Genomic DNA, 57671 nt, shown 5'->3' on the forward strand with positions numbered 1-57671 from the left:
CCCACGCGTAGCCGTGGGGGAGTACCCCCATCCTCCGCCTTGCGATCCACGGCACCAGACCCCTCCCCCTACGCCCAGAGGGCGTGGGGGGACCCCCATTCACCCAGCCTGATCCATAAGACACGCCCCAGGCGTGGGGGCCCAGGCCGGCGGTCGTCGGTAGGTCTACGTGGCCCGTGTGCGCGGCGGGTGCGAACACCGCGCCGGCCAGTGGGTCCTCCGTCACCAGCAGCGGTCCCACCAGGTCCGCCGGCACCGTCGCATGCGGCAGTGCCGCCGCGAGGTGGGCCGCCGCCAGTGTCGCCACTCCCAGCTCCGGCATCGTGCCGAGCTTCACCACCAGCCCCGCGGCCTCCGCCAGCGCGGCGATCTGGCGGGCTCGGTGCAGACCCCCCCACCTTGAGGATCTTGATGTTGAGGACGTCCGCCGCCTCCCGGCGCACGATCTCCATCGCGTCGTGCAGTGACTGCATGCTCTCGTCGGCCATCACCCGCGCCGTGCCCGCGCGCCGCAGGGCGGCCATGCCCGCCAGGTCCCAGCGCGGGAGCGGTTGTTCGACGAGGTCGAGACCGGCGTCGGCGAGCCGGGCGACCGTGCGCGCGGGGCAGTTCCCGGGGCGTGGCCCTCATTGGCGTCGAGGCAGAGTTCGACCGCTGCCGGTACCGACTCGCGGACCAGCCGCACCAACCGGACGTCGAGTTCGGGGTCCTCTCCGCCCTTGACCTTGATGTGGGTGAAACCGCGGGCCGCGTACTCGGCGGCCTCCGCGGCCATCTCCTCCAGCGTGCCGAGGCCGACGACCCAGGCGGTCGGCACGCTGGTGCGGACTCCTCCGCCGAGCAGCAGATGCAGCGGCCATCCCGCGGCCCGCGCGACCAGGTCGTGCAGGGCGATGTCGAGCGCGGCCTTCGCGAGGTGCTGGCCGCGTATCGCGGTGTCCATCGCGGTGTGTGCTCCGGCCAGATCGCGTGGATCGCGGCCGACGAGGGCGGGCGCGGCGTGCTGGGCGAGGGCGGTCTCCAGGCCGGCGAGGGTCTCACCGGTGTACGCGGTCATCGGGGACGCCTCCCCGAAGCCGGTGACGCCCTCCGCGCTCCGTACCGCTTCTTCCTGCCCGGGTCAGCAGACCCGATAGGTGTAGAAACTCTCGTTGCGCGACATGTACATGTTGCCGTCGGGGCCCTTCGCCAGGTTCGAGACCGGCCGGGCGATCAGCGTCAACTGCATCGTCACCGGGTCGATCCGGTACGCCTTGCTCTGCGTCTTGCCCCACAGATATTCCGACGTGGAACACGAGGTTGGTGTCGTGCCACACCTGCGTCTGGGTCTCCCAGAGGTACGGCTGGTGCTTGACCGTGCGCAGGGTCTGGCCGGTCGCCGGGTCCATCTCGAACAGCGTATCCGGGGTCAGCCCCCAGAGCTTGCCGCTGCCGTCGAACTCGTAGACCCGGCCGCCGGGGTGGACGCCGAGGTACAGCTTCCCCTGGTGGGAGGCCATGCCCTCGCTCTGGCCGACGTTCGGCCAGAACTGCGTGGCGCCGCTGCCCGGTTGGTACGCCGCCAGGCCGCCGGTGAGGAACCCGCCCGCGTACAGGCGCCCGTCTGGGCCCTCGGCCATGGAACGGATGGTCACGGGCCGGCCCGTGAGGGTGTGGCCGAGGAGCCGGCCCACACCGGTCCTGGTGTCGTAGTGCCACATGCCGCCGGTGGACGAGGTGCCGACGAGGGTGGTGCCACGCCAGCCGAGGGTACGGATGCCGCCCTCGCCGAACTCGGTCATCGCGAGCTTCGTGGTCCGGCCGGTCCTCAGGTCGAGCCGGCTCAGCGCGCCCTTCTGGACGAGGTGGACGGACCGGCCGCGGGCTGCGCCGCCGCGCGGGGCGGGGGGAAGCGACGTCAGGGCCTCGTGGTAGCCGGGGCGGTGCAGGTGGCGCTCGCCGAGCACCACCCAGTCGAAGCCCGCCCGCTCGGCGAGCCGGCCTGCTCGACGGCGTCCGCGAGTGCGGGGCGGTCGTCCTTGCCGGAGAACAGGTTGACGTAGAGGCCGAGGCGCATGGCCGGACTCCTCTCCTTTGTCCCTTTACGGTCTGGGCCGTAAAGATTAACGTATGGTCCGTGGTTACCAAAGGGTTCACGGAACAAGTGGTGGGCACATCGGGCGAGTTGCTCCGGCGGCTGCGGGGGACGGGTGCTCCCGGCGGTACTGACACCGATGGACGAGCGAGGGACCGTCGACCTGGGCGTCCTGCGTGCCTACGCGGTGCAGCTCGACGCCGCCCCGGTCGGCGGCTTCGTGGTGTGGGCGCACACCGGCCGCGGCCTGTACCTCTCGGCGGCCGACCGCGCGCGGGTGCTGCGCACCTGGCGCGCGGCGACCGACAAGCCGCTGGTCGCCGTCGCGGGCGTCCCCCGCGACCTCTCACCGGCAACGGTGGCCGAGGCGGAGGCCGCGGTCGAGGCGATGGCGGTGACGGCTGCCGAACTGGGTGCGGACGCGGTAATGGTGTACCCGCTGCACGCCCTGACCGCCCTCCCCGACGGCCACGACCGTGCTGTCCGGCTGCACGAGCGGGTGGCGGCGGCGAGCGGGCTGCCGGTGCTGGGGTTCTTCCTGCACGGTGAGGCGGGCGGATACGCGTACCGCCGGCACTGGTCCGCGACCTGCTGGCCCTGCCGGGGGCGCTGGGTCTCAAACTGGCCACCCTGGACCGCGCGATGGCCTGCCAGGACGCGATCCGTGCGGCCCGGGCCACGGACCGACTGGTCGTCACCGGCGAGGACCGTATGTTCGGCCCCAGCCTGATGTGGGGCGCGGACACGGCCCTCGTCGGCATCGCGGCGGCCCGCGCGGAACTGACGACGGCGGTCCTCGACGCCTGGTGCGCCGCGGACCACACGGCTTTCGTCGATGCGTCGACTCGCCTGGACCGCTTCGCGGAAGCCACCTTCCTCTCCCCGATCGAGGGCTATGCGCAGCGGATGCACTGGGCGGCGGTGTGGGAGGGCCTGTTGCCGGAAGCAGCAGCCCACGACCCGTTCGGCCCGCCACTGCCGCCGGTGGAGCGGGAACGCGTGGTGCAGTGCCTGGAAGGGCTGGCGGAGGACGGGGCGGAGTAGCGGGCGCTCCGGAGCCGTGGCCGTGCAGGGGCACCCGGAGGACGGGGTCGCAGCGCACCGCCACGGCCCGGCGCACGCGCTCGGCAGGGCAGGGGACACCCGGTCGTACGTCAAGCGGATACCGCCGGGACCACCCGCGCGACGTCGTCGTATCCTTTTATGGGCTGGGCCGAAAGATGAAGGACGCTTTTGCCTGGACTTGCCGGCGAGACGTTCGGGACCCGGCCACAACAGGCCGGATGGATGAAGGAGACGGGGCGCATGGCGTTCACCATCGGTGTGATCGGCCCCGAGGACCTGGTGCAGAAGGTGCGGGCGGTCGGTGCTCCCGACGCAGCGCGGCTGCTCGGCCTGCCCTACCGGCACGAGGACGAGACCCTCGACGTCGTCCGCGAGGCGGGGGCGTCCGGCGTCGACGCCCTGCTGTTCACCGGGGTCGTGCCGTACGCCCTCGCGGCGGAAGCCGGACTGCTGGACCGGTCGGCGATGTACGTGCCGTACAACGGGGCGACGCTGCTGCGCGCGCTCGTCGAGCTGCTGCGCCTCGGCCACGACGTGTCCCGGATCTCCATCGACACGCTCCAGCGCGCCGAGGTCGTGGAGACCATGACCGAGGCCAAGCTGCCGACCGAGCACGTGCACGTGCTGCCGTACCGCCCCGGGCTGACCGGCGACGACCTCGTCTCCTTCCATCTCGGCGCCCGCGACAAGAAGCAGACCCGGGTGGCACTCACCTGCCTCGGCTCCACCTTCCACACCCTCGACAACGAGATGCACGCCGTACGCCTCGCGCCCTCCCGGCACTCCATCCGCGCCACCGTGCAGTCGTTGGTGCTCGCCGCCTCCGCCGCACAGAGCGGCGACACACAGGTGGCGATGGGCATCGTCGACATCCCGCCCGGCTCCGACGACTCCGAACTGGCCGCAGACCTCGCCGTGCTCGGCGGCAGTCTGGCCCATCTGCCGGACGGGCGACGGCTGGTGGTGACCACGCGCGGTGCCCTGGAGAAGGCCAGCGACCACTTCACCCGGCTCCCGCTGCTCGACGCGCTCGCCTCGCGGCACACCTCGGTGCACGTGGGTTTCGGTCTGGGGCGTACGGCGGCGGAGGCCGAGTCGCTGGCGCGGCGGGCCGTCAACCGGGCCGGCGCGGTGGGGTCCGTGGCCGGGGTCGTGTCCATGCGGGACGACGTGGACATGGTGATCGACGCCGACTCCGCGCGGGCGACCGCGCCGGCCGGGCCGGAGAACAGCGTGCTGCTCGCCAGGCGCGTGGGGCTCAACCCGCAGACGCTCGACAAGCTGCGCGAGCTGGTCACCGCGGCCGACGGCGAGGGCCTGACCGCGTACGCCGTGGCGGAACACCTCGACGTCCAGCAGCGCACCGCGAGGCGCGTGTTGAAGCGGCTGGAGCGGGCGGGAGTGGCGGTGCCGATCGGCAGCCAGCAGCACGGACAGACGGGCCGGCCGCCGATCGTGTACCGGGTACGACTCTGAGGCGGCAGGCAGGTGCCGTGGGTTCCGGTCGCGGCATCCGTGCGATCGGCGCACGCTGGGAGGGGACGGCAATGCTCAGGCTGCTGGTCACGGGCCGAGTCGACGCTCAATGAGTCCGATGAACGGCCCTCATCGCTGGCAAGCGCTGTCCATCCTGTTCCCACGCGCGACGCCGGTGCTCTGCGCCCGAAATCAGCCCGTCGTGCACCGTGAAAGCGCAGCGCGATGTGACGGGAGTCTGAGGAGGGTCATCATGAGTGCGTTTAGCCTCGATATGTCAAACCCGTTCTCAACTGGGGCGAGCGGGACGTTTTTCGGTGGGCCGGGCGACGGTGGGCACGTCGGAAGTTCATGGTACGAGGCGTTCGGCATGGACTTCGGCGCGCCGGCAGGCACGCAGGTCCTCGCGGTCTTCGACGGGAAGGTCACCGACTTCAAGCAACCGACGCCCAGTCCGACCGTGTTCGGAGACCAAATCTGGGTGCGCGCCGCGAACGGCTCCCTGAATCCGGATGATCCGGGCGGCGTGGGCATCTTCTACACGCACCTGCAGGCGGATCCCAGCATCTTCATCGGCGCAACGATCGCCCGAGGAAGCGTCATCGGCACCATCTCCGCGGGGAATCCCTCGCACCTCCACTTCGCCCTGGCGGAGCGTCGCGGCGGCACGAACTTCGGTGTCAATCTCTACAGTGCCTTCCAAGGGCGCATCAACACCACCGCCATCATGACCGTGGAATTCCCTCAGAACGGGAGTCCGCCCACGATCGTGTGAAGGACCGGTGCGTGCACCACGGGAACGGACCTGGTCCGCCTCGTGGTCGGGAGCCCGAGCAGGTCCTCGTCCTCGACAACGTCATCACCCTGGGCGGGCAGGCCCCTGGTGCCTGACCCGACGAAGACGGACGCCGAAGGCCCGCAGCGAATGCGGCCGGTGCTCCGCCACCTCGGCGCTACCGCGCACCGGTGGCGGACCGGCGGGTGTAGACGCCGGTGCGGACCTGACCCACCGTCCGCTCCTCCGCCAGGGTGAACGTCTCCCGTAGGACGGCCCGCTTGGTCTGCTCCAGCGGTTCCGTGTCGAGCGGCTGGCCTCGGTGGTCCTGGACGGCGACGATCCGGGGCGCGGCGCGCATGCGGGCGCGCACCTGTGCCGGGGACGCCTCCGTGCCGCAGGGGGCGGCGGAGGTGCAGGGGGAGTCGGCGAGGGAGACGTCGTGGAGGTGGGCGTAGGGGGAGGGGCGGGCCAGGGTGTGGCTGTGGCGGCGGGTCGGGGCGAACAGCAGGCCGTCGCCCGGGCGGGAGACCTCGGCGACCGCCGACGCGACCGCGCCCACGTCGTTCTTGCGGCTGTCCGGCGTACGGAGGAAGGGGCCGTGCGCCACCAGCACCGCCAGCGCCCCGGCGACCGCGGACCACGCGAGCGCGCGCGACCAGGAGTGGTCCAGCGCCGCGCCGAGCAGCAGCGCGAGGCCGACGACGTACGGCAGGACGTAGCGGTCGACACCGTCGACGCCAGCAGCAACAGCCCCATGGGCAGCACCAGCACCAGCAGCGGCAGGGCCAGGGACCGTACGCGGGTACCGACCGGGTTGCGGTTGCAGGCCCACCCGAGGGCTGTCAGCAGAGCCAGCACCGCGAAGGCAACGGTGTCGGGCGGGCCGATCCACTGGAGGCGCGGGCCGATGCGGAATCGATCACCGGTCGAGTCCATCGCCCCCGTCATCGATGTGCAGGCCCCACGCCGCACGCGTCCATGGACGACCCTCCCAGGTCACCACCCGGCTGCTGGAGGTGGCGCAACCGGTCGGCCGCCGTGCGGCGGCCGACCGGCATGGCCTGGAGCGGAGGCTGCGGTGTGCTTCAGTCGAGCGCGTGGCTCGGCTCGTGCTCCGCTGCGCCGGCGGACCGGGCCGTCGGCCGGGCGAGCTTCTCGCCTTCGATGTCGACCTCCGGCAGCGCGCGGTCCAGCCAACGGGGCAGGGACCAGGCGCGGTCGCCGAGCAGGGCGAGCGCGGCGGGCACGATCGTCATCCGGACGACGAAGGCGTCGAAGACGACGGCGACCGCCAGGCCGAAGCCCAAGGACTTGATCATGGAGTCGTCGGAGCCGACGAAGCCGGCGAAGACGGAGATCATGATCAGGGCGGCGACGGTGACCACGGTGGCGCTGTGCCGGAATCCGCTGTCGATCGCGGTCCTGGCGTCGGCGCCGTGGACGTAGGACTCCCGCATCCGCGTGACCAGGAACACCTGGTAGTCCATGGCCAGCCCGAAGACGATGCCGACCATCAGGATGGGCATCAGGCTCATCACGGGACCTGTCTGCTCCAAGCCGAACAGGTCCTTGAGCCAGCCCCATTGGAAGACCGCGACGAGCGCGCCGAGGGAGGCCAGCACCGACAGCAGGAAGCCGAGGGCCGCCTTGAGGGGGACGAGGACGGAGCGGAACACCAGGATCAGCAGCAGGACCGCCAGCCCGACGACGAGTGACAGATAGGGCAGGATCGCGGCGCTGAACTTCGCGGAGATGTCGATGTTGAGCGCGGTCGTGCCCGTCACCAGGGCGCGGGCGCCGCTGTCGGATTCCCTGGCGTCGGCCAGGCCGCGGATCTCGTCGACGAGTTCTTCCGTGGCCTCGCTGTCCGGTGCGCTCCGGGGGACGACGGTGAGGATGGCGGTGTCACCCGCCGGGTTGAACACGGCCGGGGTCACCGCGGCCACGCCGGGTCGAGCCGTGAGGGTCTCGCCCAGCTCCGCGGCGGTGGCGCGGGTGACGGCGGGGTCGCGGTCGTCGACGGTCACGGTCAGCGGGCCGTTGACGCCCGGGCCGAACGACTGCGCCAGCATGTCGTACGCCTTGCGCTGGGTGGAGGAGGCGGCCTTGGAACCGTCGTCCGGTAGCCCGAGTTCGAGCTTGGTGGCGGGCAGGGCGACGACTCCCAGTGCCAGCACGGCCAGCACCAGCGTCCGCACGGGCTTGCGCAGGACGAGGGCGATCCACCGCTGGCTCAGCGGCGTCCGGCGCGGATCTGCGGCCCTGATGGCGGGCCGCTTGCGGGCCTTGCCGTGGACGCGATCCCCGGCGAAGCCCAGCAGGGCGGGGACCAGGGTGGTGGCGACGAGAACCGCGACGACGACGGCTCCGGCGGCGGCCAGGCCCATCTCGGTGAGGATGGGCAGGTTCACCACGGCGAGCCCCGCGAGGGCGATGACCACGGTCAGCCCGGCGAAGACGACCGCCGATCCGGCCGTGCCGTTGGCTCGGGCAGCGGCCTCCTGCGCGTCGTGGCCGTCTGCGCGCTCCGAGCGGTAGCGGGAGACGATGAACAGGGCGTAGTCGATGCCGACCGCGATGCCCAGCATGGAGGCGAGGGCGGGTGCGTTGCTGTTGAGGCCGAGGGGCTCGTTGAGGGCGGTGATGGCGGCCAGGGTGATGCCGACGCCCACCACCGCGGTGAGCAGGGGCAGGCCGGCGGCGACCAGGGAACCGAAGGTGATCACCAGGATGACGGCGGCCAGGGCGAAGCCGACGGCCTCGGCCGTGTGACTCATCGCGGGGGGCGCCAGGGCGTTGCCGGACGCCTCGACCGTCAGCCCGCGGTCCCGGCCCGAGTCCAGGGCCTTCTCCAGGCCGTTGTGGTCGCGGTCGGTCAGGTCCGTGTCCTTGGCGGTGTAGGTGACCTGGGCGTAGGCGGTGGTGCCGTCGGCGCTCACCGCGCCGGCCGCGAAGGGGTCGGTGACCTGGCCGACGTGGTCGGAGGACTTCTCCGCGTCCGTCAGGGTCGCTTCGAGCGCGGCCCGGTGTTCGGCGGCGCCGATCTTCTCCCCGTCGGGGGCCCGAACGACGACGCGGGCGGTGGCCCCGTCGGCGTTGGCGGCCGGGAACTTCTCCGCCAGCAGGTCCATGGCCCGCTGGGCCTCGGTGCCCGGCAGCGTGATGGCGGTACTGGCGGACCCCGAACTGCTCGCGGCGCCGACCCCCACGGCACCCAGGACGAGCGTCCACGGAAGAACGACCAGCCAGCGCCGCCGGAAGGCGGAGCTGCCGATCCTGTGCAGGAACGTGGCCATGCGGGTGATACTCCGAATCGAGGGGTGCGGACGGGCGTGTGGTGCCACAGGCGCGCGGAAGCACAGCGGATTCCGGGCAGAGAGGGATCTGCGGGCCGGTGGGCGGACGTGCCGGGGGAGAGGCACGGCCTTGAGGCCGCGTCTCGGCACGGTGAAGTCGCCGGCCGCGCGCCGTGGCGCGCAATCGACTGCGAGCGGTGCTGTCGGGGGAGCCGGTCACGGCTCCGGGGCGTTCAGTTCACCCGGTCGTCACTCGACGGCGGGCACAGCCGCGAGCGCCGGCAGCAGAACCGTGTCGATGACGTCCATGAGCTGCTTCTCGGTGGCCGGGGAGCCGTAGAGGACGTCGATCGCGAACCAGGGGCCGAACACGAGCCGGTCGGCGAGGGCGATCACGGGATGGCCCGCGACGATCTCCCCCCGGGCCGCGGCCCGCTCCAGCAGTCCGGTCAAGCCGTCGACGACGGGGTGCAGCAACACCTTCCGGACCAGCTCCATCAGGTCCTGGTCCTGCATGATGGCCGGCGGCAGCGACGCGAAGGTCTCCCGGTCCGGGTCACCGGTCACCAGCAGATGCACATAGGCCGCCAGGTCGCCGCGGAGGTCGCCGGTGTCGATCTCCGCGAAGGCCGCCAACTGCTCCTGGCCGTGTGCCTTCCAGGCGGCGACGACCAGTCGCGGCTTGCTCTCCCACTGCCGGTAGAGCGTGGCCGTACTGCACTTCGCCCGTCGGGCCACCTCCGCCATGGTGACGTGGTCGTACCCGACCTCGCCGACCAGTTCCGCCGTCACCCGCAGCAGCTCCTGCTCCCGCTCCGGGGTGAGCTTGCGCCGGCGCGACGCCTCGGGTGCCTCGGCCATGACGCTCCTGATCCGGTCGTTCGTTGCTGACCCCCGAACCGTACCCGTTCCGCTTATCGAAAATCAAATTTTCGAAAACGGCGTTTTCGGTGCTTCTCCGGCCTCGTCGGACGGCTCGGGAAAGCCCCGGGAGGCCACGAACAGCAGCACCAGCAGCGCCGCGGCGGCAGCTGCCGCCGCGCCGAGGAAGACGTACTCGACCGCGGCGTCCACCGCGCGGCGCAGCCGGTCCGCGGCGTCGGGCGGGAGGGCGGACGGGTCGTTCACGGCCCGGCCGACGGAGTCGGCGTCGCCGGCCCCGAGGCGGGACGCGAGCACGGCGTTGGCCAGCGCGCCGAAGAGGGCCGCGCCCACGGTCTGGCCGATCTGCCGGCAGAAGAAGACCGAGGCGGTCGCCGTGCCGCGTTCGGAGTGGAGCACCGAGGACTGCACGCCGATGAGCAGCGGGAGTTGGAACAGCCCGAGCGCCCCGCCCAGCAGCAGCATGATCAGGGCGGGGTGCCACGGCTCGCCCGGATGGGGGAGGAAGAAGAAGGAGCCCAGGACCAGGCTCGTCAGCGCGGCCCCGATCGCCGCGGTCAGCCGGAAGCCGATGCGCTGGTAGACCTTGCCCGAGAGGGCCGCGCTGACGGGCCAGCTCAGGAGCATCACGGTGAGGACGAATCCGGCCCGGGTGGGGTCGAGGCCGAGCACGGACTGACCGTACGTCGGGATGAAGACGTTCGGCGCGATCATCAGCACGCCCAGCGCACCGAACGACAGGTTCACCGCCGCGATGGTGCGCCGCCGCCACACCCAACCGGGAATGATCGGGTCGGTGGCGCGTCGCTCGACGACCACGGTCACGGCGACCATGGCGGCGCCACCGGCGAACAGCGCCAGCGACGGCGTCGACAGCCACGGCCAGGCGACCCCGCCCTGAACGAGCGCGGTGATCAGCAGCGCGCCGGAGCCGAAGAGGGCGAGGGCGCCCGGCCAGTCCACCGTGGCGGGGACCTTCTCCCGCCGGGGCTCGTGCAGATGACGGACGATCAACCAGAGGGCCACGGCGCCGACGGGGAGGTTGAGCAGGAAGATCCAGCGCCAGTCGGCGTACTCGGCGACGGCGCCGCCGATCGCGGGACCGGTCACCGCCGAGCCGGCCCACACCGACGACAGCCTCGCCTGGATCTTGGGGCGCTGCTCCGCCGGGTAGAGGTCGGCGGCGATGGTCTGCACGGTCCCCTGGAGCGCGCCGCCGCCCAGGCCCTGGATGATCCTGAAGGCGATCAGGGACGTCATGTTCCAGGCGGTCGCGCACAGCAGGGAGCCGACCAGGAAGACGCCGATCCCGATGACCAGGACCGGTTTGCGGCCGATGGTGTCGGCGAGCTTCCCGTACACCGGCAGGGTGACGGTGACGGCGAGCAGATAGCCGGAGAAGACCCAGGAGAAGGCGGAGAACCCGCCGAGGTCGCCGACGATCTGCGGTACCGCGGTGGAGACGACGGTCACGTCGAGCGCGGCGAGCGCCATCCCCAGCATCAGGGCGGCGACGACCGTGCGGCGTCCTCGTGGGGCACCGCCCGGCGCTGCCTTCCCGACCTTCTCGACAGGGTCGGCCGCCCCGCGCTCTCCCGCCACCTCGAACTCCTCTCGCCGGACGCAGGCCCCGCCCTTCGGACGGACCGCGCTCCTTTCCGGACAGCCCTAGAGACCGAGGTCCTTGGCGATGATCGACTTCATGACCTCGCTGGTCCCGGCGTAGATCCTGCTGACCCGGGTGTCGGCGTAGAGCCGGGCGATCGGGTACTCCAACACGTAGCCGTAGCCGCCGTGGAGTTGGAGGCACCTGTCGATGACGCGCCCCGCCGTCTCCGTGCAGAACAGCTTGGCCTTCGCCGCGTCGGCGGCGGTCAACTGCCCCTGACCGTGCAGTTCCACCGCCCGGTCGGCCATGCATTGCGCGGCTGTCACCTCCGTGGCGCACTCGGCGAGGACGAACTTGGTGTTCTGGAAGGAGGCCACCGGCTTGCCGAAGACCTCCCGCTCCCGCACGTAGTCCGTGGCGAAGGCGACCGCGGCCGCGGCCGACGCGCAACTGCCGACCGCCGCGCCCAGCCGCTCCACCACCAGGTTGTGCGCGAGGTAGGAGAAGCCGCGGCCCTCCTCGCCGAGGAGGTCGCCCACCGGGACCCGTACGTCGTCGAAGGAGAGTTCGGCGGTGTCCTGCGCCCGTAGGCCGATCTTCTCCAGCTTGCGGCCGACCCGGAAGCCCTCGCTGGCCGTGTCGACGCACAGGATCGACAGGCCCGCCCGGCGGTTCGCGGGGTCGTACGGCGCGGTGCGGCAGACCACGAGGATCCGATGGGCCTGTGCCCCGCCGGTGATGAAGGTCTTGGCGCCGTTGAGGACGTAGTGCGAGCCGTCCGCCGAGAGCTCCGCCCTCGTGCGGATCCCCGCGAGGTCGGACCCGGTCCCGGGTTCGGTCATCGCGATCGCGGTCATCATCTCGCCGGAGAGGAAGCCCGGCAGCCAGCGCTGCTTCTGCTCCTCGCTGCCGAACTCCAGCAGGTACGGAAGCACGAGCGCGGTGTGGACGACGTCGGCGCCGAAGCTGACCCCGGCCCGAGCGCACTCCTCCCGGATCACCATGGAGTGGCGGAGGTCGACGACGCCCGCACCGCCGTACTCGACGGGCACCTGGATGCCGAAGACGCCCAGGGCACCCAACTTGCGGTAGAGCTCCAGCGGTACGTGGCCCTGGCGCTCCCAGTCGGCGTAGTGGGGGACCACCTCCTCGGCGATGAACTTCCGGATGACCGTCCGGAAGTCGTGGTGGTCCTCGGTGAAGATGGTCCGGCGCATGCTGGCGGTCCTTGTCCGTCGTCCAGTGGGTTCAACGGCCGTGCACTCCCGTGCGAAGAGAGCGGAAGAGGCGGCATGGGGGTCTCCGACGGCGCACCAAGTGAACGGCCGTTGGAAAAATCCCTCCCGAACCTCCTGTCACACCTCTTGGGTCCACCGCTGAAGTCTCGCCTCATACCTCGGTAGAACCGGGACTTCCTTCGCCATGGGATGGCCCGTCGGAAGAGTTAAGTTAATACAAGCTAACGACGTGGTCCAGAGAATGGCGATTCGCTGTGGCAGGGCTCTTGGTGGTGTGCCCGCGGGATCTCCCGGCCGTGCCCGCCCGTGGCCGGTCATGACAGCAGCGAGCGCAGTGAGGTCGTCCTCACTGCGCTCGCTGCCGGTGGTCGCGCCGCTTCGACCCGCTTCGGGGTCGGGGCGCTTCAGGCCGTGTGGTGGATGACGACGGAGATCACGCGGACCTCCTGATCGGTCATGTTGCGGTACTGGTGGGGGGTCGCCGAGTCGAAGGCGAGGGAGTCGCCCGCCTCCAGGACGTACGTCTCGAAGCCGATGTCGGCGTGGAGCGTGCCGTGCAGGACGAGTTGGTACTCGCGGCCGTCGTGGCGGATGGAGGCATGGGTGTCGGTGGAGCGGCCGAAGGGCTGGTAGACGACCTCCAGGAAGTCCACCCGGGCGTCCTGCTGCGGGGTGAGCCGCTCCCAGCGGACGCCGCTCGCCAGGTCGATGGTGCGGCGGCGGTTGCGGCGCTGGACGACGGGTTCGTCGGGCAGGACCGAAGGGCCCTCGGTGGGCTCCGTGCCGGAGGTGGCGGCCGGTGGCGCGGACGGGCGGCCCGCCTCGGCGGGCGCGGTGCCGAGGGCGGCGGCCAGGGCGAACCGCGGCAGCGCATCGGCTTCCGTCCCGAGCTGTTCCCCCTGGCGGCGCGCGGGGACCGTGCCGTCCTCACCGACTCCGAAGAGGTAGTCGAGGGAGATGTCGAGCGCGTTCGCGATTCCGTAGATCACGCCCGCGGACGGGGCCGTCTGCCCCCGCTCCACCTGGGAGATGAGGCTGGCGGAACAGCCCGCGAGCTTGCCCAGCTCGCGCAGGGACAGCCCGCGTTGGGTGCGGACCCTCCTCAGACGCGCCCCGAGTCCGGGGCTTCCCCCCGCTGGCTTCATGGCGACTCCTGCTTCCGTGGGGGCGATCGGTCCGGCCGCCCCGATCCATCGTGCGCACGCCGACTGTGGAGGAGCGTACACCTGTGTACAGCATGGTCGACATCCTGCACGCCGGCTACCCGTTCGACACAAGAGAACGCGGGAGAACGGCGAGAGAAAAGGGACTTCGCGCATCTTTGGTTTAACCCTTGACAAGTGAGCTGCACGCGACGTGCACTATAGCGCACAAGTCCTGCTGTGGACGGGCCACAGACCTGTGTGGAGGTTCTCGCTGTGAACGACAACGGACAGTCCACTTCCCGAGGGCGGGTGCATCGCACCCCACCAAGAGCCAAGGGCGCCCGCCTGGGCGGCGCCCTGTTGACCACCGCCCTCGCCGTCACCCTCACCGCCTGCTCCGGCCAGGGCGGTGCCACCGGCGCCGGCGTCGCCAAGAAGCCCGGCGAGGGGCCCGGCGGCACCCTGCGCATCGGCACCAACCAGCAGTTCGACGACTGGGACACGGTCAACAAGCAGAACAGCACCTTCAGCTCGCTCGTCTACGAGCCGCTGATCAGCGTCGCCGCCGACGGCTTCACCCTCCGGCCCCAACTCGCCACCGAGTGGGAGGAGTCCGCCCGCGCTGTCGACTTCACCCTGCGCCCGGGCGTCGTCTTCCACGACGGCACCCCCTTCGACGCCCAGGCCGTGGTCAAGAACCTGGAACGGATCAAGAACACTCCGAGCCAGTACCGCAGCCAGCTCGAAGCCGTCGCGAAGGTCACCGCCGTGGACGCCACCCACGTACGGATCGACCTCAAGGAACCCGCCCCCAACCTCCTCAACAACCTCGCCCGCCTCGGGATGTTCATGGTGTCGCCCAAGGCGCTCGCCGACGGCACCTGGAAGACCAAGGCCGCCGGCACCGGCCCCTGGGTCTTCGACCCCAAGGCGTCCACGAAGGGGCTGCGCACCGTCGTCACCTCCTTCGACAAGTACTACGACAAGAAGTCCGTCGGCCCGGCCCGCGTCGAGGTCACCCAGATCAACGACCCCGACAGCCTCTACAACGCACTGCGCGCGGGCCAGCTCGACGTCGTGTGGACCACGCCGCCGCTCGCGGCCCGGGCGGACAAGGAAGGGCTGAAGTCCACCTGGTTCCCGTCCGTGCTCTGGCACCTCCAGATGTACGACACCCAGGGCGTCTTCAAGGACAAGAAGTTCCGCCAGGCGGTCTGTCACGCCATGAACCCGCAGGACTACGTGGACGCCGCGCTCGGCGGCAAGGGCAAGACACCCCTCCAGCGGTTCCCCGAGGGCCAGCCGGGGCACGACCCCGCGCTCAAGGGGTACCCCTTCGACCTGGCCAAGGCCAGGCAGCTGATGTCCGAACTCGGTGGACAGAAGCGCTCGTTCACCCTGATCAGCTATGACACGCAGCGCACCATCGCCGAACTCTTCCGCAGCCAGATGTCCGAGATCGGCGTGGACGTCAAGCTGGAACTCCCCAACTTCCCGCAGTTCCTGAGCACCTACCAGAACGGCAAGTACCCGGCCGCGATCCTCTCCGACGGCTCCCGCTCGGGTGCGTACGACTACTACAACCGCAAGTTCTCCCCGGACGCGCCCGGCAACCCGCTGAAGGTCGACCACCCCGAGCTGACCGCCGCCGTCCAGGAAGGGCTGGACGCCACGACTCCCGAGGCCCGTGAAGCTGCCTGGAAGAGGATGTCCAGGATCGTGAACGACGAGGCGCTGGACTGCGGCTACTTCGACTACTCGGGCTTCTGGGCGTACAACCCGAAGAAGGTCGACAACATCGTCTCCACGACGAACGACGTCGCGGTGTTCCGCTACAAGGAAGCCCAGGTCGTGGGCTGACGCCGCACCAGCCCCACCCTGCACCCACTCCTCGTCCCACCTCGAACCACCGGCCTCGGCACCGAACTCCGGTAGCCCGCCGCAGCCGACGCTCCGGCCCGTGTGCAGTCCGTCGAACGACGGACGCGCCCGCCACCGCGCCACCCACCCTCCCGCGCCCGCCGCCGCACCGAGCCCTTGTGGGCCGTGCCCCGCCGGCCGGAGCCCTCTCCCACACCGCCGCCCGAGGCGCCGTGGCCGTGCCCCGCGCCCGCCGCGCTCCCGCTGACGCGGAGCCGCGCCCCACCCTCCGTACACCCGGATGGAGAACCCACCCATGAGCAGCACACCGACTTCCACGGCCCATCCCGACCTGGTGCTCGTGAACGGACGGGTGACCACCCTGTCCGCGGACGCCCGCAGCGCCGAAGTGGAAGCCGTCGCCGTCACCGGCGAGCGGATCTCGGCGATCGGCACCACCGTGGAGATCAGCGATCTCGCCGGGCCCGCGACCACCGTCGTGGACCTCGCGGGGCGACGCGTCGTCCCCGGGCTGATCGACTCGCACGTCCACGTCGTCCGGGCCGGCCGCACCTGGCGCGACGAGGTCCGCTGGGAGGACGAGCCCTCCCTCGCCAGCGGCCTCGCGGCCGTCGCCGCCCGGGTGGGGGAGCGCCCCGAGGGGAGCTGGATCCGGGTCATCGGCGGCTGGCACCCCGCCCAGTTCCCCGAGAACCGGGGCCCCAGCCGCGCCGAACTCGACCGCGCGGCCCCCGACAACCCCGTGTACGTCCAGTTCCTCTACGACTGGGCCGTCCTCAACACCGCGGCGATGCGCGTCCTGGGCGTGGACCGCGCACTGGTGCGGTCCCTCGAAGAGGAGGGCTTCGACCCGTCCGCGTTCGAGACCGACGCCGACGGAGAACTCACCGGCAAGGTCGACGGAACCCCGCTGATGGAGTGGTTCTACCGGCGGATGCCCAGCCCCTCCTTCGAGGAGCAGGTGGCCTCCACCGCCGAGATGTCCCGCGAGCTGAACCGCCTCGGCATCACCGGCGCCATCGACGGCGGAGGCTTCAACAGCGGCCCCGACGCCTACCCCGCCATCCGGGAGACCTGGCGCCGCGGACTGCTGACCGTCCGCAGCCGGCTCGCCGTGCACGCCTCCCGCGCCGGCACCGAGCTGGACGAACTCGCCGGCTACCTCCGCTTCACCCCCCTCGACGTGGGCGACGGCATGCTCCGGGTGATCGGCTCGGGCGAGGTCGCGCTGTACCGCACCGTCGACAAGATCGCCCACCCCGTCGTCATCGACGACGACGTGCGCCGCCAACTGCGCCAGATCTTCACCGACCTGGCCCGCAACCGGTGGACGGTGCACACCCACGCCCACCACCACGAGACCATCGACGCCGTCCTCAGCGCCTGGGAGGAGGTGCACGCCGAGCACGACATCAGCGACCTGCGCTGGGCCCTCGTCCACGCCGAACCCCTGCGCCCCGCCGACGTCGACCGGATCGCCGCGCTCGGCGCCGGGGTCCTCGCCCAGGGGCTGTTCCGCTTCCAGGGCGACGAGGCCATCGCCGTCTGGGGCGCCGACACCGTCGCCGAAGCGCCGCCGCTGCGCACCCTCATCGAGCGCGGCATCCCGCTCGGCCTCGGGTCCGACGCGATGCGGGTCGCCTCGTACAACCCGTTCGCCACCCTCGCCTGGTTCCTCAACGGCCGTACGGTCACCGGGAACGCCACGCTCGACCCCCGGCACCTGCTCACCCGGGAGGAGGCGCTGCGCGGCTACACCGCGTCCGGCGCCTGGTTCAGCTTCGAGGAGCACGAGCGGGGCCGGCTGGAACCCGGGCTCCTCGCCGACCTCGCCGTCCTCAGCGACGACTACTTCGCCGTCGACGAGGACGTCATCCCGCGCATCGAATCCCAGCTCACCCTGGTCGGCGGCCGGATCGTGCACTGTGCCGGCGACTTCGCCGCCCTCCCCGTCGCCGCCCCCGTCCCGCAGGGAGTCAGCCGTGCCTGAGAAGACCCCTACCGCCCCCGGCCCGAGCCTGCTGATCAAGGGCGCCACGGTCCTGACGATGGACCCCGAACTCGGCGACCTGCTGCCCGGCGACATCCTCGTCACCGGGGACCGCATCACCGCCGTCGGACCCGACCTCGGCGACCGAGCCTCGGCCGACACCGAGGTCATCGACGCCCGCGGCACGATCGCGATCCCCGGGCTCATCGACACCCACATGCACGCCTGGCAGGTCCCCCTGAAGGGCCTGCACGCCCAGGGCTGGACCGGCGAGGACTACCAGTCGGAGGTCTTCCACCTCCGCGAGCGCTTCACCCCCGACGACATCCACGACGCCACCTTCTCCGGCGCGGTCCAGATGCTCGACGCCGGCATCACCGGCGTCATCGACTTCTGCCACAACGTGATGTCGCCCGAGGCCGCCGAAGCCGGGCTGCGCGCCCACCGCGCCACGGGCCAGCGCGCCCTGTTCGCGTACGGGATGCTGGGCGGCTTCGACGCCCCGCCCGAGGACCACGACTGGCGCCTGGAGCACGTCCGCCGCCTCGACGAGGAGGTCAACAAGGGCGGTGACGGCCTCCTGCGGGTGGGCCTGGCGCTCGGCTCCATCGAGTACGGCTCCATGGAGCGCGTCCGGCGCGAGATCGCCCTCGCCCGGGAACTCGGCCTGCGGATGACCGTGCACCAGAACCCGCCCGGCCAGCTCCGCGCCCTGCACGAGGCCGGGCTCCTGGACTCCGACATCGTCCCCGCACACGCCAACGCCGCCGACGACGGGGAACTGGCCCTGCTCGCGGCCTGCGGCGGCGGCATCTCCTTCACCCCCGAGGGGGAGTTCGGCGGCGGCCGGTCCATGACCGTGCTCAACCGCGCCCACCGCGCGGGCGCGAGCCCCAGCCTCGGCATCGACACCCACGCCCGCGTCGCCATCGACCTGTTCGCCGCCATGCGGCTGACCTTCCTGCTGATGCGGAACGTCGACGCCGCCACCGAGCGGGAGGCCGGCCGGTGGCCGCTGGCCCACCATCCGGGCGTCCCGCTGGTCCGCCCCCGCCACATGCTGGAGTACGCCACCGTCAACGCAGCCCGAGCGCTCGGCCTCGGCGCCGACCTCGGCCGGCTCACCCCCGGCCGGCTCGCCGACGTCGTCCTGATCGACACCGAGCCGTACGGAGTCGCGCTCGGCGACCCCGCCGCGCACGTCGTCCTCCAGACCACCCCGCGCGACGTCGACACCGTCGTCGTCGGCGGCCGGGTCCGCAAGCGCGGCGGGCGCCTGACGGACCTCGACCCGGCCGAGGCGGGCGCCGCGACCCGCCGGGTGCGCGCCAGGGTCCTCGGCTCGGCGGTCCCGGACCCGGGACCTGCGCGGTGACCACCTTCGTCCTGCGGCGGCTGCTCTCCGCGCTGCCCACGCTGCTGCTGGTGTCCGCGTTCGTCTTCACCCTGGTCCATCTGACGCCCACCGACCCGGTGGCGCAGATCCTCGGCGAAGGCGCCCCGGCCGCCGACAAGGCCGCCATGACCGCGCAACTCGGTCTGGACCGGCCCCTGTTCGAGCAGTACGCGCAGTGGCTCGGCGGCGCCCTCGGCGGCGACCTCGGCACCTCGCTGTACACCAGCGTCCCGGTCAGCGAGTCGATCGGCACCGGCATCGGCATCACGCTGTCGCTCGCCCTCGCCGGCATGGCCGTCGCCCTCGCCGTCGGCGTCCCGCTGGGGGTGCTCGGCGCCCTGCGACCCGGCACCGTCGCCGACCGGCTGCTCACCACCCTGGTCGCCCTCGGCCTCGCCGTGCCCAGCTTCTGGCTCGCGATGCTGCTGGTCCTGGTGTTCGCCGTGAACCTCGGCTGGCTGCCCGTCGTCGGCTACGTACCCCTCGCCGACGACCCCGTGGCCTGGTTGCAGGGCATGGTCCTGCCCGCCCTCGCGCTCGGCTCCCACACCGCGGCCGTCATCGCCCGCCAGACCCGCAGCGCCATGATCGACTCCCTGGATTCGCCGTACGTGCAGACCCTGCTCGCCCGCGGCATCCGGCGCCGCACCATCGTCCTGCGGTACGCCACCAAGAACGCCATGGTCCCGGTCCTCGCGGTGATCGCCATCCAGATGTCCGTGCTGGTCGCCGCCAGCTTCGTCATCGAGCGCATCTTCGCGGTCCCGGGCCTCGGCACGCTGCTCATCGACAGCGTCGTACGCGCCGACTACCCCGTGCTCCAGGGCTCCATCGTCCTGGTCGCGGTCATCGTCCTCCTGGTCAACCTGGGCGCGGACGTGCTGTACGGCGTGATCAACCCGAAGGTGAGGCCCCAATGAGCACCCCCCGGGCACGGGCCGGCACCTTCCGCCGCCTGCTGCGCCAGCCGATCACCGTGATCTGCCTGGCCGTCCTCGGCCTCCAGGTCGTCGTCGCCCTCGCCGCGCCGCTGATCGCGCCGTACGGCCCCAGCGAACCGAACGTCGCCGACAAGCTCCAGGGCCCCGGCGCCAACCACCTCCTCGGCACCGACGACCTCGGCCGCGACACCCTGTCCCGGCTGATCTACGGCACCCGCACCGCGCTCCTCGCCTCCGGCGAGTCCGTCGCCATCGGACTCGTCCTCGGCGTCGGCCTCGGCCTCCTCGTGGGCTACCGGGGCGGCTGGTGGGACCGGATCGGCATGCGGGTGGCGGACGTCATGCAGTCCATCCCGGCGCTGCTGCTCGCCCTCGCACTGGTCGCCGTCCTCGGCAACGGCCTCGGCAACGCGATGCTCGCCGTCGGCCTCATCTTCGCCGTCAGCTTCATGCGCATCACCCGGGCCGTCGTCCTCGCGGAACGGGAGAAGCTGTACGTCGACGCCGCGCGCGTCCTCGGCCTGCGCCCGGTCTCGGTGATGTTCCGCCAGGTGCTGCCGAACGTGTCGCCCCCGCTGATCGTGCAGGCGTCCATCGCCCTGGGCACCGCCCTGCTCATCGAGGCCACGCTCAGCTTCCTCGGCGTCGGCGTCGACGCCTCCCAGGTCAGCTGGGGCGCCATGCTCGACGCCTCCCGCCAGCACGTCGCCGAGCACCCGCTGCTGGCGATCCTGCCCGGGGCGGCGATCACGCTGAGCGTCCTGGTTTTCAACCTGCTGGGAGACGGGCTGCGGGACGCCGGGTCGCCCCGGTCCGCGGGTGCGACCCGGCCGCGCAAGGCCACGGCCACCGCCGACGGGCCCGGCCCCGGCGCGCTCCCCGCGGCGCCGGCCCCCGAAGCGCCGTCCGACGCGCTCCTGCGGGTCGACGGGCTCACCGTCACCGACCCCGGCGGCGCGCAACTCGTCTCCGACGTCACGTTCCACATCAACCGGGGCGAGACCTTCGGCCTGGTCGGCGAGTCCGGCTGCGGCAAGTCCATCACCGCCGCCGCGATCCTCGGACTGCTCCCCAAGGGCGTCACCGTCGCCGCCGGCTCGATGCGGCTCGGCGACACCGAACTGACCGGACTCGGCGGCGAGAAGCTGCGCCGCATCCGCGGCGGACGCGTCGGCATGGTCTTCCAGGACCCCGGCTCCGCGCTCTCGCCCGTACACACCGTGGGCCGCCAACTCACCGACGCCATCCGGGCCCACAGCGACCTCAACCGCGCCCAGGCCACCGAACGGGCCGCGGAACTCCTCCGCCTGGTCGGCGTCCCGGCGCCCCGACAGCGGCTCAAGGACTACCCGCACCAGTTCTCCGGCGGCATGGCCCAACGCGTCGTCATCGCCGGCGCCCTCGCCTGCGACCCGGAACTCCTCATCGCGGACGAGCCCACCACCGCACTCGACGTCACCATCCAGGCCCAAGTGCTGGACCTGCTCGCCTCGCTGCGGGAGAGCCTGTCCATGTCCCTGCTGCTGATCACCCACGACCTCGGCGTCGTCGCCGACTCCTGCGACCGCATCGCCGTGATGTACGCCGGACAGATCGCGGAGCAGCGCACCGTGCACGACGCGTTCGCCCGCCCCCGCCACCCGTACACCGAGGCCCTGCTCGCCGCCGTGCCGCACCACGGGCCGGGGGACGAGCCGCTCGCCACCATCCCGGGACGGGTGCCGCCGGCCTGGGACTGGCCGCAGGGCTGCCGGTTCCACCCGCGTTGCCCGTACGCCACCGACGGCTGCCGCACCACCCCCGTACCGATCGACGCCGACGGCGTGCGCTGTCTGCGGGCCGTCGAACTCGACCTGGCAGGTGCCCGATGAACGACCCGACGAGCAAGCCCGCCCCGTGCGCCGAAGCCCCGCCGCTGCTCAGCGTGGAGAACCTGACCGTGCGCTACCCGCTCGGCCGGGGGCTCACCGGACGGCCCCGGATGCTGACCGCCGTCCGGGACGTCAGCTTCACCATCGGCGCGGGCCGGACCCTCGGCCTGGTGGGGGAGTCCGGCTCGGGCAAGAGCAGCATCGGACGGGCCGTGCTGCGCCTCGCCCCGATCTCCGAGGGCCGGGTCGTCTTCGACGGACAGGACGTCGCCCGCTTCGGCCGGCGCACCCCGCCCTCCTTCCACCGGGACGTCCAGGTCGTCTTCCAGGACCCGCTGTCCTCCCTCAACCCCCGGCAGACCGTGGCCACCACCCTCGGCCAGGCCATGACCCGACACCGCCGCCTCAGCCCCGTCGAACGGCGCCGGGAGACCGAGGAGTGGCTGGACCGGGTGGGGCTCTCGGCCCACCACGCCGACCGCTACCCGCACGAACTCTCCGGCGGCCAACGCCAACGCGTCGCCATCGCCCGCGCCCTGGCCACCCGCCCCCGGCTGATCGTCTGCGACGAACCCGTCAGCGCCCTGGACGTCTCCACCCAGAGCCAGGTCATCAACCTGCTCAAGGAACTCCAGCGCGACCTCCAGGTCAGTTACCTCTTCATCGCCCACGACCTGGAGGTCGTCCGGCACATGAGCGACGACATCGGGGTGCTCTACCTCGGCGGGCTCGCCGAGTCGGGCCCCGCCGACCGCGTCCACCGCACCCCCGCCCACCCCTACACCCGGACCCTGCTGGCCTCCACGCTGCTCGCCGACCCGGCGCGGCAGAAGAGCCGGTCGGCCCGGCGGCGCGCGCTCGCCACGGACGCCGAACTCCCGAGCCCCCTCGCGCCGCCGCCCGGCTGCGCCTTCCACCCGCGCTGCCCGCGCGCCGACGACCGGTGCCGCGTCGAGCAGCCCCGGTTGCTGCCGCTGGCCGACACGGGCGTCAGCGCGGCCTGCCACCACAGCGAGCCGGCCCGGTCGGCGGCCGGCTGACCGCCGTACGCCCACCGGCCCACCCCACCCTTGGAGACCCCATGAGCTTCGCCGTACCCCCGACCCCGGCCCTCCCCGTCGCCCCGGCCCACGGCCACTCGCTCGTCGACTTCGAAGAGCGGATCAACTTCGAGCGGCTGCGCTCCTACCGGCTCTCCCGCATCCAGCAGGCCCTGGACGCCAGCGAACTGGGCGCCGTGCTCGTCTTCGACAACAACAACATCCGCTACCTCACCGGCATCTCCATCGGCGAGTGGACCCGGGAGAAGCTCTCCCGGTACGCCGTCTACACCCGCACCGGCGAACTCATCCTCTGGGACTTCGGCTCGGCGGCCGTCCACAACCGGATGTACGCACCCTGGATGAAGCCGGAGAACTGCCTGTCGTCGTGGACGACCATGCGCGGCGCCGTACCGCCGGACGCCGATCTGATGGTCCGCGCCGTCGCCGAGATCAAGGACCGGCTCGCCGCCGCCGGCGTCGGCGGCCTGCCCGTCGGCGTCGACCTGCTCGACCTGCCCCTGCACACCGAACTCATCCGACAGGGCATCGAGATCCGCGACGGTCAGCAGACCATGCTGGACGCCCGGCAGATCAAGAACCGGGACGAGATCACCCTGCTGTCGATGGCCGCCGCCATGGTCGACGGCGTCTACCACGACATCACCGAGGCGCTGAAGCCCGGAGTGCGGGAGAACGAGATCGTCGCCCTCGCCAACAAGCGGCTGTACGAGATGGGCTCCGACGACGTGGAGTCCATCAACGCGGTCTCCGGCGAGCGCTGCAACCCGCACCCGCACAACTTCTCCGACCGCATCATCCGCCCGGGCGACCAGGCGTTCTTCGACATCATGCACTCCTACAACGGCTACCGGACCTGCTACTACCGCACCTTCAACGTGGGCCGCGCCACCACCGTCCAGCGCGACGCCTACACCAAGGCGCGTGAGTGGATGGACACCGCCATCGACGCCATCAAACCCGGCGTCTCCACGGCGGACGTGGCCCGGCTGTGGCCGACGGCCCAGGAGATCGGCGTCGAGGACGAGAAGACCGCGTTCGGACTGCTCTTCGGACACGGCCTCGGCCTCGCCCTCCACGAGCGGCCCATCATCAGCCGGCTCACCTCGCTGGAGAGCCCGATGCTGATCGAGGAGGGCATGGTCTTCGCCCTGGAGACCTACTGCCCCGCCGCCGACGGGGTCTCCGCCGCCCGGATCGAGGAAGAGGTCGTCGTCACCGCGAACGGCGTCGAGATCCTCACCCGCTTCCCCGCCGACGAACTCTTCATCGCCAACCAGTACTGAGCCGCCCGGCGCCGGGGCCGCGACGAGCGGCCCCGGCCCCTTCGAGAAAGGTGCGGACCCATGTCCGTCGACGCCCGTACCGCGCACCCGCCGCTCACGGGACCCGTGACCGGCGAGGTCCCCGAGGACACCGCGCTCGCGCTGTACCGGATCATGTCCACCGCGCGGAAGTTCGAGAAGCGCGCCTACGACCTCTTCCTCCAGAACCTGGTGAAGGGCACCACCCACCTGGGCATCGGCCAGGAGGCCGTGGCCGCCGGGGTCGCCACCGCGATGCGCCCCGACGACTACTCGTTCATCACCTACCGGGGCCACAACCACCTCGTCGCCCGCGGCACGCCCCTCGCCCCGCTGATGGCCGAACTCCTCGGCCGGGACAACGGGCTGATGCACGGCAAGGGCGGCTCGATGCACCTGATCGACGCCGAACGCGGCATCCTCGGCTCGTACGCTATCATCGGCGCCCAACTCGTCATCGCCAACGGCGCCGCCTGGTCGGCGCAGTACCGGGGCACCGGCCAGGTCACCGTCTGCTTCTTCGGGGACGGCGCCACCAACATCGGCGCGTTCCACGAGGCGCTGAACTTCGCCGTCATCTGGAACCTGCCCGTCGTCTTCGTGTGCGAGAACAACCTGTACATGGAGTACACGCGGATCGACAGCGTCACCGCCGTCGACAACCCCGCGGCCGACCGGGCACCCGCCTACGGCCTCGCGCCCGTCGTCATCGACGGCAACGACGCCGACGAGGTCCACCTCACCGCGCGCGCCGCGATCGCACGCGCCCGCGCCGGCGGCGGGCCCTCGCTGATCGAGGCCGTCACCTACCGGCACGGCGGCCACTCCCGGGCGGACCCCGCCAAGTACCGCGACCCCGGCGAGGTCCGCGCCTGGATGGAGAAGGACCCGCTCGTCACCTACCGGGACCGGCTGACCGCCCGCGGCACGCCCGCGGACGTCCTCGACGCCGTCGACGCCGAGGCCCTGTCCCTCGTGGACGCGGCCACCGCAGAGGCCAAGGCGGGCGCCTGGCCGGAGCTGTCCCGGCTCTACACCAACGTCTGGAGCGACGGCGGCCACGCGTGGCGCACCGCTCCGCCCGCCGAGCAAGCAGAGGGGCTCGTCCCGTGACCGTACTGACCTACCGCAAGGCCGTCGCCCACGGCATCGCCCAGGAGATGCGCCGCGACGACCGCGTGGTCTTCCTCGGCGAGGACGTCGCCGCCGCCGGCGGCGTCTTCAAGACGACCGCCGGACTCCTGGAGGAGTTCGGACCGCTGCGGGTGCGCGACACCCCGATCAGCGAACAGGCGATCCTCGGCGCCGCGATGGGCGCCGCGATGACCGGGCTGCGCCCCATCGCCGAGATCATGTACAGCGACTTCCTCACCGTCTGCTGGGACCTCGTCGCCAACGAGATCTCCAAGTCCCGCTACATGTCCGACGGGCAGGTCTCCTTTCCGCTGGTCATCCAGTGCGGCAACGGCGCCGGGCTGCGCTTCGGCGCCCAGCACTCCCAGTCCGTGGAGAACTGGGCCATGGCGATCCCCGGCCTGAAGGTGGTCGCCCCCGCCACGGCGCGCGACGTCATCGGCCTGATGGCCGCCGCCGTCCGCGACGACGACCCGGTCGTCTTCTTCAACCACAAGGCCCTGTACTCCGCCAAGGAGGAGGTCCCCGACCTCGACGGCGAGATCGTCGAGGAACTCGGCCGGGCCGTCGTCCGCCGCGAGGGCGCGGACGCCACGATCGTCGCGCTGGCCGCGATGGTCCCGAAGGCGCTCGCCGCGGCCGAGCGGCTGCACGCCGAGCGCGGCCTGGACTGCGCCGTCATCGACGTGCGCAGCCTCGTCCCCCTCGACACCCCGACGATCCTCGGACACGTCCGGCGCACCGGGCGGCTGTTCACCGTCGAGGAGAACCCCCGGCTGTGCGGCTGGGGCGCCGAGATCGTCTCGCTGGCGACCGAGGAGTGCTTCGACGCGCTCACCGGCGCCCCGGTGCGGATCACCACCCCGCACATCCCGCTCCCGTCCGCGGACGCCCTGGAGGACCTGGCGATTCCCTCGGTGGAGCGGATCGTCACCACCGTCGGCGCCGCGATGGGTGCCTAGGCCGTGGTCCCCACAGCGCCCCTGAATGCCTCCGCCCTCAGTCCGCAAGCGAATGACGGGGGCAGCGAACCAGGGGCGCGGGGAACTGCGCGACTAGCCGCAGACGGGCCGCAGACGCCGTCACCGCATTCCTCTTACGGCGCCACCGCGCCGGCCAGGGCAACGGCACTGCCGGAAGGCCCACGCGGGACCATGCGGACAGTCCCGACGCGGTAGACCCCGGCGGTACCGGGGACATCCGGGCCGGCACGCTCCGGCTCCCGGAAACCTCACCCTCAGCGATCCGAAAGGCGACAACAACGATGAGCGCACCCCGTAACGACCGGCTCGGCTGGCTCGGCACCGGCCGGATGGGCACCGTGATGTCCGAGAACCTCCTCGCGGGCGGAGCCGACCTCACCGTGTGGAACCGCACCGCGGTCAAGACCGCGCCCCTGGTGGCGCGGGGCGCCAAGGCGGTCGGCACGATCCGCGAACTCGCCGACGCCGACGTGGTGTTCGTGATGGTCTCCGCCAGCCAGGACCTCCTCGACGTCGTCACCGGCGAGGGCGGGCTGCTGGGCGGCGCCCACGCGCCGTCCGTCGTCGTGGACTGCTCGACCGTCTCCACGGAGGCGTCCGCCGAGGCCCGCGCCGCCTGCGAGGCCGCGGGCGTCGCCTTCCTCGCCGCCCCGATCAGCGGCAACCCGCACATGGTCGCCGACCGGATGGGCGCCATCGTCGCCTCCGGGCCGCGCGACACGTACGACAGGGTCCTGCCGTACCTGGAGCTGATCGCCCCCACGGTCGTGCACGCCGGGCCCGCCGAGCAGAGCCGGCTGGTGAAGATCTGCCACAACCTGATGCTGGGGATGATCACCCAGGCGCTGGTCGAGGTGACCACCCTCGCCGAGAAGGGCGGGGTGCCGCGGGACGCCTTCGTCGACTTCCTCAACGGCTCCGTGCTCGGCTCCACCTTCATCCGGCACAAGGGCCGGGCGCTGGTGGCGGAGGACTACACGCCCACCTTCAACAACAAGATGCTCCGCAAGGACTTCGACCTCGGCCTCGGCGCGGCGCGCGAACTGGAGGTGCCGATGCCGGTCAGCAGCATGGTGCACCAGCTCGTCCAGACCGCGATCGGGCACGGCTTCGCCGAGGACGACTACGCGGCGCTGTTCGAGGTCGAGGCCAGGGCGGCGGGGCTGCGCCCCACCAGCTGACGCCTTCCCAGGGCCACCTCCGCGCGAGGACCCGCAGACCCCGCCGTGCGCGGGCCGATGCCCCCTGTCCAGCAACGGTCCGCGCACGGCGGCCTTTCCGTGCCCGCTCTGCGCGCCACCACGGGCCGGGGCCCGTCGCAATCCCCTCGACGAGGGGTCGCGACGGGCCCCGGCCCGCTGGCGGCAGGTCACCAGTCGGTGGCGATGTACTTCGCCTCCGTGTACTCAAGGATCCCCTCATGTCCCCCTTCCCGGCCGAGCCCGCTCTGCTTCACGCCCCCGAAGGGAGCGGCGGGATCGGACACCAGCCCCCGGTTGAGCCCCACCATCCCGCTCTCCAGCGCCCCCGAGACGGCGAGCCCGCGCTGCAAGTTGCGCGTGTAGACGTACGAGACGAGCCCGTACTCGGTGGCGTTCGCCAGCCGTACGGCCTCGTCCTCGTCCTCGAACCGGACGATCGGGGCGACCGGGCCGAAGATCTCCTCCGTCAGCAGCGCGGAGCCCGGAGCCACCTCGTCCAGCACCGTGGGCTCGTAGAAGTAACCGGTGCGCTCCGGTGCCCTGCCGCCCGTACGGACCCGGGCGCCGCGCGCCACCGCGTCCTCGACCAGTTCGGCGACCTTGTCCCGGGTGTCGGCGTTCACCAGCGGACCGACCTCGGTGCCGTCCGCCAGCCCCGGGCCGACCTTCAGGGCGGCCATGGCGCCGGCGAGCTGCGACGTGAACTCCTCGGCCACGGACGCGTGCACGTAGAACCGGTTCGCGGCCGTGCACGCCTCCCCGCCGTTGCGCATCTTCGCCAGCATCGCGCCCCGGACCGCCGCGTCCACGTCGGCGTCCGCGAGCACCAGGAAGGGAGCGTTGCCGCCCAGCTCCATGGAGGTGCTCAGCACCCGGTCCGCCGCACCGTGCAGCAGTCGGCGCCCCACCTCGGTCGAGCCGGTGAAGGAGAGCTTGCGCACCGCGGGGTGGGCGAGCATCGCCCCCACCACGGCCCCGGACCGGTCGGCGGGCACCACGTTCACCACGCCCGCGGGGGCGCCCGCCTCGGCCATCAGCGCACCGACGGCTAGGGCGGTCAGCGGGGTGTCACTGGCGGGCTTGAGGACGACCGAGCAGCCCGCCGCCAGGGCGGGCCCTATCTTGCGGGTAGCCATGGCGGCCGGGTAGTTCCACGGCGTGACCAGCACCGCCACCCCGATCGGCGCGCGGTCCACCAGGATCCGGTAGCCGCCCGCCGGCGCGTGCTGCACGGTGCCGGCGAGCCGTACGGCCTCCTCGGCGTACCAGCGGAAGAACTCCGCCGCGTAGGCGACTTCGGCCCGTGCGTCCACGAGGGCCTTGCCGTTCTCGGCGCTGATGAGCGTGGCGAAGCACTCGGCGCGTTCGGTCATCAGCTCGTAGGCGCGGCGCAGCACCGCGGACCGTTCGCGGGGCGGGGTGGCCGCCCACCGGGGCAGGGCGCGCTCAGCCGCCTCGACGGCGGCCCGTGCGTCGGCCTCCTGAGCGGAGGCGACGGAGGCGAGCACCTCGGTGGTGGCCGGGTCGTGCACGTCGATCCGGCGGCCGTCGGCGGCGGGGCGCCAGCCGCCGTCCACCAGCAGCTCGGTCGGGCAGCGGTCGAGGGCTTCGGTGATCTGCATGAGGACTCCGAGGAAAGGCGAGGGAGGAGGCTTCGAAAGGCCCGGCCAAATGGGCGAGCCAATTTCCTCAATATAGAGTCGAGTCCCGAAACGGTCGAGAGGTGAAGCGGGCGGAGCGGGAAAAGGAGGGAGAATTTCTGATAATAGCGAGGCGCCGCACCTGCGGCTGTTTCGTCATGGCGATTTACTTCCGTCGATGGTGCCCCCGCCCGCTTCCAGGCGGGGACCGACGGGTGCGGATCAGGCTTTCTTGACCACGCTGGACTTGAGCTGCATGGCCCCGAAACCGTCGACCTTGCAGTCGATGTCGTGTCCGTCGACACCGTCCACCAGCCGAATGTTGCGCACCTTGGTGCCGGCCTTGATGCCCGCCGGGCTCCCCTTGACCTTCAGCGCCTTGACCACGACCACGGAATCGCCGTCCTGGAGGACATTGCCGACCGCGTCCTTGACGACCTTTTCCGCGGCGGCGCCGGCGCCCTGCGCGCTGTTCTCCCCGGGAACCCATTCGTGGCCGCACTCCGGGCACACCACGAGGGCGTTCATTTCATAGGTGTACTCACAGGAGCACTTCGGGCAGGGAGGGAGGTTCTCGTTCATCCCTTCAGAATATCCGTCTCGACGGCCCCCATCGAACGGGAGTGCGCGTCAGCGCAGCACGAAGACCTCGCCGGGGTAGATGAGATCGGGATTGGCGATCCTGTTGCGCAGCGCGATGTGCTGCCAGTTGACGTGGAAGCGGGCGCCGATGCGGCTGAGCGTGTCGCCCGGCTGGACGGTGTACGTGTGGACGGCGGTGACGCCCGGCGCCGGAGCGCTCCGGGATGGGGCCGCCCCACCGTGCCCTGCCGCGTAGTGCTGCACGACGGAGTGCATCCGATGGTGCCCGACGACCCGCTTGGAGCCTTCCACGTGGCCGTGGACCAGGTGCCTGCGGGCGAGGCCGTGCAGGGCGTCCTCCGCGGTCGTCAGCGGCACCGCTGCGGCGGCGCGGACGGCTTCGGCGTCGAGGACGGGAAGGTCGGAGCGCGCCATGGCCCGTAGCACGTCGGCTTCCACCGCCGGTAACTCCGCCGCGACGACGTCCCACACGGCCCGAAGCGGCTCCCGCTCGGCCGGTGCCGCCTCCGCCCGCGGCGTCTGAAGGCGCTGGGCGAGGGCGTCGAGCGGCATGTCGGGGTCGGAGGTGAGGACGCCCGCGAGGAGGGCGACGGCCAGCGGCAGTCGGCCGGCGAGGGCCACCAGCCGGGCGGCCGTCCCGGGGTCGTCGGCCACCCGGACGTCGCCCAGGCAGCCGCGTTCGATCACCGTCTCCAGCAGTTCGACGCACTCGGCGACCGGGAGGGGAGTGAGGTCCATGCTCGGCAACGGGGCCCCGTCGGCGAAGGGCCCGTGGCCGCCCACCAGCACCTTGTGCTCCCCGCCGGCTTCCTGGAAGCGCACGACCTCCTCCCGCACGCCGACGTGACGCAGCACGACGAGCACGGCTTCGTGGTCCGCCAGCTGGGAGCGGTACGCCGCCACCAGGGCCGACAGCTCCCGCGGCGCGTCGGGGCCAGGGGCGCCCAGCGCCACCAGCGCGGCGCGCAGGGCCGCCGCCGCGGTCGCGTCCCGCGCGGACGCCGCACGCAACCGGGGATGGCCGTGGAACTCGACCTCCAGCATCCCAACGGGGAACCGGCCCGCCCGGCACAGCTCCCGCGCGGCCGTGGACACGAGCGAATCGACACCGCCCCCGACCGGACCGGCCACCACCAGGCCCCGGCGCGACCGGTCGACCAGGGAGACGATCCGCCGCAGCTCCTCCTCGCGGCCGACGACGGCGCCGCCCGGCAACTCGGCCCGCAGCATCGCGTTGTGGAAGTGGAGGTCCCCGATGGTGCGCGCCTGTACGACGGGCCCGTCGACCCGCCCGCTCACCTCGTTGTTGTTGTCGCCCACGATCCCCCCTCTACGAGCGAGGGGCACCGGCGCCGGACCTTGGTGCCCTTCGACACCGGCCCCGCCCGTGTCCCCGCGCCGATCGCGTACGTCCCGCAGGCTATCGCGCACCCGCCGTCCCACCACCCCGCGCGTCACGCCGAGCACCGCCGCGCCGGGCACACACCGCACCCCCCATGCGGAAATGGGTTTCGGCTCGGCAGCAGGGCGCCCTACCGTGACCCGGTGCCCACTCAAGTGATCGTGGTGAACGGCGGTTCCAGCTCGGGCAAGTCCGGGATCGTCCGGTGCCTCCAGGCCGTCCTGCCCGAGCCGTGGCTCGCCGCCGCCGTCGACGCGCTGGTCGACGCGCTGCCCGCGGCCATGCGGACCTCGGACGGCGGCATCGAGTTCGCCGCGGACGGCGCGGTGCACGTCGGAGCGGAGTTCCGGAGGCTGGAGGCGGCCTGGATGGCGGGGGTGGCGGCCATGGCCCGCGCCGGCGCACGGGTCGTCGTCGACGACGTCTTCCTCAGCGGGTCGGCGTCGCAGGAGCGGTGGCGCACGGCACTCGACGGACTGGACGTGCTGTGGGTCGGCGTCCGCTGCGACGGCGCGGTCGCCGAGGGGCGCGGGATCGCCCGCGGCGACCGGCCCCGGGGCATGGCCGCGGCCCAGGCGGAGTCGGTGCACGAGGGCGTCACCTACGACGTGGAGGTGGACACCACGCACACCGAGTCCCTGGGCTGCGCACGGGCGATCGCCGCCCGCGTCACCTGACGCCGCCGCCCGCTCCTCAACTACAGCAGTCCGCCGTGGGCGTGCGCCGCGCCCCAGATCGCGTCACCCGCGAAGTCCACGTCGTACCCCAGCAGCCCGGTGAGGAGCTGGTCGCAGGTAGCACGCCCCGCGCCGTCCGTGGTCAAGGTGCACCGCACGCGCCCGCCCGCGCTGAAGACCAGGGTGCGGCCCGGGATCGGACGGCCGGTGGCGGTGTCCGTCAAGGTCGCGGTGGCCGACCCCAGGGACAGCGGACCCGCCTTCAGCGTCGTCGCGTACGGGCTCGCGGGGCTCATCCGTACGGTCGCGGCCACCGTGGCGTCGCCCGGCGCGGCGTCCACGGTCCACAGCAGCAACAGCCCGGAGTCGGTGCGTCCGGCCGAGTTGCGGCAGTCGGAGCCGGGACCGGCGATGTCGCGCGCCGGATCGGTGACGTACGCGCCGACCGGGGCGAACACCGCGTCCGACAGACAGACGTACTGCACGCTGTCGGGCACGGCCTGCGGATTGCCGGCGGCGGAGACCGCGACCGCGAAGGTCGGGGCGCCGGGATTCGCGTACCGGTCGACGACGGCCAGGTCGCCCGTGCTGCGCGCAAAGGTCTGCTCCGTCGAGCTGACCGGGTCGAAGGGGCGGAACGAGGCGCCCGCTGCCCCGAGTTGCACCACCGGGGCGTCGTCCCCGGCGACCGTGGCGTCCCAGACGTACTCGATCCGGAAGCGGTGCCGCTCGGTGCGGAAGTCGGAGACCTTGGTGGTGACGGTGATCCGGGTGTCCGCCGCGGTCGTCCCGCCGATCGCGACCCGCTGCTCCAGGACGAAGGCGTCCGGCACCAACCACCTCGTGACGGATGCGGCGCCGGACACCTGCACCGAGGTCACCAACGGGTCCAGCGACACCTCCTTGGCATGGGTGACCAACTGGCCCTGCACGTAGGCGATCCCGGTGCCCAGGTCCAGCACCCTCAGATAGCTGGTGCCCGGCGTGCCCCGGCCGTACAGCACGTCCAGACCCGGACCTGCCGGGTTCAGCTCACCGGTCAGCACGGTGAACTCACCGGCACCCGGGCGCTCCTCTCCGTTGACGTACGCCTGGAAGATGCCGTTGCCGAAGCCGCCGGGCGGCAGTGCGACGGCGGCGGTCGTCCCGCTGATGGTGGTCATGGTCTGTCCCTCGGGTGGTACGGCATGGGGCTCGGAACTCGGGTCGGCACGGCGACGAGGTCCTTGGACTTGCGGGGGCGGACTGCGGACTGCGGACTGCTGGCCCTCGGACGTGGACCTCAGACCTCGACGGCGTCGGTGTACACCAGGCGCGTCCCGGCGGTCGTCAGGACCTCCCGCTCCTCGACCAGCAGTCGCATCGGCCGGCTGCCGGGCGCGGCGGGCAGGGTCACGGCGGCGCTCCACTGGCCGCCGCCCCCCGGCACCGGCGGCAGCGGGGTCTCGGACACGGTCCGCCAGCCCAACGGGTCCGCCGGCCCCGGGTCGACGGTCTGCACCAGCACCGTCAGCCGGGCGCCGCGCGCCGGGTCGCCGGCGTACGTCGGACCGGACACGCTCACCGTCGCCCGCGTCGGGTCCTGCGTCCCGAGCACCACCGACAGCGTGCGGTCCGGGGTGAGCTGGGCGAACTGCGCGAGCACGACGGGGGAGAGCTCCAGCCCGGACAGCGAGTTCCGCTGGTAGCGGGCGAAGGCGAACCGCAGGAACGGGCGGTACGCGCGCTCCGGCGGCATCGTCAGATCGCAGTACCACAGCTGCCGGCGCTCGTCGTACCCCACTGGGTGCGCCGCCACCGCGACCCGCGGCAACTGTGGCGTGCTCTCGGACTCGGCGAGCACCAGTCGGGTCGCGACCCGTACGGCGAGCGGGAACTCGCCCGTGCCGGGCGCGGCCGTCGTCGGCGCGGAGGCGAAGACCGGGTCCTGGCCGCGGAGCGTGACCAGGGGGCGCAGGACCGGCGGCGGCGCACCGTCCTCGGCGAGGACGACGCCGAGGAGTTCGTCCTCGCCGGAGGAGTACCAGGGGCGGCGCAGGTACACCCGGATGCCGTTGCCGTGCCGGGTGTTGGTTACTTCGGTCTCCGTACGGGCCCGCTCCCAGCCGAAGGTGGGCACGAGGTACGCCACGTCGGGCGCGGCCGGTCGCGCCGAGGACCGCACGTTCACCACGACCGCCGGCTGCACCTCGGAGTTCACCCGGGTCACCGGACCGTCGACGAAGCCGACTTCGACGGTCGCGCCGTCGGGGATCGCCGAGTCGGCACCGGAGCGGCGGACCGTGCCGGCGGCGAGGTCCGCGACGTAGTCGACGTCCTCGGTGAAGGTCCGCCCCGCGGCCGGGTCGACGACGGTCAGCGTGCCGGAGGCGATGCCGCGGGGCGCGACGCGGACGGGCTCCGTGCCGGTCAGCACGATCCGCAGGGTCCGGTTGAAGAACTCCGTGTAGCGGGAGGACGCCACCGCCGTGTAGGTGACCGTGCGGTGCCGGGTGTCGTGGAACTCCTGCCGGGCGTCGAGGCGCAGCACGCCGCCGTCGGTGTCGTCCGGGGCGGTGGCCAGGGTCGTGACGTGGGCCGTGCCGGGGCGGGAGACGGGCGCCGGGTCGGCGGGCGCGTCGTTCGGCTCCGTCCACTCGGCCCGTACGTCGACCTTCGCCGTGCTCGCCCGATCGAGCGTGAGCACGTCCACGATGCGGGCCGTGGTGTCGCCGGGCGCCCGCGCGGCGACGGGCTTGCGGAACGCGGCCGGGGTCAGGGGCTGTTGGATCGCGTGGGTGAGCTTCAGCGGGCGGCTGGGGGTGAGCTGCCACAGCTGCCCGAGCGCGGCGAGCCGGCGCAGGTCGTCGACCGTGGTGCCCGGAGACGGGGTGAGTCCGCTGTCGAGGAACCACCGCCAGATGCCGAGCACGCCCAGGTCGTCCTCGTCGATCCGGGACGAGCAGGCCACGTCCACGCTGCGGCCGGGCGGCAGCTGCACCGTCAGCACCCGCCGCACCTCGTCGTACTCGGGTGCTCCGGTGCCGTTCTCCAGCCGCAGCCGGAAGGGGGAGCGGCGGGGCCAGGAGAGCCGGTCGTCGAAGGCGACGGTGAAGACCTCGCCCGGCGCGAGCCCGGGCAGCCCCCTGAAGGCGGCGCCGCGCGCCAGGACCTCGGGCAGGTACGGCACGTCCATTTGCAGCCCTTCGAAGTACGGCGTGTCGCCCCAGCCCCCGGGGTCCTCGGCGCCGCCGGTGAAGTCGGCCTGGTCGCGCCGGGCGATGTCGGAGTAGGCGAAGCGGTCCATGCCGCCGGGGTTCACCGGGCTGGGGTCCACGTCGTACATCCCGTGCCGCTCGGCGGTCTGCGGACTGGTCCGCCGCGGCACCACGTGCCGCTCGCACGTCCCGGTGGCCGGCGCGTCGTAGTTGCCGCGGACCACCAGCAGCGCGATGGACTCGGCCGGGGTGCGGGGCGCCGTGGGCAGCAGGACGGGCGATCCGACGGGCTCGAAGCGCAGATGCCGGACGAGGGGGGTGGCGGCGCCGAAGTCGTCCGGGGCGGGGTCGTCGGGCCCCAGGCTGTTCCCGGCGACGTCGACGACCCGGGCGCGGAAGCGGTAGCCGCGCCCGTAGCGCAACTTCGGCAGGCCCAGGGCGCGGAAGGAGGTGCGCAGCGCCACCGGCCCGGTGGGGTCGCTGTCCGGTCCGGTGGTCACCGGCTGCCCGTCCACGGTGCGGGTGAGGGAGCCGGGGCGGCTCGCGGCGAGGCTGTAGCCGTCCCAGGCGAAGACGGACTCGTGCAGGTAGATCGTGGGGTCGCCGTCCGGGGCGGTGCTGTGCGCGAGGTGGATCGCGCCCTCGTCCTGGGCCTCGAACCGCAGCTCGCCGCAGTCGTACCGGCCGGCGCGGCGGCACACCGAGTGCCAGCGCCCGGAGACGTCGTCCCAGACGTCGACGCGTACGCCGTACTCCAACTCCTCGGCGCTGAGCGGCTCTTCGGCAAGCAGCGCCGCCGGTGCGGCGGTCCGGGCCGTCGCCTGGGTGAGCCTGGAGTGCAGGTCCTTCGCCCGCCCGTGGAGGAGGACGCCGAGGCCGTCGCCGCGGTGACTGGGCAGCGGGGCCGGCTCCGAGCCGGGGGCGACGGCGATCGGGAGCGCGGCGTCCGGGGGCACCGCGGGGGCGCCGGAGAAGCCGTCGCTGATGTCGAGCAGCTTCTGTCCGAAGCCGGCGAGCGCGTCCGCCGTGGCGTCCGCGTCGACCTCCATGACCTCGTACCGGTCCGAGTCCAGCCGGGCCAGCCCGCCCTGGACGAGCGTCCCGGCCGGCTTGGCCGCGAAGGCGGACGCGGTGAGGGTGGCGTTCACGGCCGGCAGCACGGGCTCGTACGGCCCGCCCGGGGCGAGCGGCCCCCACTCGACCTGGAGGGACACGGCCACCGGGTCGCCGGCGGTCGGCACCCCGGGCGCGTCGGCGTCCACCGCGAGGTCCACGACCAGCCCGAGGGCCCGTTGGAGCGCCGGGTACTGGGCGAGGGCGCCGAGCGCGGCGTGGAAGTCGACGCTGTCGCCGTCGACGAGGGCGGTGACGTGCGCGGCGAGCGAGGAGCCCCCGGACGGGGGGTTGTCCGTCGCCTTGCGGTCGTGGAACTGCTGGGCGAGCAGGAAGTCCACCTGGGCGGCGCTGAACGACTCGAAGGGGGAGTCGGGGTCCTCCAAGGGCCCGCCCAGGAAGTAGCCGTCCCTGGCCAGCGCGTCGGCGATCAGCTCCCGGGCGCGGGCCAGGCGCTGCGGGGCAAGGGGGACGTCCGTGACGAGGTCCGGCGGGGGCTGCCCGTTGCGCGCCCCCGGTACGAGGCCGGGCCCGCGGGACGTCATCGCGTTGACGCTCAGCGGCGCGGTGGCGTGGAAGGCGGTGGCGGCGGTGTGTTCGGTACGGGCCAGGTTCCGGGCGCTCGCCGGCGGCCAGGAGCGGATCGGCGGCACCGTGGCCGCCAGCAGGGCGGCCGGCTTGGGGACGACGGGGGTGGCGGCGGGGAACAGCTGCTGCCACAGGTCGAGCCGGGGCGCGGGGCCGACGGCCTCCGCCACCACGGCCGGGCCCGATCCGAAGACGAGCCGGTACCGGGGGCGTTGGGAGGGCCAGGCGAGCCACTCGGGATGGCCGGCGAGCGTCGCCGCGGACCCTGCGAGCCGCGGCGAGACGAGGACGGACAGCTTGAGCCGGCCGTCCTCGCGCCCGGCCGGGACCGGGGTCCAGACGATACGTGAGGCTGCCATGGGGGTTCGTCTCCTCGGGCGGAAGGGGCGGGCACGGGGACGGGGGCGGGGACGGAACGCGCACCGCCCAAGGCGTCAGGGCGCGAACGAGGCGCAGTACTGCTCCCAGTCCGCTCGGGACATCAGGTCGGAGAAGCCCGTGGGCTGTTCGTCGGCGGCGAGCGCCGCCCGGCGGCGGGCGCCCCGCAGCCCGCGCACCGACTCGTCGTCGATGCTGCCGTCGAGGTTGTAGAAGAACTCCAGGGCGACGCTCTCGTGGAAGAAGAGGATGTCGATGGAGATGGTGAGCCGGGCGTGCGCGGTCACTGCGGACTGGTTGCCCAGCTTGCGGTACTGGAGGTCCGCGTAGAACTCGGCCGTGACGCTGATCAGTCCGAGGACGCTGACCCGCCCGGTCGCCCGGACGTAGCCGCGCAGCACCACCTCGTCCTTGGCGTCCTTGTCGTCCGGGTCGGCGCGCTCCAGCTTGAAGTAGATTCCGATCGCGATCCGCGCCAGGCCGGAGGCGATCGGGGCGAAGTCGAAGGCCAGGGTGTACGTGGCCTCGATCGCGCCTTCGATCTTCTCCACGCGGCGCTCGCTGACCTCGACGGCGAAGAAGCCGCCGCCGCCGAAGCCGTACACCGTGACGTTGAACTTCTCGTCCTCGCGCGCGAACCCGAAGGTCGCCCGGGCCGGCTTGCGCTGGAAGGGGACGATGACCCCGGCGGTCACGAAGCAGTTGGTGACCCGCAGCACCGGGCCCATCTTGATGTCGGGCAGCCCGAAGGTGACGCCGACGCGGACGTTCTCGACCGTGATCTCCTGGTACGTCTTCAGTTCGAGGCCGAAGATGCTGACGCCGTCGAAGGCGCCTGAGATGTAGTCCTCCAGGGCGCTGACGAAGGACAGCGGCCCGTAGAACCTGACCGCGCTGACCCCCGGCTTGAAGGAGGGGCCGCCGTCGTGGTCGAAGCTGAACTCGAAGTCCTTGAAGACCACGCCGACGAACTCGAACGCCGGGTCCACCAGCCTGAGTTCAAAGAGCGTGATCTTGCCGGTGACCTTGTTGGTGTTGGTGCCCTCGACGTAGCTGACCTTGTTGAGGACCTTCAGGGTCAGCTTGGCCCGGTTGTTGTCGACGACCGCGCGGAACGGCCCGAAGTCCACGAGCGGCGTTGCGAAGTCGATCGTCATCGTGTGGCCGTTCGGCAGCTTGCTGACGTCCGGGATCCCCGTCTTGGGGTTCACCGGATAGTCGGTCTCCTTCTTGGTCCGCAGGGATTCGTCGGGCCCCGCTTCGTTGTCCGGCAGCACGTTGGCGAGGAAGGTGGCGCCGAAGAGCACGGCCCGGTTGAGCTGGCTCTTGAGGTCGAAGTACTCCTTGGGGACGATCGTCCCCTCTTCCTGGAGCCGGTCGACCGACTCCTTGTTGCCGCCCGCTGCGCCCAGCACCCGGGACAGGCCGCCGACCTCGATGTTGGGCATGGCGATGCCGCCGACGGTGACGCTGTTCAGGACGACCCGCTCCACCGGCCGGTCCTCGCCCGAGGCCAGCGCCTCCAGCGAGTCGCGGACCCGTACGTACACCTCGCCCGGGTTGCCCCGGAACTCGCTGAGCAGGTACTTCTCGTCGTAGCCGAGGAGGACGGGGCTGCCGGGCCCGTAAAAGGCGTCCATGGTGGCCAGCCGTGCCTCGGCGCCCAGCATCCCGGGGAAGAACAGCGGGCTGTCGGTCCGCGGATCGAGCCGCTCAAGCGGCCCTCTCAGTCCCCAGAACAGCCGCTGGGTGGGGTGGCTCGCGGTGCCCGGCACGGTCTCGGTGGCGTACGGGAGTTCCTGTCCACCCAGGTCCAGCGCCCGCCGGGGGTCCGGCGCGGGGCCGAGGAGCCGGTCGAACCCGCCGTACGCGTCGATCACCTCCCGCAGCACGGTCCCCGCCTCGGGCGACTGGATCGCCACGTCGTGCGGGACGAAGGCCAAGGAGGCGGTGAAACGGACCTCGCGGCCCGTCGCGGCGGTGCCCCGCAGCACGAACACGACGTCCGTGCCGGTCGCGATGGACTGGATCCAGATGCCGGCGTCCGGCCGGCCGGAGAGCAGCGGCTCCGGATGCTGCGGCAGGTCGGGCGGGACCGGGTTCTCCACGGCGATCTCGGTGAAGGGGAAGGAGCGGCCTCCGTACGGCAGGCCGTACGCCCCCGGGTACGCCTTCACCGGCTCGGTGATCCTGATGAACCGCCGCTGTTCCAGGTGGGCGACCCCGGTCGTCCCGTCGAACGTCCGCTTGGTCTCGGTGAACAGCAGCGCCCGGTGGCCGTAGGGCACGAGGAATCCGTACTGCTCCAGCACGACCTTGTTGTCCCGGCCGAGCCAGGCGTGGTGCTCCCAGTGCTTGAGGTTGAGCCCGGACGACGTGCTCGGCTCCCAGCGCCCGTCCAGGTCGAGGGTGGCGCCGGCGGCGCTCAGCGCCAGCAGTCCGACGTCCACGGGCGCCGCCACGGGCTCCGGCGGATTGGTCAGGGCGATGAGCTGGCGGAAGTCGAAGCCCTCCGGGTTCAGCGCGCCGAAGAGCTTCGCCTCCTGCTCGTCGGCGGGCTCGTCGGCGGCGACCACGCGGACGGTGGGCTGCGACTGCGGAACGGGCCGCCCGGTGGGGCCGCGCAACGCGAGCCGGGTGTGCCACAGCTCGGTGCGGCCGTCGTGCTCGACCGGCGTCTCGGCGTGGTCCCACGTCGCGAACTGCTCCGGCGTCAGGTGCAACCAGTCCACGACCAGCAGATCGGTCTCCAGCCCGCCGGGCCGCCCGGCCGCCGGCACCACCCGCATGACCCACTGCCACCACCGCAGCAGCCCGGCCTCGCTGTACGGGAGCGTCTTGACCGTCTCCGGCACGACGAAGGCGATCCGGCTCGGCCCCACCGCGCGGGCCGCCGTGTCACCCGGAGCGGGCCGGTTCGGCTCGCCCTCGTACACCGTCTGCTCGGTGACGTGCTGCGACTCGAACCGGGCGACCACGTAGGCGCGCTGCGCGGGGTCGACCCGACGCACCTGCGGGGGGTCGGCGGCGAGGTCCGGCCGCAGGTTGTAGAAGTCGAAGTCGATGACCAACATGTCCTGCGGTCGTACGAGCCGAACGCTCGCCACCGGAGCCGGAGCACTCATGCCGGACCCTCCGCACTGTCGAGAGGGCACTACGTATAGCGGGCCGCAAGTCGCCCGGAGAATCCCCCGAACGGGTTACTGCGGAGCGCGCCGGGCGGCCGGATCGGCCGGGATCGGCGCGGAACCCGCCGGTCCGGTCGTGATGGGCTGTCGGGCGGACGACTCCGTCGCCTACAGTGCGGGCGGACCGCGCCCGGTCCGCAGACGCACCAGCCGCCGAACAGGAGCACCCCCGTGGCCACCCGTGTCCCTCCCGGCAGCCCGCCGCCCGAGCCGCTCCCGACCGGCCGACCGGTCCCCGAACTCGCCCCCGAAGCCGTCGCGCAGTGGCGGGAGCGGGGCGGTGACCTCGTCGACCTGCTCACCGAGGCCCAACGGCAGCTCGGCGGCGTGGCCGCGGTCCGGCTCGGACCGCGCCCCACCGTCCTGGTGACCGCGCCCCCGGCGGTGCAGCACGTGCTCGCGCTCCACCCCGACCGCTACGTCAAGCGCTCGCACCGCGCCCGGATGCTGATCGGGGACGGCGTGCTGTCGGCGACGGGCGAGGCGTGGCAGCGCCAACGGCGCCTGCTCCAGTCCCAGTTCACCGGCCGGGGCATGCGGCGTTACGAGGAGCGGATCGCCGAGGCCGCCCGGATCACCGCCGAGCGCTGGGCGGGCCACGCCCGCAGCGGGGAGGTCTTCGACGTCGGCGAGGAGATGCGCCGCTTCGCCCTGGACACCATCTGGCGGTCCCTGACCGGACACCCCGTCGACGCGGAGACGGAGCGGACCCTGGGCGAGATGCCCGCGGTGGTGGCCGCGCTGCCGAGCCTGCCGGCCGACGAGGTCTCCGCGAAGGAGGCCGTCGCCGCGGAGCTGGCCAGGATCGACGCCTTGGCGAGCCGGGCCATCGCCGCCGCCCGCGACGGCGACGAAGGACCCGACGGCCCGGGCCTCCTGCACGTCCTGATCGAAGCATCCGCAACCCGCCCCGAGTACACGGACCGGCTGATTCGCGACGAGCTGGTCACCCTGCTCCTCGCCGGCCACGAGACCACGGCCACCACCCTGACCTGGCTCCACCTCCTGTTGGACGAGAACCCGCAGGCCCGGGAGCGGGCGCTGGCCGCGGGCGAAGCGGGCACCCCCGAGCGGCGGCAGGCCGTGCAGGCCCTCGTCCACGAAACGCTGCGGTTCTACCCGTCCGCGTGGATCCTGCCGCGTTGGACGGCGCAGGACGACGTCCTCGCCGGACACGCGATCGAGGCCGGCACCGACGTCCTGGTCTGCCCGTACCTGACGCACCGCGACCCCGACGTGTGGGAAGCGCCCGGGGCGTTCGACCCCGAGCGCTTCACCACCCCCGGGCGGCGCCCCGACCAGTCGGGCAGCTACCTCCCCTTCGGGCTCGGGCCGCGGGCCTGCCTCGGCCTCCAGTTCGCGCTCCGGGAGTCCACCGTCCTCCTGGAACAGCTACTGCCCCTGTACGTCCCGCGCTTCGACGCCGTCCCGAAGGGGGCCGCGTACGGCATCACCGTGCGCCCCGACGGGCCGACGCCCGCCACGCTCGAAGCGTCCTAGCCCAGCTCCGCGCGGACGGTGCGCGCCGCGGCGACGAGGTGTTCCAGGCAGGCCCGGGTCTCGGCCCAACCCCGGGTCTTCAGACCGCAGTCGGGGTTGACCCACAGCCGTCCGGCGGGGATGGCCTCCAGCCCGGTGCGCAGCAGCGCCGCGGCCTCCTCGACGCTCGGCACCCGGGGCGAGTGGATGTCCCAGACGCCGGGGCCGGCCTCCCGCGGATAGCCGTGGGAGGCGAGTTCGCGGGCCACCTGCATGTGGGAGCGGGCGGCTTCCAGGCTGATGACGTCGGCGTCGAGGTCGTCGATGGCCTGGACGACGTCGCCGAACTCGGCGTAGCACATGTGGGTGTGGATCTGGGTGCCGGCGGCGACGCCGCCGGTGGTGAGCCGGAACGCTTCGGTGGCCCAGGCGAGGTAGTCGGGCCGGTCGTCGGCGCGCAGCGGCAGGGTCTCGCGCAGCGCTGGCTCGTCGACCTGGATCACCGACGTCCCCGCCGCCTCCAGGTCCCCGACCTCGTCGCGCAGGGCGAGGGCGACCTGCCGGGCGGTGTCGCCGAGGGGCTGGTCGTCGCGGACGAACGACCAGGCGAGCATGGTGACCGGGCCGGTGAGCATGCCTTTGACGGGGCGGTCGGTGAGCGACTGGGCGTAGGTGGTCCAGCGCACGGTCATCGGCTCGGGGCGGGAGACGTCGCCGGCGAGGATCGGCGGGCGGACGTAGCGGGTGCCGTACGACTGGACCCAGCCGTGCCGGGTGGCGAGGTAGCCGGTGAGCTGCTCGGCGAAGTACTGGACCATGTCGTTGCGTTCGGGTTCGCCGTGCACCAGGACGTCGAGTCCGGTCTTCTCCTGGAAGGCCAGCACCTCGGCGATCTCGGCCCGGATGCGCTGCTCGTAGCCGGCGGTGTCGATCCGGCCGGCCCGCAGGTCCGCGCGGGCCACCCGCAACTCGTCGGTCTGCGGGAACGAGCCGATGGTGGTGGTCGGCAGCAGCGGCAGCCCGAGGCGTTCGCGCTGGGCCGCGGTGCGCTGCGCGTACGGCTGGGAGCGGCGGGCGTCGGCGTCTGTCACCGCGCGGGCGCGGGCGCGTACGGCCGGGTCCCGGGTGACGGGGGAGGCGGCACGGGAGGCGAGGGCGGCCCGGTTGGCGGTGAGTTCCGCGGTGATGGCGTCGGTGCCGCGGGCCAGGCCCTCGGCGAGGGCGACGACCTCGGCGACCTTCTGCCGGGCGAAGGAGAGCCAGCGCAGGATCTGCGGATCGACGTCCCGCTCCAGGGCAGCGTCCAGGGGGACGTGCAGCAGGGAGCAGGAGGCGGCCACGTCGACGCGGTCGGCGAGACCGAGGAGGGTGCCGAGGGCGGCGAGGGACTTCTCCAGGTCGTTCGCCCAGACGTTGCGCCCGTTGACGACGCCGGCGACCAGGCGCTTGCCCGTCAGGCCCCCGACGGCGGCCAGCGCGTCGAGGTTGGCGGCGGCGGACTCGGTGAAGTCCAGGGCGAGCCCGTCGACCGGCGCCGCGGCGAGGACGGGCAGCGCCGCTCCGAGCCGGCCGAAGTAGGAGGCCACCAGCAGCTTCGGACGGTCCGTCAGGGTGCCGAGGAGCCGGTAGGCGCGGCGCGCGGCATTAAGCTCGGCCGGGGTGCGGTCCTGGACGAGCGCGGGCTCGTCGAGCTGGACCCAGGCGGCGCCGGCCGCACGCAGATCGGCGAGGACCTCCGCGTACACCGGCAGGAGCCGGTCCAGCAGGGTCAGCGGATCGAAGTCCGCGGCCACTCCCGGAGCGGGCTTGGCGAGCAGCAGGTAGGTGACGGGCCCGACGAGCACGGGCCGCGGGGTCAGCCCCAGCGCCAGTGCCTCCGTCAGCTCGGCGACCTGCTTGCCCGAGTCGGCGGTGAACACCGTGTCCGGCCCCAGCTCCGGCACCAGGTAGTGGTAATTCGTGTCGAACCACTTGGTCATCTCCAGCGGGGCGACGGCCTGGGTGCCGCGGGCCATCGCGAAGTACCCGTCGAGGGCGTCCGCGGCGACGGCCGTCCGATGGCGCTCGGGTACGGCGCCCACCATGACGGTGGTGTCCAGGACGTGGTCGTAGTACGAGAAGTCACCGGTCGGGACCTCGTCGACGCCGGCCGCCGCCAGCTCCCGCCATGTGTCGCGGCGCAGCTCGGCCGCGGTGGCGTGCAGGGCTCCGGCGGTGACGCGGCCCTTCCAGTAGCCCTCGATCGCCTTCTTCAACTGCCGGCCCCGACCCTGACGGGGGTAGCCGTACACGGTGGCCCGTGCTGCCGCGGCTGCGGACTCGGTGGTCACGGAGATCTCCTTCGCGAGATGAATCCCTGAGGTCCCGGTGACGGGACGGGGGCGCGAAGGGGTGACGGTGCGAAGGGCGCGCGCCGGGGCGCGGTCGTCCTTCGCCGTACACGCCGACCCGCCCACGAGGTCACCGGGAAGACCGCGCGCGGATCGTCCGCGTGCGGGCAACGGGCAGGTCTTCGGACTCGCGGGCACGCCTGCCGGTCTCCCGGCGGGCACCTACTGGCCGTCGCTTCCCAGGTCCTTCGCGGACCCAGTGCGTATGACGGCGGTCGTTCCCGCTCACCGCTGCGGGGCAGTCCCGGATTCCCACCGGGTTCCCTCTTACGACGCGTTCCGTCTGGCGGACGGGGCGAACCAGCTGCACCGGTCACCCTAGCGGGCGGTCGGCCAGCGGCGGCAGGGCGCGTCCGGCATCCGGATGGTGAGGTGGACCACGCCGACCGGGTCGCCCGCGCGCCGGGGGCGGGGCGCCGTCGCGGCCCCGCCCCCTTCCGACCACCGTCCGGTGGAGGTCAGCCGCCGTTGACGTACGTCCGCAGATGGTGCGCGGTCAGGGTGTCGCCCTCGCTGACGAGTTGCCGCGGGGTGCCGGTGAAGACGACCTCCCCGCCGTCGTGGCCGCCGCCCGGTCCGATGTCGACGATCCAGTCGGCGTGGGCCATCACCGCGAGGTGGTGTTCGATCACGATGACCGAGTTGCCGCCGTCCACCAGCCGGTCGAGCAGGGCCAGCAGCTTGTCGACGTCGGCGAGGTGCAGACCGGTGGTCGGTTCGTCGAGGACGTACGTCGACGCCTTCTCCGCCATGTGGATGGCGAGCTTCAGCCGCTGGCGCTCGCCGCCGGAGAGGGTGTTCAGGGGCTGGCCGAGCCGCAGGTAGCCGAGGCCCACGTCGGCGAGCCGGCCGAGGACGGCGTGCGCCTGGCCCGAGGGGAAGAAGTCGTACGCCTCCTTCACCGGCATGTCCAGGACCTCGCTGATGTTCTTGCCGCGCAGCTTGTAGGTGAGGACCTCGGGGGTGTAGCGCTTGCCCTCGCACTTCTCGCAGACGGTGGTGACGCCGGCCATCATCGCCAGGTCGGTGTAGATGAGCCCGGCGCCGTTGCAGGCGGGGCAGGCGCCTTCGGAGTTGGCGCTGAACAGGGCCGCCTTGACGCCGTTGGCCTTGGCGAAGGCGGTGCGGACGGAGTTGAGCAGGCCGGTGTACGTCGCCGGGTTGGAGCGGCGCGAACCGCGGATGGGGGACTGGTCGGCCACCACCACCCCCTCGCGGCCGGAGAGGTACCCGTGGACGAGGGAGCTCTTCCCGGAGCCGGCGACGCCGGTGACCACGGTCAGCACCCCGAGGGGCACGTCCACCGAGACGTTCTTCAGGTTGTGCAGCGTGGCGTTCTCGATCGGGACGTGCCCGGTGGGGCGGCGCACCGCGTCCCGCAGCGCGGCCCGGTGGCCGAGGTGGCGGCCGGTGAGGGTGGGGGAGGAGCGCAGTCCGGTGACGTCCCCCGCGTAGCCGATCACGCCGCCCTCGGTGCCGGCGCCGGGCCCGAGGTCGACGACGTGGTCGGCGATCGAGATGACCTCGGGCTTGTGCTCGACCACCAGGACCGTGTTGCCCTTGTCGCGCAGCCGCAGCAGCAGCCCGTTCATCCGCTGGATGTCGTGCGGGTGCAGTCCGGTGGTCGGCTCGTCGAAGACGTAGGTGACGTCCGCGAGCGGGGAGCCGAGGTGCCGGACCATCTTGACCCGCTGGGACTCGCCGCCGGAGAGGGTGGAGGAGGTGCGGTCCAGGCTGAGGTAGCCGAGGCCGATCTCCACCAGGGAGTCCAGCAGTTGGCCCAGGTTGCTCAGGAGCGGCGCCACGGAGGGCGCGTCCAGCTTGTGGACGAAGGCGGCCAGGTCGTTGATCTGGAGGGCGGCGCACTCGGCGATGTTCAACCCGCCGATGCGACAGTCCAGCGCTGCGCGGTTGAGGCGGGCGCCCGCGCACTCCGGGCACTCGCCGAAGACGACGGCCCGGTCCACGAAGGCGCGGATGTGGGCCTGCATCGCCTCCCGGTCCTTGGACAGGAAGCTGCGGTGGATGCGGGGGACGAGCCCCTCGTAGGTGAGGTTGCTGGAGCCGACCTTGATCTTGGTCGTCGGCTTGTGCAGCAGGTCGGCGAGTTCCGCTTCGGTGAAGTCGGCGACCTTCTTGTCCGGGTCGTAGAAGCCGGAGTCGGCCATGACCTGCCACTGCCAGGAGTCCACCGCGAAGCCGGGGACGGTGATCGCGCCCTCGCGCAGCGACTTGGACCGGTCGACGACCTGGTCCACGTCGATGTCGGATATCCGGCCGATGCCCTCGCACCGCGGGCACATGCCCTCGGCGTTGTTGAAGCCGAAGTGGTGCGAGGGGCCCACGTACGGCTCGCCGAGCCGGCTGAAGACGATCCGCAGCATGGTGTACGCATCGGTGGCGGTGCCCACCGTGGAGCGGGAGTTGGCGCCCATGCGCTCCTGGTCGACCACGATCGCGGCGCTGAGGTTGCGCAGCGCGTCCACGTCGGGACGGCCGACCGAGGGCATGAACGACTGGACGAAGCTGGTGTACGTCTCGTTGAACAGCCGCTGCGACTCGGCGGCGATCGTGCCGAAGACGAGGGACGACTTGCCGGAGCCCGAGACGCCGGTGAAGACGGTGAGCCGACGCTTGGGGATGTCGACGGAGACGTCGCAGAGGTTGTTCTCCCGGGCTCCGCGCACCTCGATGAGGTCGTGGCTGTCGGCGAGGCGGGTGACGGCGTCCGGTGCGCTGGGGACCGGTGCGCCGGTGGCGTGGTCGTAGGGGCCTTCGGGGCCTGCGGCGGGCATGGCTGATCTCTCTCCTCTGGCGCTTTGGGGAGAAACGCGGGAATCCGCTGGATGCGCGCCGCCCACTGTACACAGTTACTGGATACACCGTACGCAGATATGGCGCCGATGTGCGCGTGGGGGGCGTTTGAATGCTCAAAGGAGCGTGTGGTTAACATGTGAGCGCCGCATGTGAGCGCCACCTAGCTCGAAAGATAGGCCTGTGACTCTCAACGAGGACTCGTTCACCAACTGGAAGAACCGCGAGGAGATCGCGGAGGCGATGATCCCGATCATCGGGAAGCTGCAGCGCGAGCGGGACGTCACCGTCCTGCTGCACAGCCGCTCCCTGGTGAACAAGTCGGTGATCAGCATCCTCAAGGCCCACCGCTTCGCCCGGCAGATCGCCGGCGAGGAGCTGTCGGTCACCGAGACGATGCCGTTCCTCAAGGCCCTCACCGGGCTGGACCTCGGCCCGTCCCAGATCGACCTCGGCATGCTCGCCGCGCTGTACCGCACCGACGGGCGCGGCCTGTCGGTCGAGGAGTTCACCGCGGACGCCGTCGCCGGCGCCACCGGCGCGAACAAGATCGAGTGCCGTGAGCCGCGCGACGTCGTCCTCTACGGCTTCGGCCGCATCGGCCGCCTCGTCGCCCGCCTCCTGATCGAGAAGTCCGGCTCCGGCAACGGACTGCGGCTGCGCGCGATCGTGGTGCGCCGCGGCTCCGGCGAGCCCGGCGCGGACCTCGTCAAGCGCGCCTCGCTGCTGCGTCGCGACTCCATCCACGGCCAGTTCCAGGGCACCATCACCGTGGACGAGGCGAGCAGCACCATCACCGCCAACGGCAACGAGATCAAGGTGATCTACGCCGGCGACCCGACCGAGGTCGACTACACGGCGTACGGCATCAAGAACGCCATCCTGATCGACAACACCGGCAAGTGGCGCGACCGCGCCGGGCTGTCGAAGCACCTGCGCCCCGGCATCGACAAGGTCGTGCTGACCGCCCCGGGCAAGGGTGACGTCCCGAACATCGTGCACGGCGTCAACCACGACACGATCAAGCCGGACGAGCAGATCCTGTCCTGCGCCTCCTGCACCACCAACGCGATCGTGCCGCCGCTGAAGGCGATGGCGGACGAGTTCGGCGTGCTGCGCGGCCACGTGGAGACCGTCCACTCGTTCACCAACGACCAGAACCTGCTGGACAACTTCCACAAGTCCGAGCGCCGCGGTCGCTCCGCGCCGCTCAACATGGTCATCACCGAGACCGGCGCCGCCTCCGCCGTCGCCAAGGCGCTGCCCGACCTGAACGCGCGGATCACCGGCAGCTCCATCCGCGTCCCGGTCCCGGACGTGTCCATCGCGATCCTCAGCCTGCGGCTCGGCCGCGAGACCACCCGCGAAGAGGTGCTGGAGCACCTGCGCAACGTCTCGCTGACCTCCCCGCTGAAGCGGCAGATCGACTACACCAGCGCGCCGGACGCGGTGTCGAGCGACTTCATCGGCTCCCGGCACGCCTCGATCGTCGACGCCGGCGCCACCAAGGTCGAGGGCGACGACGCGATCCTCTACCTCTGGTACGACAACGAGTTCGGCTACTCGTGCCAGGTCATCCGGGTCGTCCAGCACGTCTCCGGGGTGGAGTACCCGACGTACCCGGCGCCCGTCGTCTGATCGACCGGAGCCCGGTGGGGGCGCGGCAGGCCGAGCGGCCCGCCGCGCCCCTTCGTCATGCGCCCGGCGCGGGCGTCAGCACAGTCGGCACGCTGCGGTGGCCGTTGGAGAGGAACGACGGCATCGGGCGGAGTTCGTCCGCCGCAACGGCGAGCGCGAGGTGCGGAAAGCGGTCGAGGACCGCCCGTAGGGCGATGACGCCCTCCAGCCGTGCCAGGGCGGCGCCGAGGCAGACGTGGACCCCGTGCCCGAACGTCAGATGGGAGCGGTCGGAGCGGGCGGGGTCGAAGCGGTCCGCGTCCGGCCCGTACACGTCAGGGTGGGTGTTCGCCGCGCTGTACGCGGCGAGAACGGCCTCGCCCGCCCGGATCGTGACGCCCTCGGGCAGCTCGATGTCCACCGTGGCGAACCGCATCGGCAGGAAGGGGACCGGGGCCTGCCAGCGCAGGGTCTCCTCCACCACGTCGTCGTAGGACACCGCGCCCGTGAGGAGCGCGGAGCGCTGCTCGGGGTGGGTGAGCAGGGCGACGAGCGCGTGGTCGATCAGATTGATCGTGGTCTCGTAGCCGGCGCTGACCATCAGCATGAGGCTGTCCACCAGCTCGTCGTCGCTCAGCCCCGTGCCGTCGCCCTCGGTGTCCCGGGCGTCGATCAGACGGGTGGTGAGGTCGTCGCCGGGGCTCTCGCGCTTCTCGTCGATCAGCTCCGCCAGCGTCGCCCGGAAGGCCCGCGCGTTGGCCTCGGCCTCCGCTCCGGTGATGGTGCTGTCGAAGACGCCGTCGACCCTGCTGCGGAAGCCGGTGGCCCGGTCCTCGGGCAGGCCGAGGAGGTGGCTGATCACCCGGATCGGCAGCGGGGCGGCGAAGCGCTCGCGCAGATCCACGACCGACCCGGCGGGCACGGCGGCGAGGCCGTCGAGGAGGTCGGCGGCGATCGCCTCGATGCGGGGCGCGAGAGCGGCGATCCGGCGGCCCGCGAAGGCCGGGGAGATCAGCCGGCGCAGACGCCGGTGGTCGTCGCCGTACGCGGTGAACATGTTCCGCACCCCGACCCACAGGTTCAGCGGCCAGTCCTGCGTCTCGTGCGGATAGCGCGGCCAGTGCCGCACGGCGTCCTTGGAGATGCGGCCGTCCATCAGCAGCCGCTTCAACAGCGCGCGGTCGCTGACCGCCCACACCTTCTCCCCGAGGACGTCGACGCGCGTCAGGGGGCCGCGCTGGCGCAGGGCGGCGTCCTCGCCGCGACGGTCGGCAGCGGTCGGATCGAGCACTAAGGGTCTTTGAGGGTCCATGGCACCGGCTCCTTCGCGGTGAATCGGCACACGGCGGCGCGATGGTGCCGCCGCGGTACCGTCGGGCCCGGCGTGCGGGCCCGGCCACCGGAGGTGATTCCCCGCGCCGATGCGGCGTACCCCTGAGTCGCACCGACGGGTGAGCGCCGGGGACGGCGTCAGCCGTCGCTCCGGGCCCGGGCCGTCACCGCCACCGTGGCGTACCGCATCGTGAAGCGTCCGCCCCGTGCGTCGACGGCGGCGCCGACCCCCTCCAGCACGGCGGCCAGCGCGGGCGCGGGGAGCCGGGTGAAGGCGCCCTGGGTCGGCAGTTGGTCCAGCCAGGCGTCGCAGGTGTACGTCAGCTCCCAGTCGTGTCGCCACTGCTGCGGCTCCTCGAAGGCGCCGGTCGCCCGGATCCCGTCCACGGCGCCGGAGAGCAGGGTCCCGTACCCGTCCGCCGTGCCCCGCCCGAGAGCCCGTACGTCGAAGGGGGCGTCCGGCAGCGCCCGTCGGCAGACCTCGGTGACCGCGTCCGCCAGGTCCGGCGGGAGCTCGAAGGCGTTCCAGAACGGCGCCAACAGCCCGCCGGGCCGCAGGGCGCGCGCGGCCCGGGCGGCGCCCGCGACCGGGTCGACCCAGTGCCACGCCTGGCCGGCGACGACCGCGTCGTACGTCCGCCCGGCCGGGTCCCAGTCCTCGAACGCCGCTTCCTCCACCGTGATCTTCGACCGCCTGGCCAGGTCGGCCATGCGGGGGTCGGGCTCGACCCCGAGCACGTCGCAGCCGGCGTCCAGGAACTGCCGGGCGACGATGCCGGTGCCGCAGCCGACGTCGAGGACGCGCGGGGGACCGGCGGCAGCGACCAGATCGAGGATCCGGTGCACCAGGGCGTCCGGGTAGCGGGGCCGGGCACGGTCGTAACGGGTGGCGTCGACACCGAAGGACCGGGCCACCGCGCGCTGCTGATGGACCTCGCCGACCGGGGCGCGCTCGGGCTCCGGAGATATAGTGGGCATCTGCCCACTCTGAGTGGGCGTGCGCCCACTCGTCAATCGACGACGGCGAAAACCAGTCGGGACGGAAGGAGACCGCGGGTGCCGACCGGAGTGGCGCTGCGCGACCCGCGCCACCAGCTCTTCGACGCCGCCGAGCGCGTACTGCTGCGCGCCGGACCGAACGCCCTGACCAGTCGGGCCGTCACCGAGGAGGCCGGCTGCGCCAAGGGCGTCCTGCACCGGCACTTCGCCGACTTCGACGCCTTCCTCGCCGACCTCGTCCGGGACCGGACCGACCGCGTCCGGGAGCGGGCCGCCGCCCTGCGCGCGACGGCCGGAACCGGCTCGGTCGTCGACCACCTCACGACGGTGCTGACCGAGGTCTTCGGCCCCGTCGCGGTGGCCCTGGTCGCCCTGGTCACCTCCCGCGACGGCCTGCGCGCCCGGCTGCGCGCGGACGCGCCGACGGGCGTCCCGCTGCTGACCGAGGCCACCGCCGCGATCGCCGCCCATCTGGAAGCCGAGCGCGGCCACGGCCGGATCGAACCCGCCGCCGACGTCGACGTCCTCGCCCCCACCCTGATCGGCGCCGGACACCTGCTCTTCGCCGACCGGACCGGGGCCGCGCCGCAGCCCTCGGACGTCCGCAAGGTGGTGGTCGGCGTGCTCGGCACGGCGGTGCGGGAGCCCACGACGCCGGGGTGAGGGCCACCGGACGAAGCCGCCGCCACCGCCCGTACTGGCCGGCGCTGCGCCCCTGTGCTCGACTGGGGGGAGAGCCGCCGGGGGGCGGAGGTGACGCCATGGCCGCACTCCTACCCGACTCCACCGTCGCGTGGGTCGTCGACCGGCCCGCGCCGGCCGCCGAACACCCGCTGCGCCGCGTGCGCCGCCCGCTCGCCGCCCCGGGCCCGGACGACCTGCTGGTCGAGGTCAGCGCCTGCGGGGTCTGTCGGACCGACCTCCACCTCGCCGAGGGCGACCTCGCCCCGCACGTCGAGCAGTGCACCCCGGGACACGAGGTCGTGGGACGGGTGGTCGCGGGCGGGGACGCCGTACGCGGCTTCGCACCGGGCGACCGCGTGGGCGTGGCGTGGCTCGCCGGCACCTGCGGCACCTGCCCGTACTGCCGCACCGGACGGGAGAACCTGTGCCCCCGGTCCCGCTACACCGGCTGGGACCTGCACGGCGGATACGCCCGGCACGCGGTGGCCGACGCGCGCTACGCCTACCACCTTCCCGAGGATGTGCCCGACGAGGAGATCGCGCCCTGGCTGTGCGCCGGCATCATCGGATACCGGGCCCTCAACCGCGCCGAGTTGCCCGCCGGGGGCCGGCTCGGGATCTACGGGTTCGGGGCGTCCGCCCATCTGACGGCCCAACTCGCCATCGCCCGGGGCGCCACCGTCCACGTCCTGACCCGCGGCGGGGCCGCCCGGGACCTCGCGCTCGCCCTCGGCGCGGCCTCCGCGCGCGGCCCGCGGGACGCCCCGCCCGAACCGCTGGACGCGGCGATCCTCTTCGCCCCGGTCGGCGACCTGGTCCCGGTGGCCCTCGCCGCGCTGGACCGCGGCGGCACCCTGTCCGTCGCCGGCATCCACCTCACCGACGTGCCCGCCCTCTCCTACCAGCGGCACCTGTTCCAGGAACGGACGCTGCGCAGCGTCACGGCGAACACCCGGGAGGACGGCCGCGCCTATCTGGCGGAGGCGGCCCGGCACCGGCCGCGGGTCCACGTCCAGCGGTACCCGATGGCACGGGCCGACCAGGCCCTCGCGGACCTGGCGGCGGGCCGCTTCGCCGGCGCCGCAGTGCTGCACGCGGAGTGACGGCCGGGCGCTGCGCGGTGGACGGGCCGAGGTGCCCGGATCGTCGTAGCGTGGAGTGGGGGCAGCGGATGCACCGGCATCCTGAGGTACGGAGGTGAGGGCGGTGAAGGCCCACCACCTGAACGCTCGGGAGCAGCGGCTGTTGGAGGAGACGGAACGGCAGCTGACCGGGGACCGGAGGCTGCGGTGGCGACTGCGGCTGCTGGGCGGCGCGTGTCGACTGCGCCATGTGCTGGCCGCGGTGCTTCCGGGCCGCTGGGTCCTCGCCGTGGCCGCCCTGGTCTCGCTGGTGCTGCTGATCACCGGGATCGCCACCGGCAGCCCCGGGGTCATCTGGGCCTTCGCCATCTGCTGGCTGGTGACGTGGGGCGTGGTGCTGCGCGCGGCGTACCGCTGGGCGACGACGCACCTGGGCTCCGACGACCGACGGAAACCGTACGTCTGAGCTGCTGTTGAGCCACTGAGCTGTCCCCGGTCCGCGGATCTCCTGATCCCCGGGGGCAGCGGGAGAGCGGGACGGGCGGAGCGGACGCGGTGGACCGCTCCGCCCGTCCCGCGCCGTCGTCAGGACGGGTTCAGCTTGATGGCGAACCCGTTGAAGATGGCCCAGACGTCGACCCAGGCCACCCCGCCGCTGCACTCCTTGGCGGCGTTGCACCCGGTGCCGTAGCTGATGATGCCGTTGAGCTGGCGGGAGTTCGGGTCGTTGATGGTGATGACCGGGCCGCCGCTGTCGCCGCCCCGGCCGACGATGCCGCCGGCGTGCGGCACGCCGTAACTGCCCCACACCGTGGTGCCGTTGACGGGCCAGTTCGCGTTCCCCGCATAGACGGTGCGGATGTTGCAGACGACCTTGGAGTTGTAGCCGAGCTGACAGGTGAAGTCGTTCACCGCGACGTTGCGCACCCCGTTGAGGTAGCGGGTGTAGCCCTGGGCGTCGAGGCCGTCCCAGGTGTAGCGGTTGGTCCGGGTCTCGATGAAGGCCGCGTCGATCTCGGGCCGCTTGTACTTGACCTGGCCGACGTAGTTGCCGCCGAGGGTGTTGACGTGGTCGTTGACGTTGTAGCAGTGGCCGGCGGTCACCAGCCACTGACGACCGTCCCAGGTGCTGATCGCGGGGATGCCGCTGGTGCACTGGGACCGGCCGTTGAAGCCGGGGCCGAGTGCGGCGCCCGCGTAGAACGGTGCGTAGTCGTTCTCGCGGCTCAGTGCCGCGGAGGGCGTTCCGGCGCTCACCGCGACCGGGGTGGCCGCCGTGGACTCGCGCTGCGCGGCCACGGTCGGCGAGGCGAAGTAGCTCCGCGCCGCCGCGAGGTCGTCCACGGCCAGCCGGATCGTCCCGCCGTCGACCGACGCGCCCGCCATGGTGACGGCGAACGGCAGGTCCTTGCGTTGGGTGAGCGCGGTCATTTCCGCCATCAGCGCGGTCCGGGTCTTCTTGCCGCGGCGGATCTCGATGAGGTCGGTGTCCACGGCGGGGGCGCTCCCCCGCACCGCGGACAGGAAACGGCTGCCCTGCCCCACGTCGGTCAGATAGACGCGGACGGAGCGGTAGTCGGGCGCCAGCTCCACCTGGGTGTAGATGTCGGCGTGGGCGTCCCGCCCCACCTGGGCCGCGGCGTCCGCCGCCGCCCGCAGTGGCGCCAGCACCTTCCCCTGCCGCTCGGGGCTCATCGCCGCGAGCACGTCGGCGGAGAGCGGTCGGTCGTTCTCGGCGTGTGCGGCCACGGTCATCAGCGGAAGCAGGGCCAGGGCCCCCGCCACGGCGACGTAGCGCCGCATTGCGCTCTTCATGCGTCCCCCTCACCGACCCCGCCGGAGCGAGGTCCTTTCTGTGGTCGCCCGGGAGGGTAGTCAGCCCCACCGGGGTCGCCTAGGGCGATTTACGGTCGTTCCCGGCAACACGTGAGGGGCCCGGCGGAACGTGATCCTCCGGGCAAATGGGGGCATGTGTACGCACATCGCAGTTCTGTTCGAGCGGTCCCGGAGCGGCCCGTCACACCGACCGCTCGTCGTACGGCACCGGCTGGAGTCGGGTCACCAGCGAGAAGAACGCGGCCTCGTTGCCCGCCATGCCGAGGGCGTCCAGTGCCTCGTCCGCCTCGGTCATGGGCGCGGTGAGCAAGGGCAGTGCCGTCACGGGCCGCTGCCCGTCGTCGAGCACGGCCCGGGTGGCGCTGAGCAGCCGTACGTACGCCTGTGCCGCGGCGAGTTCCAGATCCGTCATGTCGTGGCCTTCCCCCTCGAAAAGGTGCTGGACCGTCAAGTCTGTCGCGCACCACTGACAATCGGGCCCGACGGCTCGCCAGGACCACTGCTCCACGGGGGCGACGTCACAAGGACGGGCCCGGTTCCGCCTCACGGAACCGGGCCCCCGACGAGACGGTGCGACGCCTCAGACGATCTGGTCGGAGATCTCCGCCTGCTCACGGGCCGAGCCGTACGACTGCGGAGTGCTGTACGAGCGGCGCGCCACGAACCACCAGACGGTGGCCAGGGTCAGCACCGACACCAGCGCGATCGAGGCGTAGTTCATTGTGTCGACCGTCACCGGGTTGGTCTGCGGCAGCAGGAACAGCACGGTCACGCAGACCACCCACACCACGGCGACCCAGCCGATCGGCTTGCTCCACCTGCCCAGCGTCCACGGCCCCGGCTCGAACCGGTCGCCCGCCCGCAGCTTCAGATAGACCGGGATGATGTACGCCGGTGTGATGCCGATGACGTTGATCGCGGTGACCGCCCCGTACGCGGTCGTCGACCACAGCGACGGCAGGGCCAGCACCGCCGCGAAGCCCACCGCCAGCCACACGGCCGGCACCGGCGTCTGGGTGCGGCGGCTCACCTTGCGCCACAGCGCGGAGCCCGGCAGCGCGTTGTCCCGGCTGAACGCGAACACCATGCGACTGGCCGCCGCCACCTCGGCGTTGCCGCAGAAGAGCTGCGCCACGATCACCACCAGCAGCAGCGCCGCGGCCCCGTTCGAGCCCAAGGCGTCCAGCAGGATCTGCGCCGGTGGCACGCCCGTTTCGCTGTTCAGCGTCCCCTCGTAGTCCTGGATGGCGAAGGTGAGCGCCATCAGCAGCACGAAGCCGGCGATCCAGGAGGCCCAGATCGCGCGGACGATGCCCCGGGCCGCGGTCACCGAAGCGTTCGACGTCTCCTCCGACAGGTGCGCGGAGGCGTCGTACCCGGAGAAGGTGTACTGGGCGAGCAGCAGACCGATCGCCGCGACGTAGAAGGGGTTCTCCCAGCCGGTGTTGTTCACGAACTCTGTGAAGACGAACTCCGGCGACTGGTGGCTGTCCGGGACGATCACGATCGCGCCGACGATCAGGGCGACGCCGCCGATGTGCCACCACACGCTGATCGAGTTCAGCACGCTGACCAGCTTCACGCCGAAGAGGTTGAGCGTGGCGTGCAGCAGCAGGATCCCGAGGAAGATCAGGAAGGTGGACTCGGGTGTCGGATCGAAGCCGAACTGGAGGTTGAGGAAGGCGCCGAGGAAGAGCGCGGCGCCGTAGTCGATGCCCGCGATGGCACCCAGCAGCCCCAGCAGGTTCAGCCAGCCGGTGTACCAGCCCCACTTGCGCCCGCCGAGCCGGTCCGCCATGTAGTACAGGGCGCCGGACGTCGGGTACGCGCTGGTGACCTCGGCCAGCGCCATGCCGACGCAGAGCACGAACAGGCCGACGCCGGCCCAGCCCCACAGCATCACCGCGGGACCGCCGGTGTTCATGCCGAAGCCGTACAGCGTCATGCACCCGGAGAGGATGGAGATGACGGAGAAGCTGATGGCGAAGTTGCCGAATCCCCCCATCCGGCGCGCCAGCACGGGCTGGTAGCCGAGCTCCCTGAGCCGTTCCTCTTCGTCGAGCACGGGCTTCCGGCCGGCGCCGGCCGACCATCTGGGCGGGGATATGGACACGGTGGAACCTCCGGGGGAAAGGTGGTCGCACTGAACGGTCGGTGGCGCGGGTCAGTAGCCCGCGTCGCGTGCGGCGGTGAAGCACCGGCTGCGGGCCCTGAGGAAGATCTCCTCCGCCAGGGTGGGGTCGCCGGGGTTCTGGGAGCGGTACTGCCAGGGTGGAGCGGTGTAGTAGGGCCCCAGCGCGTCGAAGACGCGGGCGGCTTCGACGAAGCGGCCCGCGCCCCACAGGGCGTGGGCCAGGTGGTTCAGGTCGAGCAGCGACGACGAGACCGGGTCGGTGTGGGCGAACCAGCCCTCCAGCGCCAGCATCGCCTCCCGGATGGCGTCCTCCGTCACCCAGTGCAGGTCGAGGGCGCGCTCGTGCCCCCGGTCGCGTCGGTACCGCTCGACCCGGACGAACAGCGGCAGCACCAGCAGCGCGGAGCCGGCCGGCGCCGAAGAGGCCGCCCACTGGACGAAGTTGACCGCCTCCGACAGGTGTCCGCCGGACCTGCGCCCGTACACGAACTGGAGCATGCGGTGGTACGCCTCGCGGTTGTACGGGTCGCGGCGGTGCGCCTCGGCGAGCAGCCCCCACGGCCCGGGGAACAGCATGGGGCCCGGCGGCACCTTCCGGTGCTCCTCCAGACGCTGCTTCTCGTCGAGTTGCGCCAGCGCGAGCAGGCACACCCACGGCACCGGGTCGTTCGGTCCGTGCTGGGCCGCGACCCGGCACGCCTCCCACGCCTCGTGCCACAGCTCCTGGGTGCGGGGGTGGTTCTCGCGGTGGGCCCGCAGGGCGCGCTCGACGGCGACCCGGCACTGCATGACGATCGCGGCGCGCGAATCGGGCTCCTCGGCGCGCCACGCCTGCACCGCGTCGGAGCCGGCGGCCACGGCGGCGAGCACCTGGGTCCGCTGGGTCCACGCCCCCCAGGCGGAGGTGTCGTTCAGCAGGTTCCGCATCGACAACCAGCGACCGGTCCGTAAGTCCTGAAGGGCGGCGCGCAACTCGTTGTCGTGGCCGGCCGGATGGTAGACGGGGCGGAACTGGTCGGGGGCCATCAGCTCCTCGCCGTGCCCGCAGGGGCACACCCGCGCGGTGGAGTGCGGAGACGGAACTGTCTGAAAGTGGTCGTCATGGGTCCCCTTGGGGAGGGTGGGGGGTGATTGCGGTGGGTGGAGGCCCTGCTCCACTCCCGTTTGCGCGCCGATCTTACTCAACCCGTCG

43 protein-coding genes, 2 pseudogenes and 1 riboswitch are annotated in these 57671 nt (G+C 72.3%); of the genes and pseudogenes, 20 read left to right on the plus strand and 25 right to left on the minus strand.

Translation table 11 applies throughout. The features are described 5' to 3' along the window. From AB0E05_RS31240 to AB0E05_RS31260, 5 genes and pseudogenes are all read right to left on the minus strand, one after another. Positions 1-388 (minus strand): enolase C-terminal domain-like protein (locus AB0E05_RS31240; protein ID WP_361970069.1); only part of this gene is annotated, 388 nt, incomplete at its 3' end. Between the two features lie 58 nt (positions 389-446). After that, positions 447-536, minus strand: a pseudogene (locus AB0E05_RS31245) (hypothetical protein); the annotation flags it as partial. A 74-nt stretch (positions 537-610) separates the two neighbouring features. Next, positions 611-1057 (minus strand): annotated as a pseudogene (locus AB0E05_RS31250) (enolase C-terminal domain-like protein); the annotation flags it as partial. Continuing rightward, positions 1038-1781 carry a hypothetical protein gene (locus AB0E05_RS31255; RefSeq protein ID WP_361969879.1) on the minus strand — a complete coding sequence of 248 codons (744 nt, stop codon included), beginning with the start codon at positions 1779-1781 and terminating at the stop codon, positions 1038-1040. The pseudogene AB0E05_RS31250 and the gene AB0E05_RS31255, both read right to left, overlap by 20 nt. A 116-nt stretch (positions 1782-1897) precedes the next feature. After that, the gene (locus AB0E05_RS31260) at positions 1898-2056 is read right to left on the minus strand and encodes a hypothetical protein (RefSeq protein ID WP_361969882.1); all 159 of its coding nucleotides are present in this window, start codon (positions 2054-2056) and stop codon (positions 1898-1900) included. A gap of 157 nt (positions 2057-2213) precedes the next feature. Between AB0E05_RS31260 and AB0E05_RS31265 the strand changes: the two genes are divergently transcribed. From AB0E05_RS31265 to AB0E05_RS31280, 4 genes are all read left to right on the plus strand, one after another. Next, on the plus strand, positions 2214-2804 hold the full coding sequence (locus AB0E05_RS31265; RefSeq protein ID WP_361969885.1) for a hypothetical protein: 591 nt from the start codon (positions 2214-2216) through the stop codon (positions 2802-2804). Next, complete coding sequence (locus tag AB0E05_RS31270) at positions 2786-3118, plus strand: hypothetical protein (protein WP_361969888.1); 333 nt, start codon at positions 2786-2788, stop codon at positions 3116-3118. The genes AB0E05_RS31265 and AB0E05_RS31270 overlap by 19 nt, the downstream gene beginning before the upstream one ends. Positions 3119-3379: 261 nt before the next feature. Beyond that, positions 3380-4615, plus strand: coding sequence for an HTH domain-containing protein (locus AB0E05_RS31275; protein ID WP_361969890.1), 1236 nt, complete (start codon positions 3380-3382; stop codon positions 4613-4615). 253 nt (positions 4616-4868) lie between these two features. After that, positions 4869-5390: a M23 family metallopeptidase gene (locus tag AB0E05_RS31280; protein ID WP_361969893.1), complete on the plus strand. Its 522-nt coding sequence runs from the start codon at positions 4869-4871 to the stop codon at positions 5388-5390. A 178-nt stretch (positions 5391-5568) separates the two neighbouring features. Here the strand turns inward: AB0E05_RS31280 and AB0E05_RS31285 are convergent, their stop codons facing one another. The 6 genes from AB0E05_RS31285 to AB0E05_RS31310 form a co-directional block, all read right to left on the minus strand. Further along, a complete protein-coding gene (locus AB0E05_RS31285) occupies positions 5569-6225 on the minus strand; it encodes a hypothetical protein (RefSeq protein ID WP_361969896.1) in 657 nt (218 codons plus the stop codon). Positions 6226-6478: 253 nt separating this feature from the next. Further along, a complete protein-coding gene (locus AB0E05_RS31290; RefSeq protein ID WP_361969899.1) occupies positions 6479-8689 on the minus strand; it encodes an MMPL family transporter in 2211 nt (736 codons plus the stop codon). A gap of 249 nt (positions 8690-8938) precedes the next feature. Continuing rightward, positions 8939-9550, minus strand: coding sequence for a TetR/AcrR family transcriptional regulator (locus AB0E05_RS31295; protein ID WP_361969902.1), 612 nt, complete (start codon positions 9548-9550; stop codon positions 8939-8941). A gap of 63 nt (positions 9551-9613) precedes the next feature. Continuing rightward, positions 9614-11173 carry an MFS transporter gene (locus AB0E05_RS31300; protein WP_361969905.1) on the minus strand — a complete coding sequence of 520 codons (1560 nt, stop codon included), beginning with the start codon at positions 11171-11173 and terminating at the stop codon, positions 9614-9616. Between the two features lie 66 nt (positions 11174-11239). Beyond that, positions 11240-12397: an acyl-CoA dehydrogenase family protein gene (locus AB0E05_RS31305; RefSeq protein WP_361969908.1), complete on the minus strand. Its 1158-nt coding sequence runs from the start codon at positions 12395-12397 to the stop codon at positions 11240-11242. Between the two features lie 425 nt (positions 12398-12822). Further along, a complete protein-coding gene (locus tag AB0E05_RS31310) occupies positions 12823-13563 on the minus strand; it encodes a helix-turn-helix domain-containing protein (RefSeq protein ID WP_361969911.1) in 741 nt (246 codons plus the stop codon). Between the two features lie 273 nt (positions 13564-13836). On the opposite strand from AB0E05_RS31310, the gene AB0E05_RS31315 reads away from it, so the two are divergent. The 10 genes from AB0E05_RS31315 to AB0E05_RS31360 all read left to right on the plus strand — a co-directional run bounded on the left by AB0E05_RS31315 (position 13837) and on the right by AB0E05_RS31360 (position 27305). Further along, positions 13837-15423: an ABC transporter substrate-binding protein gene (locus AB0E05_RS31315; protein WP_361969914.1), complete on the plus strand. Its 1587-nt coding sequence runs from the start codon at positions 13837-13839 to the stop codon at positions 15421-15423. Positions 15424-15739: 316 nt separating this feature from the next. Further along, a complete protein-coding gene (locus tag AB0E05_RS31320; RefSeq protein WP_361969917.1) occupies positions 15740-17434 on the plus strand; it encodes an amidohydrolase in 1695 nt (564 codons plus the stop codon). Beyond that, positions 17427-18809 (plus strand): amidohydrolase family protein, encoded by a 1383-nt coding sequence (locus AB0E05_RS31325; protein ID WP_361969919.1) that lies wholly within the window; start codon positions 17427-17429, stop codon positions 18807-18809. The genes AB0E05_RS31320 and AB0E05_RS31325 overlap by 8 nt, the downstream gene beginning before the upstream one ends. Next, entirely contained in the window at positions 18806-19750 is a 945-nt protein-coding gene (locus AB0E05_RS31330; RefSeq protein ID WP_361969922.1) for an ABC transporter permease, read from the plus strand. The genes AB0E05_RS31325 and AB0E05_RS31330 overlap by 4 nt, the downstream gene beginning before the upstream one ends. Next, positions 19747-21642, plus strand: coding sequence for a dipeptide/oligopeptide/nickel ABC transporter permease/ATP-binding protein (locus tag AB0E05_RS31335; protein ID WP_361969926.1), 1896 nt, complete (start codon positions 19747-19749; stop codon positions 21640-21642). The genes AB0E05_RS31330 and AB0E05_RS31335 overlap by 4 nt, the downstream gene beginning before the upstream one ends. Continuing rightward, complete coding sequence (locus AB0E05_RS31340; protein WP_361969929.1) at positions 21639-22682, plus strand: oligopeptide/dipeptide ABC transporter ATP-binding protein; 1044 nt, start codon at positions 21639-21641, stop codon at positions 22680-22682. The genes AB0E05_RS31335 and AB0E05_RS31340 overlap by 4 nt, the downstream gene beginning before the upstream one ends. Before the next feature lie 41 nt (positions 22683-22723). Beyond that, positions 22724-23989: a Xaa-Pro peptidase family protein gene (locus AB0E05_RS31345; protein ID WP_361969932.1), complete on the plus strand. Its 1266-nt coding sequence runs from the start codon at positions 22724-22726 to the stop codon at positions 23987-23989. Between the two features lie 60 nt (positions 23990-24049). Then, positions 24050-25120, plus strand: coding sequence for a thiamine pyrophosphate-dependent dehydrogenase E1 component subunit alpha (locus tag AB0E05_RS31350; RefSeq protein WP_361969935.1), 1071 nt, complete (start codon positions 24050-24052; stop codon positions 25118-25120). After that, positions 25117-26103 (plus strand): alpha-ketoacid dehydrogenase subunit beta, encoded by a 987-nt coding sequence (locus AB0E05_RS31355; protein WP_361969938.1) that lies wholly within the window; start codon positions 25117-25119, stop codon positions 26101-26103. The genes AB0E05_RS31350 and AB0E05_RS31355 overlap by 4 nt, the downstream gene beginning before the upstream one ends. A gap of 302 nt (positions 26104-26405) precedes the next feature. Next, positions 26406-27305 carry an NAD(P)-dependent oxidoreductase gene (locus tag AB0E05_RS31360; RefSeq protein ID WP_361969940.1) on the plus strand — a complete coding sequence of 300 codons (900 nt, stop codon included), beginning with the start codon at positions 26406-26408 and terminating at the stop codon, positions 27303-27305. A 188-nt stretch (positions 27306-27493) separates the two neighbouring features. Here AB0E05_RS31360 and AB0E05_RS31365 read toward each other — a convergent pair whose 3' ends face one another. From AB0E05_RS31365 to AB0E05_RS31375, 3 genes are all read right to left on the minus strand, one after another. Then, positions 27494-28948, minus strand: a complete 1455-nt coding sequence (locus AB0E05_RS31365) for an NAD-dependent succinate-semialdehyde dehydrogenase (RefSeq protein ID WP_361969943.1) — start codon at positions 28946-28948, stop codon at positions 27494-27496. Positions 28949-29188: 240 nt separating this feature from the next. Beyond that, positions 29189-29548: a zinc ribbon domain-containing protein YjdM gene (locus AB0E05_RS31370; RefSeq protein ID WP_361969946.1), complete on the minus strand. Its 360-nt coding sequence runs from the start codon at positions 29546-29548 to the stop codon at positions 29189-29191. 48 nt (positions 29549-29596) lie between these two features. After that, entirely contained in the window at positions 29597-30889 is a 1293-nt protein-coding gene (locus tag AB0E05_RS31375) for a LysM domain-containing protein (RefSeq protein ID WP_361969948.1), read from the minus strand. Positions 30890-31114: 225 nt separating this feature from the next. Between AB0E05_RS31375 and cpt the strand changes: the two genes are divergently transcribed. Further along, positions 31115-31648, plus strand: coding sequence for a chloramphenicol phosphotransferase CPT (gene cpt / locus AB0E05_RS31380; RefSeq protein ID WP_361969951.1), 534 nt, complete (start codon positions 31115-31117; stop codon positions 31646-31648). Between the two features lie 20 nt (positions 31649-31668). Here the strand turns inward: cpt and AB0E05_RS31385 are convergent, their stop codons facing one another. The 3 genes from AB0E05_RS31385 to AB0E05_RS31395 all read right to left on the minus strand — a co-directional run bounded on the left by AB0E05_RS31385 (position 31669) and on the right by AB0E05_RS31395 (position 40049). Further along, positions 31669-32811 carry a hypothetical protein gene (locus tag AB0E05_RS31385; RefSeq protein ID WP_361969953.1) on the minus strand — a complete coding sequence of 381 codons (1143 nt, stop codon included), beginning with the start codon at positions 32809-32811 and terminating at the stop codon, positions 31669-31671. 119 nt (positions 32812-32930) lie between these two features. Beyond that, positions 32931-36905, minus strand: coding sequence for a hypothetical protein (locus tag AB0E05_RS31390; protein WP_361969956.1), 3975 nt, complete (start codon positions 36903-36905; stop codon positions 32931-32933). A gap of 75 nt (positions 36906-36980) precedes the next feature. Continuing rightward, positions 36981-40049 carry a hypothetical protein gene (locus AB0E05_RS31395; protein WP_361969959.1) on the minus strand — a complete coding sequence of 1023 codons (3069 nt, stop codon included), beginning with the start codon at positions 40047-40049 and terminating at the stop codon, positions 36981-36983. A gap of 234 nt (positions 40050-40283) precedes the next feature. On the opposite strand from AB0E05_RS31395, the gene AB0E05_RS31400 reads away from it, so the two are divergent. Next, positions 40284-41612, plus strand: coding sequence for a cytochrome P450 (locus AB0E05_RS31400; RefSeq protein WP_361969962.1), 1329 nt, complete (start codon positions 40284-40286; stop codon positions 41610-41612). Here AB0E05_RS31400 and metE read toward each other — a convergent pair. Both metE and AB0E05_RS31410 read right to left on the minus strand, forming a co-directional pair. Next, positions 41609-43921 (minus strand): 5-methyltetrahydropteroyltriglutamate--homocysteine S-methyltransferase, encoded by a 2313-nt coding sequence (gene metE, locus AB0E05_RS31405; protein ID WP_361969965.1) that lies wholly within the window; start codon positions 43919-43921, stop codon positions 41609-41611. The genes AB0E05_RS31400 and metE overlap by 4 nt on opposite strands. Before the next feature lie 176 nt (positions 43922-44097). Next, positions 44098-44251: riboswitch (cobalamin riboswitch) on the minus strand. Positions 44252-44439: 188 nt separating this feature from the next. Further along, on the minus strand, positions 44440-46776 hold the full coding sequence (locus AB0E05_RS31410) for an excinuclease ABC subunit UvrA (RefSeq protein WP_361969968.1): 2337 nt from the start codon (positions 46774-46776) through the stop codon (positions 44440-44442). Between the two features lie 202 nt (positions 46777-46978). On the opposite strand from AB0E05_RS31410, the gene AB0E05_RS31415 reads away from it, so the two are divergent. Beyond that, positions 46979-48433 (plus strand): glyceraldehyde-3-phosphate dehydrogenase, encoded by a 1455-nt coding sequence (locus AB0E05_RS31415; protein WP_361969971.1) that lies wholly within the window; start codon positions 46979-46981, stop codon positions 48431-48433. 55 nt (positions 48434-48488) lie between these two features. Here AB0E05_RS31415 and AB0E05_RS31420 read toward each other — a convergent pair whose 3' ends face one another. Both AB0E05_RS31420 and AB0E05_RS31425 read right to left on the minus strand, forming a co-directional pair. Beyond that, positions 48489-49724 carry a cytochrome P450 gene (locus tag AB0E05_RS31420; protein WP_361969974.1) on the minus strand — a complete coding sequence of 412 codons (1236 nt, stop codon included), beginning with the start codon at positions 49722-49724 and terminating at the stop codon, positions 48489-48491. A gap of 158 nt (positions 49725-49882) precedes the next feature. Beyond that, on the minus strand, positions 49883-50722 hold the full coding sequence (locus AB0E05_RS31425; RefSeq protein ID WP_361969977.1) for a class I SAM-dependent methyltransferase: 840 nt from the start codon (positions 50720-50722) through the stop codon (positions 49883-49885). Between the two features lie 78 nt (positions 50723-50800). On the opposite strand from AB0E05_RS31425, the gene AB0E05_RS31430 reads away from it, so the two are divergent. The 3 genes from AB0E05_RS31430 (at position 50801) to AB0E05_RS31440 (ending at position 52975) form a co-directional block, all read left to right on the plus strand. After that, positions 50801-51406 carry a TetR/AcrR family transcriptional regulator gene (locus tag AB0E05_RS31430; RefSeq protein WP_361969980.1) on the plus strand — a complete coding sequence of 202 codons (606 nt, stop codon included), beginning with the start codon at positions 50801-50803 and terminating at the stop codon, positions 51404-51406. A gap of 98 nt (positions 51407-51504) precedes the next feature. Next, entirely contained in the window at positions 51505-52530 is a 1026-nt protein-coding gene (locus tag AB0E05_RS31435) for a zinc-binding alcohol dehydrogenase family protein (protein ID WP_361969983.1), read from the plus strand. Between the two features lie 103 nt (positions 52531-52633). Further along, on the plus strand, positions 52634-52975 hold the full coding sequence (locus AB0E05_RS31440) for a hypothetical protein (RefSeq protein WP_361969985.1): 342 nt from the start codon (positions 52634-52636) through the stop codon (positions 52973-52975). 119 nt (positions 52976-53094) lie between these two features. On the opposite strand, the gene AB0E05_RS31445 is transcribed toward AB0E05_RS31440, so the two are convergent. The 4 genes from AB0E05_RS31445 to AB0E05_RS31460 form a co-directional block, all read right to left on the minus strand. Further along, the gene (locus tag AB0E05_RS31445) at positions 53095-54324 is read right to left on the minus strand and encodes a hypothetical protein (protein ID WP_361969988.1); all 1230 of its coding nucleotides are present in this window, start codon (positions 54322-54324) and stop codon (positions 53095-53097) included. A 202-nt stretch (positions 54325-54526) separates the two neighbouring features. Next, positions 54527-54757 (minus strand): hypothetical protein, encoded by a 231-nt coding sequence (locus tag AB0E05_RS31450; protein ID WP_361969991.1) that lies wholly within the window; start codon positions 54755-54757, stop codon positions 54527-54529. Positions 54758-54925: 168 nt separating this feature from the next. Beyond that, entirely contained in the window at positions 54926-56458 is a 1533-nt protein-coding gene (locus AB0E05_RS31455; RefSeq protein WP_361969993.1) for an amino acid permease, read from the minus strand. A 51-nt stretch (positions 56459-56509) separates the two neighbouring features. Continuing rightward, positions 56510-57505, minus strand: a complete 996-nt coding sequence (locus AB0E05_RS31460; RefSeq protein ID WP_361969996.1) for a hypothetical protein — start codon at positions 57503-57505, stop codon at positions 56510-56512. Positions 57506-57671: the final 166 nt, after the last annotated feature.

The organism is Streptomyces sp. NPDC048057, from assembly GCF_040653095.1.
GTDB lineage: Bacteria > Actinomycetota > Actinomycetes > Streptomycetales > Streptomycetaceae > Streptomyces.

Bases quoted from the DNA above. Each gene is read 5' to 3' on its own strand.
- AB0E05_RS31275 (WP_361969890.1), top strand. From the start codon at position 3,380: ATGGCGTTCACCATCGGTGTGATCGGCCCCGAGGACCTGGTGCAGAAG.
- AB0E05_RS31295 (WP_361969902.1), bottom strand. From the start codon at position 9,550: ATGGCCGAGGCACCCGAGGCGTCGCGCCGGCGCAAGCTCACCCCGGAG.
- AB0E05_RS31390 (WP_361969956.1), bottom strand. From the start codon at position 36,905: ATGGCAGCCTCACGTATCGTCTGGACCCCGGTCCCGGCCGGGCGCGAG.
- AB0E05_RS31450 (WP_361969991.1), bottom strand. From the start codon at position 54,757: ATGACGGATCTGGAACTCGCCGCGGCACAGGCGTACGTACGGCTGCTC.
- AB0E05_RS31310 (WP_361969911.1), bottom strand. From the start codon at position 13,563: ATGAAGCCAGCGGGGGGAAGCCCCGGACTCGGGGCGCGTCTGAGGAGG.
- AB0E05_RS31425 (WP_361969977.1), bottom strand. From the start codon at position 50,722: ATGCCCACTATATCTCCGGAGCCCGAGCGCGCCCCGGTCGGCGAGGTC.
- AB0E05_RS31340 (WP_361969929.1), top strand. From the start codon at position 21,639: ATGAACGACCCGACGAGCAAGCCCGCCCCGTGCGCCGAAGCCCCGCCG.
- AB0E05_RS31255 (WP_361969879.1), bottom strand. From the start codon at position 1,781: ATGACCGAGTTCGGCGAGGGCGGCATCCGTACCCTCGGCTGGCGTGGC.
- AB0E05_RS31385 (WP_361969953.1), bottom strand. From the start codon at position 32,811: ATGACCACCATCAGCGGGACGACCGCCGCCGTCGCACTGCCGCCCGGC.
- AB0E05_RS31370 (WP_361969946.1), bottom strand. From the start codon at position 29,548: ATGAACGAGAACCTCCCTCCCTGCCCGAAGTGCTCCTGTGAGTACACC.
- AB0E05_RS31345 (WP_361969932.1), top strand. From the start codon at position 22,724: ATGAGCTTCGCCGTACCCCCGACCCCGGCCCTCCCCGTCGCCCCGGCC.
- AB0E05_RS31365 (WP_361969943.1), bottom strand. From the start codon at position 28,948: ATGCAGATCACCGAAGCCCTCGACCGCTGCCCGACCGAGCTGCTGGTG.
- AB0E05_RS31350 (WP_361969935.1), top strand. From the start codon at position 24,050: ATGTCCGTCGACGCCCGTACCGCGCACCCGCCGCTCACGGGACCCGTG.
- AB0E05_RS31395 (WP_361969959.1), bottom strand. From the start codon at position 40,049: ATGAGTGCTCCGGCTCCGGTGGCGAGCGTTCGGCTCGTACGACCGCAG.
- AB0E05_RS31280 (WP_361969893.1), top strand. From the start codon at position 4,869: ATGAGTGCGTTTAGCCTCGATATGTCAAACCCGTTCTCAACTGGGGCG.
- AB0E05_RS31290 (WP_361969899.1), bottom strand. From the start codon at position 8,689: ATGGCCACGTTCCTGCACAGGATCGGCAGCTCCGCCTTCCGGCGGCGC.
- AB0E05_RS31335 (WP_361969926.1), top strand. From the start codon at position 19,747: ATGAGCACCCCCCGGGCACGGGCCGGCACCTTCCGCCGCCTGCTGCGC.
- AB0E05_RS31460 (WP_361969996.1), bottom strand. From the start codon at position 57,505: ATGGCCCCCGACCAGTTCCGCCCCGTCTACCATCCGGCCGGCCACGAC.
- AB0E05_RS31435 (WP_361969983.1), top strand. From the start codon at position 51,505: ATGGCCGCACTCCTACCCGACTCCACCGTCGCGTGGGTCGTCGACCGG.
- AB0E05_RS31360 (WP_361969940.1), top strand. From the start codon at position 26,406: ATGAGCGCACCCCGTAACGACCGGCTCGGCTGGCTCGGCACCGGCCGG.
- AB0E05_RS31305 (WP_361969908.1), bottom strand. From the start codon at position 12,397: ATGCGCCGGACCATCTTCACCGAGGACCACCACGACTTCCGGACGGTC.
- AB0E05_RS31410 (WP_361969968.1), bottom strand. From the start codon at position 46,776: ATGCCCGCCGCAGGCCCCGAAGGCCCCTACGACCACGCCACCGGCGCA.
- AB0E05_RS31270 (WP_361969888.1), top strand. From the start codon at position 2,786: ATGTTCGGCCCCAGCCTGATGTGGGGCGCGGACACGGCCCTCGTCGGC.
- AB0E05_RS31260 (WP_361969882.1), bottom strand. From the start codon at position 2,056: ATGCGCCTCGGCCTCTACGTCAACCTGTTCTCCGGCAAGGACGACCGC.
- AB0E05_RS31445 (WP_361969988.1), bottom strand. From the start codon at position 54,324: ATGAAGAGCGCAATGCGGCGCTACGTCGCCGTGGCGGGGGCCCTGGCC.
- AB0E05_RS31265 (WP_361969885.1), top strand. From the start codon at position 2,214: ATGGACGAGCGAGGGACCGTCGACCTGGGCGTCCTGCGTGCCTACGCG.
- AB0E05_RS31420 (WP_361969974.1), bottom strand. From the start codon at position 49,724: ATGGACCCTCAAAGACCCTTAGTGCTCGATCCGACCGCTGCCGACCGT.
- AB0E05_RS31320 (WP_361969917.1), top strand. From the start codon at position 15,740: ATGAGCAGCACACCGACTTCCACGGCCCATCCCGACCTGGTGCTCGTG.